Origin of the sequence: Salipiger abyssi (assembly GCF_017311415.1) — a bacterium.
Taxonomy (GTDB): domain Bacteria; phylum Pseudomonadota; class Alphaproteobacteria; order Rhodobacterales; family Rhodobacteraceae; genus Salipiger; species Salipiger abyssi_A.
Genome location: NZ_JAEKIS010000019.1, coordinates 1 through 53,460, shown reverse-complemented (window position 1 = coordinate 53,460; position 53,460 = coordinate 1). Strand labels below are relative to the sequence as shown.

Here is a 53,460-nt window from a genome sequence, read left to right as displayed (position 1 = left end):
GCGACTCGGAGCAAGGGCCCTGGAAGCGGGTAAAAGCCTATTCGACTGCCTTTACCTTTGCCGTCCGGGACCGCCCTAAAAGGTAAAGGATGAGAGGCAATGACGAGTAGTACTGCGCTGCAAAGCGATCCAAGCCCGATCGTCGCCTGCACGATCAGCCGGAACGTGCAGGATTTCGATCTTCTCATCGAGGATATGGAAGACATGCTTGGCGAAGGCTGGGGCGATCTCGGCTTTGGCGAGGCGCTGGCCTTTCTGCGCCAGCCCGACGCTCAAGGCATTGAATTCGTTGCCCTTGCCATCGACGAAGAGGATGAGGACGAGCTTGGCCTGCTGTCGGAGGTGATCGCCGCCGCCAAGCAGCGCAATGTGAAGGTCGTCCTGATCGCCGAGGATGTGACCCCGGCGGCACTTCACCAGCTGCTGCGCGGCGGCGCCGACGAATTTGTCCCCTACCCGCTTCCCGAGGGCGAGCTGGCAGCCGCGGTCGAGCGGCTGCGCCAGCGGCCGACGGCGGCTCAGGCGCGCGAGGGTGTGCAGCTGTCGGGCGGCGGCGACGGTGTGTTGATCGCCGCACAGGGCATGTGCGGCGGATGCGGCGCGACCACATTCGCGGTCAACCTCGCATGGGAGCTCGCCACAATCAGCAAGGACCACGCGCCGCGCGTCTGCCTGCTCGATTTCGGGCTGCAATTCGGCTCGGTCGCCACCTATCTCGATTTGCCGCGCCGCGAAGCGGTGCTGGAACTGCTGAGCGATATCGACGCAATGGACGGCGACAGCTTCGGCCAGGCGCTGGTGACCTTTGAGGACAAGCTTCAGGTTCTGACATCGCCGGCGGATGTGATCCCGCTCGACATGATCACCCCAGAGGAAGTGAAAGCCCTGCTCGACGTGGCCCGCGAGCATTTCGACTACGTCGTCGTCGACATGCCGGGCACCCTGGTGCAATGGACAGAGACCGTGCTGCTTGAAGCACAGGTCTATTTCGCCCTCCTCGAACTCGACATGCGCTCGGCCCAGAACACGCTGCGGCTCAAGCGCGCGCTCCAGGCCGAGGAACTGCCGATCGACAAGCTGCGCTTTGTGCTCAACCGGGCGCCGAAATTCACCGATCTTCAGGGCAAGAGCCGCGCCAAGCGCATGGCCGAAAGCCTCGGCATCCGCCTCGACGTGCATCTGCCCGATGGCGGCAAGGCCGTGGCCATGGCCGGCGATCACGGCATGCCGCTGGCAGCCAGCGCGCCCAAGAACCCGCTGCGCAAGGATATCGCCAAACTGGCGGCAGAGCTTCACAGCATCGGCCAGACCGATGCGGAAGCCGCCTGAGAAGGAGCCTGATCCATGTTCTCACGTTACAAAAAAACCGCGGTCAAGCAGGCCACGCCGGTCGCCGAAGCGCCCCGGCCGGCCCCCGTGGCCAAAGCTCCAAAACCGGTTTCGCAGCGCAAGCCGATGGCAAAGAAGCCCGCCGAGGCCGAACCGCAGGACCGCGAAAAGAAGCGCAAGGAGCGGCTCGGCGACATCAAGCTCGAACTGCACCGCGCACTGCTCGACAACCTCAACCTGGCGGCCATCGACCAGGCCAGCGAGAAGGAGCTGCGCGAGGAAATCAGCGCCATCGTCGCCGAGACGCTGAACGACAAGAGCATCGTTCTGAACCGCGAAGAGCGCACGACGCTGAACCAGGAACTGTATGACGAGGTCAAGGGGCTCGGCCCTCTTGAGACGCTGCTTCAGGACGACACCGTCTCGGATATTCTCGTCAACGGGCCGCATCAGATCTTTATCGAACGCGCGGGGAAACTGACGCTCTCGGATGTGGTGTTCAAGGACGAGCGCCACCTGATGCGCATCATCGACAAGATCGTCTCGGCTGTGGGCCGGCGGGTCGACGAATCCAACCCCTATGTCGACGCCCGTCTCGCCGACGGCTCGCGTTTCAACGCCATGGTCCCGCCGATTGCGGTGGATGGCTCGCTGGTGTCGATCCGGAAGTTCAAAAAAGACAAGCTGTCGATCGACGACCTCATTAATTTCGGCGCTTTCAGCGAAGAGATGGCGGTATATCTGCAAGCCGCCGTCGCCACACGCCTGAACGTGATCGTTTCGGGCGGCACCGGTTCGGGTAAGACAACCACGCTCAACGCGCTGTCCTCCTTCATCGACGACAGCGAGCGCATCCTCACCATCGAGGATACTGCGGAACTCCAGCTCCAGCAGACCCATGTGGGCCGGATGGAAAGCCGTCCGCCAAACGTCGAGGGCAAGGGTGCGGTCACGCCGCGCGACTGTCTCAAGAACGCGCTGCGGATGCGCCCCGACCGCATTATCGTCGGCGAGACGCGAGGCGAGGAAGTGATCGACATGCTTCAGGCCATGAATACCGGCCATGACGGTTCGATGACCACCATCCACGCCAACAACCCGCGCGACGGCATCAGCCGGATGGAAAACATGATCGCCATGTCCGGCGTGGAAATGCCGCTCAAGGCGATGCGCAGCCAGATCTCCTCGGCCGTGAACCTCATCGTGCAGGCCTCGCGCCTTCAGGACGGCTCGCGCCGGATGACCTCGATCACCGAGATCACCGGCATGGAGGGCGACGTGATCTCGATGCAGGAGCTGTTCCGCTTCCAGCGCGTCGGCCTGACACCCGACAACAAGATCATCGGCCATTTCACCGCCACCGGCGTGCGCAGCCATTATTCGGAGCGCTTCAAGATGTGGGGTTACGATATCCCGCCGTCGGTCTACGAACCCTTCCGCCCGGAGTAAGCCATGCTGTCCGCAGAACTGATCATCTATGGTCTGATCTTCCTCGGCGTCCTCGTTCTCGTCGAGGGTGTCTATCTCGTGGCATTCGGGCGCTCTATCAGCCTCAACAGCCGGGTGAACCGCCGGCTGGAGATGCTGGACAAGAACGTCAACCGCGAGCAGGTGCTTGCCAAGCTCCGCAAGGAGATGGACCAGCACCTGGAAAGCCGCGGCATCCCGCTTTATTCGCTGCTCGCCGACCGGGCGCAGAAGGCGGCCCTCGCCTTCACTCCGAACCAGCTGATCGGCATCATGGCGGGTGTCAGCGTCTTTGCCTTTCTCGGCCTGACCATCGGCACCGAGGCCGGCCTGCCGGTGCGCCTCGTGATGGGGATCGGCATGGGCGTCGGCGGCGTGTTCATGTGGGTCAACCACAAGGCCAAGAAACGCCTTGCCCTGATCGAGGAACAGCTTCCGGACGCGGTGGAACTGATGGTGCGCTCGTTGCGGGTGGGTCACCCGTTCAGCTCGGCCATCGCGGTCGTCTCGCGCGAGATCAAGGATCCGCTGGCCACCGAGTTCGGCGTGATTTCCGACGAATCCACCTATGGCCGCGACATCGGTGAAAGCCTCAAGCATATGGCCGAGCGGCTGGACATGCAGGATCTGCGCTTCCTCGCCGTGGCGGTCTCGATCCAGCAGCAATCGGGCGGCAACCTGGCGGAGATCCTCGACGGGCTCGCCAAGGTGATCCGCTCGCGCTTCCGGCTGTTCCGCAGGGTGAAGGCGATCACCGCCGAGGCGCAATGGTCGGGCAAGTTCCTCTCGGGCTTTCCGGTCGCCGTGCTGCTGATCATCCAGCTGACCGACCCGCATTACTACGACGAGGTGATGGATCACCCCTGGTTCATTCCCGCCTGTTTCCTCGTGGCGATCTTCCTGACGTTGAACATCATCGTCATGCGGATGCTCGTGAATATCAAAGTCTGAAGAGGCCCCAGCCATGTTCGACACACTTGGAACCATGATCACCGAGGCGCTCGGCCCGGCGGGACCGCTGATGGTCGTCGCGGGCCTGGCCCTTCTGCTGATCCTCGCCACCATCCCGATGCTTCTGAAACAGAAGCCCGACCCGATGGACAAGCTCGCCAAGAGCGGTCGCGCCCGGATGGACGCGGAAACCAAAGCGATCCTGCGCGACAACCGCCGCCATGCAAAGCTCAACAAATACGCCCAGTATCTCGAACCGCAAAGCGCCGAGGAACTCGGGCAGATGCGGCTCAAGCTGTTGCAGGCGGGCTATCGTACCCGCGATGCGGTGCGGCTCTACTATTTGGCGCAGATGGTGCTGGGTATAGGGCTGCTGATCGTGGGCACGATCTATTACTTTCTGTTCAAGGACGGCCCCGACGCGACGCTGCAAACCAAGCTGATCTACATCGTCGGCCCCGGCGCCATCGGCTACCTCGCGCCCAAATACTGGATCACCAAGCGCGTCGAAGAGCGCAAGAAGCAGATCGAGGAAGGCTTTCCCGACGCGCTCGACATGATGCTGGTCTGCGTCGAGGCGGGTCAGTCGCTCGACCAGTCCATCGTACGCGTTGCCAGAGAAATCCGCGCCTCCTACCCGGCGCTGGCCGATGAATTCGAGATCATCAGTCACGAGATGAAGGCCGGCAAGGACAAGCGCAGCGTGCTCAGCGACATGGGTGAGCGCTGCGGCGTGCAGGACGTTGCCTCTTTCGTGACCGTTCTGAACCAGGCGGCCAGCTTCGGGACGTCGATTGCCGACGCGCTGCGGGTCTATGCGTCGGAAATGCGTGACAAAAGGGTCATGCGTGCCGAAGAAAAGGCAAACAAACTGCCGACAAAGATGACCCTGACCACTATGATGCTCACGGTGCCACCGCTGCTGATCATTCTTGTTGGTCCGTCGGTGATGAGCATCACACAGCTCGGGAATATCAGCTTCAAGTGACGCGATGAAATTAGGCCTGACCGCCTGCCTGACGAGCCTGCTGCTGGCCGCCTGTTCCACAGGCGGCCCGTTTGCGTCCGACAACCCGACCTACGCGCCCGCCGTCGACCCGCGCGGCGAGGCGGTGGACGGCTTGATTGTGGGCCATCAGCTGATGGAGGCGGGAGAATACGAGCTGGCGCTCGAGGCCTACACCCGCGCCGCCGGCAAGCACGGGCTGACCGGAGAGGTGCTGACATCGCTGGGTTCGGCCAATCTGGGGCTCGGGCGGCTGAACCAGTCGGAGACGCTCCTGCGCAAGGCGGTGGATGCGGAACCCGAATGGGCAGAGGCCTGGAACAATCTCGGCGTCGTGCTGATCGAACGCGGAAAGACCGCTGAGGCTGCGGAAGTGTTCCGGCGTGCCTACGCGCTCGACAATGGCGAAAGTGACGCAATCCGCGACAATCTGCGCTTGGCGCTCGCAAAATTTGAAAATCCGGGCTATGCTGACGCCGAAGAACAAGAATACAGGCTCGAGCGGCGGGGCAGCGGAACCTATCTGATCCACCGCATCGGCTGATGAGGCAAGAGCAGTAAAAGGACGCAACAAATGCGCCACCCTACCCTTGTGATCCTCTGCGCCGCAGGGGTTATCACCCTTTCCGCCTGTGAAAAGACGATAGACAAGGACGCGGTCGACCGCGAATTCGCCGGTGTGAACGCCATCGACGGCGCCGGGCTGAACGATGTCATGCTCAAGGCAGCAGACCCGACGGAGGCGGCCGCCTATTTCCAGCGCGCCAACAAGATCGACCCGGGCCGGATCGACCTGATGCGCGGCCTTGCCAAATCGCTGGTACGGGCAAAGCGCAGCCAGGAAGCCACCATCGCCTGGGGCCGCGTCGTCGAGCATGAGGAGGCGACCGACGAGGACCGCGTGGCCCTCGCCGATGCGCTGATCCGCAATAACGACTGGGAAAAAGCCGAACAGGTTCTGACCTCTATCCCCCCGACCCACGAGACCTATCAGCGCTACCGCCTGGAGGCGATGATCGCGGACAGTCACAAGGACTGGAAAAAGGCCGACAGCTTTTACGAGACCGCCGTGGGGCTCACCACGCGCCCCGCGCCGGTGCTGAACAACTGGGGCTATTCCAAGCTGAGCCGCGGCGACTATGCCGGCGCCGAAAAGATGTTCTACGACACGCTGCGCCACGATCCGTCGATGTTCACAGCAAAGAACAATCTGGTTCTGGCGCGCGGCGCCCAGGGCAACTACACATTGCCGGTCATGCAGATGACCCAGGTCGAACGCGCCGAGCTCTTGCACACGCTGGGTCTCTCGGCGGTCAAGCGCGGCGATGTCGAGATCGGCAAAGGGCTGCTGCGCGATGCGATCGAGACCCATCCGCAACATTTCGATGCGGCCGCGACGGCGCTGGCCGCGCTGGAATCGAACATTTCAAACTGATCCGATGCTGTCGATTTCCGCCGCCTCCGCGCTCTGGTTCGCGCCTTTCGTGATCCCGCTCTGCCTGTATGTCTGCTTTACCGACATGCGGGAGCTGCGGATCACCAACCAGGCCAACCTGGCGCTCGTCGTCGTCTTCGTTCTGGTCGGGCTGATCGCCCTGCCCTTCGACGACTATCTCTGGCGCTACACCCATTTCGCGGCGGTTCTGGTGGCGGGCATCGCACTCAACGCCGGCGGCGTGATGGGCGCGGGCGACGCGAAATTCGCCGCCGCCGCCGCGCCGATGATCCATGTCGGCGACCTGCGCTTTCTGCTCGCGCTCTTCGCCGCAACGCTGCTGGCCGCCTTCCTGAGCCACCGCATCGCGAAATGGTCGGGGCTGCAACGGCTCGCCCCCGAATGGAAAAGCTGGTCGAGCGGCAAGCGCTTCCCCATGGGCATGGCCCTGGGCGGCACGCTGGCGCTCTATCTGATCCTCGGCGTTTTCTACGGCAGCTGACCCCTGCGCGCGGCGCGGAGGCCGCTGCAATTCCCAAGGCCGGCCCATCTCTTGCCACAAAGCTGTTGTTTCTTACACGGCAACAGATCCGAATGGGGCCTTGCAGAGATGAATATGGAACCCAGCGCCGTCATGGCGCCTCCTCCTCCGAAACGTCTGGATGAGATGAGCCTCTCATCGGTCTTCATGCGTGACATCATGCTCAAGACCATCTTCCGCAAGAACGCCAACACGGTGAGCGAGCTGGCCAAGGCGGTCTGCCTGCCGATGGGCATCACCCAGGAGCTTATCGACCTGGGGCGCTCGCAGGGGCTTATGGAGGCGATGGGCACGCTCAGCGCCAATGCCAGCAACGAGATGAGCTATCAGCTTACCGATTCCGGCAAGGCACGCGCGCTCGACGCGCTGTCGCAATCGGAGTATTTCGGCCCGATGCCGGTGCCCCTGCATCTCTATGCCGAACAGGTTAAGCGCCAGTCGATCCGCAACGTCCAGATCACCCGCGACCAGCTGGTCGGCGCCATGGGCGATTTGGTGCTGCCGGAAAACCTGATCGCGCATCTCGGCCCGGCCGTCGGATCCGGGCGGTCGATCCTGATGTACGGCCCGCCGGGCAACGGCAAATCCTCTATCTCGAACGGCATCCGCGATGCGATGGGCGACAAGATCTATGTGCCCCGCGCCATCGAATATTCCGGTCAGGTGATCTCGGTCTACGACCCGATCGTGCATTCCGCCGCTGAATCCGCCGAGGACGACCCCTCGCGCCTGCGCCGCACCACGCGCTTCGACACGCGCTATGTGCTGTGTGAGCGCCCCACGGTGATCACCGGCGGCGAGCTGTCGCTCGACATGCTCGACCTGGTCTACAACCCCACCGCGCGCACCTATCAGGCGCCGCTTCAGCTCAAGGCCACCGGTGGCATCTTCATCGTCGACGACCTCGGCCGTCAGGCGGAACCGCCGCAAAAGCTGGTGAACCGCTGGATCGTGCCGCTGGAAGAGAACAAGGACATCCTCGCCCTGCAATCGGGCGAGAAATTCGAGGTGCCCTTTGACACGCTGGTGATCTTTTCCACAAACTTCCACCCCAACGAGATCTTCGACAAGGCGGCGCTGCGGCGGATCTTCTTCAAGATCAAGATCGACGGGCCGAACCAAGAGGATTTCCTCAAGATCTTCGCGCTGGTCGCCCGCAAGAGAAAGATGCAGCTCGACGAAGCCTCGCTTGTGCATCTGCTCAAGACGAAATATCCGACGATCAACAATGTCTATGCGAACTATCAGCCAATCTTCCTGATCGATCAGATGATCGCGGTGTGCGATTTCGAAGGGCTGCCCTACAAGATGACGCCCGAGCTGGTCGACCGCGCCTGGGCCAACATGTTCGTCCGCGACGAAAAGATCGTGAAATAGGCTTGCGGGGCATCCCGCCCCGCAATCTCCCCTGTGCGGCCTACTGGATCGACAGGTCGAGCTCAAAAGGCACGGTCTGTCCGCTGTCTTCGGCATTTCCCATCAGATAGACGCGGATCACATAGGTGCCCTTTTCCGGCAGGGTCACCGTGGTGGCGTTGCCATTGATCGAGCTGTTGTAGATCGCAACATTGTCGCTGCCCGGCGGCAGGATGTTGAAATAGGCCGAGCCGCCGCTGTCGAGCTCGACAAACATTTCCTGCCCCGCGCCCGCGCCCAGCCGGTAGTCGTGGTAATCGTGGCCGGTGACCTGACCGCTGACATGCGTGCCGTATTGCCCCTTTGGGAAATGCACGTCGCTCACCGTCTGCGCCACGGCCATCGCGGGCAATGCCCCCGCAACCAGAAGACCCACCGCGACAGACCTGACTTTCTGTTTCATCATTCCTCCTCCCTAAGGCTCAGGCTCCCGATCCTACACGGTTTTGCCGCCTCAAGGAGCAGGTATTTTTCACGCCGTCCGGAGCGGCTTTCTTTTGCGGCCCGCCCCTGCATTTTTCTGCTTGACGCTCTGCCCCCGCTATCATACCCACCGCTCCACGGTATGGCGGAGTAGCTCAGTTGGTTAGAGCAGCGGAATCATAATCCGCGTGTCGGGGGTTCAAGTCCCTCCTCCGCTACCATTTACCCTTATAACATATTGAAATAGCTAAGAAAATTTCGCAGAAAATCGCCCTGCCTAAGAATTGCCTAGGTTCGGACAGCCGTTAAATCGGCCCCGAAAGCCCCGCACGCGCTCACGAAGACGTGACCGCGTGCCGCACCCTTCTGTGGTCGCCGTCCGGTCGAACGACATGGGTTCGGCCCGAAAACTCTTCCCAACCGCGCCCTCGAAGTGCTTAGATCACTATGGCTGTAAATGCGGGGGTATTTGATGTTCGGGTTCCTGAAAAAGAAGACTGAGAACCCGTTGCGAGCAATACTCAACGGCGGGAACGCTGACTATGCGAACTTCGTCAAAGAACTATTTGATGGATTGGACAACGCGACAAAAGCGCATGTGCTTGTAGCGTATCAAAACCTGATTCCAATTGTCGGCGCGATGCACAACGTTGCAAAGCAACAGGGTTCGGCATTCTCGATAGATGACTTCATCATTGAATGCGCTGAAAAACAGTCTGCCGCTAGAGATGAGATCAATATGCGTCGGTTCGCTTGGTTCATGTGGGCGGCGATGGTTTATCGACTTGTCACAATGTCCAGTAGAGACGTCGGTTTGAGGGACACGCTTGCCGAAGTTTGGTGCGACATTGCAAGGTGCGCGCCTTTCCTCAAAGCATTGCTGCCCGACAATGTGGTTTGGAAGCCCGATGAAAAGGTTTGGTTTGACCTGATGATAGATGACCCAAAGCCGGGAATGGTTGCTTGGGCTATCAACCACGGCGGGCCGAAAGTGATTTGGAAGTCTAGTGCTATCAAAAAACTTGCCGACGAATTTGGGCTTTTCTACTTTGAAGGGGCTGAGACAATGGGGCCAGTTTCGTATATCCCGCCGCGTCCTGCGCCTGACGAATGAAAAGAAACCCCGGCTGCGTCGTTGAACGCGAACCGGGGTCAGTTGCCCTTGGCACTTCGGGTAGCTATGTCAGACGGCGACGGCGTAGGTGCTGCGGCAGACTTCAAGGGTGCGGGCACGATCCGACGCGGTAACGGTATAGAGCGGCACGGCAAGCAAGGCGGTTTCGGTCAGGTCTACGGCCAAGCCTTCGGCGGCAAGGGCGGCGTTGATCGTGGTTGCGGGCGAAGTGATGCCCACAGCTAGGCAGGTGGGCACGTCCCATCGGCTTTCCGGCACATGGTGCATGATATGGTGCAGGCGCTCGGAAACGGCTGGCAGGGCCGCACAGGACCAGCCTAGGCGCTGATCCATCACCGGGGCGGCTAGGGCTGCTGTGGGCACGCACAAGGGCAACTGGCGCTCCCCTAGCCCGCTCCAATCGGGATAGGCCGCAACGGCGGGGTCAATCGGCCACAGGCACGCATAGGGCGGCACCTGCACATAGCCGTGCATCGGCGCGGGCCGCTTCGCCGGGCTACTGGCCGCAATCCATGCGACCAGCTTTGCTATGTCCGTCGCGGCGGTCATTAGACTTCGACGCGGCTTGCCTGTGCCGCTTCAACGACTTCGTGCGAGTAATACGACGAATGCACGTCGCCTACGACGCGTTCGTAGTTCTGCACCTTGTCGGCAAGTTCGACACCTTCATTCAACAGCTTGAAGCCCGACGGCGCGAAAAGTTCGACGGCTTTCAAGCGCATGGTCGAATGCAATTGGTCGGTCATATCCATGAGAAACGACGGCGAAGAATAGATGGTGGATGCGACCTGCAAATCCACCTTGTAGGCGTTGGATACCTTCTGCATCCCTTCCGGTGTCTTGATTTGGTCCCTGATCCAGCCCCGGATTTCGGATTGCAGATAGCCATAGTTATCGCGCGGTCCCAAGATTTCGTCGGCGACGGCCTGCCCGTCGTCTTTGAGTTCATTGGCCTTCTTCCCGAAAATTTGGGCGTGACGCCGCAGGTCGCTGGAAAGCTGCACGGCAAGTTCGTGCGCGGCCATGTGCTGTTGCGCCTTGTTGCGCGTCCGGTCGCCCGCTAGCTTCTGCGCCTTTTCGGTCGTCGCCGTGACCTTGGAAAACAGGGCTTCAAGATCGTTCTTCACGCTCGGAAGCTTCGCCGGGTCGCCAAGCTTGATGCGCAGCCAAGTGTTTGTGCGCAAATTCTGGATCGTGTTTGCCCGCGACGGGACAAGATGAACGCTATTCCCTTCTGCGTGCCCGATTGCGGGGCTTCCCATGACGCTACGCATTGTGCCTATTTCCTTCTTCTTCTGCGATTGTTTCGCTTGCTTCGTTGATAAGTCGGGCTTGCTGCGCCAATAGCGCGGCCTGCCATTCGTCGTCGGACCCGTGGTCGGTCACGATCATGCACGGCCCCTTCGGCATGGTGCCGATAAGCTGGCCTTGGGGCGTGAACCGCGCGACGGAACCGTGAACCCGGACGGGCGGTCGGTTGCGGGTTTCCAGCCGTTTCAGGCGTGCGGCGATTGCGGGGCAGGCCATTACCGTTCCCCCGCTTCAAGGGCTTCTAGGCGGCGCTCAAAGTCGCTGCCTTCGATCATGCGACCTATAAGCATGAGAATGTTTGCCAAGCGGCTTGCGTCCTGCACGTCGATTTTCCCGGCGCGGGCTTCGCGGTATAGCTTCGCCATTTCCTTGCGGGCGTCGGTCACGCTATCCAGCTTCACGCGCACACGACGGGCTTTCCCCTCTTGGGGGTGGGGGGTGTTGCCCCATGCCGCTGTAGGTGCTGCGTTTTCCATTGCCTGAACCCGTCAATTCCGGCCCATTATGGGCGTCTTATCGAAAGCTAAGCCGGGTCAATTCCAAGCGGTCAAACGAATTCAGGCATGAGTTTCAAAATAGACAAATGAAGACAAAAATAGTTTATGCGAACGAAAGCGCGTTGATATTTCAGACTGTTCTTAGGCAATCTATAGGCGGGGAAACTGCGTCGGGAAAATCCTGATTCGTTACACGTAGTTATGCCGAAAATCGGCAGCCTATATGGCTACCATATATTCTACGCGTGCTTGCGAATGCGCTTTCGGCCCTTCCCCACAGGGGGCAACCCCTGCACCGCGCGGATACGCTGCGTCATGGTTTCGTCGGCAACAAGCGTCGGGATATACCGTTCGCCACCGTCAATGCCCCTACGACGTAGAATGCGGCGCATGTCGCTTCGGGCACCGGGAATGTGCGCAACGGCGAACAACACCAAGCCGGAAAACCGCAGGCGGTCAACGTCGTCTATGTTGTTGAGCATGTCCAGATACTTTGCGGTCGCCATTTGCTCAAAATTCGGGAAGTAGAAGCGGGGTTGCGCCATGAGTTGTTCGGCCATCTTGTAGCTATAGCGCAGAAACTTCGTCGCCCCGGCTTTCTCGCACAGTTCGCAGATAAAGCTTTCGCCTGCACAACGCTCTTCGGTCAGAAGATATTGCGTGCATCCCGACAGATAAGCCGACACGAAATACATGTATCGGTCGAAAAGCACTTGCTCCACCACGTCGGGCGAATAGCAGCCGCGTCCAAGTATCATGTCTTCGGCCATGTCGAATAGGTCCGAAAGCCTGCTATGGGTGATTGCGTCGTGAACATACATGGCGGGGCGGTCCTTTCTTTAAGGGATCACAATCACAGCCGTCACAGTCACTCTCTCTGTTACTACTGTGACGGGGGGTATCTAGAGAGGGCTACCCATTGTGACTGTGACTAGTGTGATGGGGGGTATCTAGGAGGAAAGCCGGGGTGTCGGTCCATGCGGGCAAGGCATACTTCCCGTAGCCATGCCGGAAAACGCGCTGTGCCTTGACCATACGTTGCAGGGTTTGGCGCACGTTTTCGCCCGAAAGCCCGGTCGCTTCTTCCATTTCCTTCGGCGTGGTTGCGCCCTTGGTCATGGCGTCGATTAGGATTTTCTGCGTGTCGCCTGCGAAGGCTAGCTTCGGGTCGCCTTCGACCTGCCAACGGTGATCTTCAAACTTCACCGCAAGTTCAAATTCGGCAATGTCCCGGCCACGGGCATAGAGAATGCCGGTAGCTTCGCGGGGGCCACGCCCCAAAAGCATGATCGTATCGGCGACGCCGGTTAGGCCAAGTGTCGAACTTACGCGTTCTACGGGTTCGTCGGCTTGCGCCTTCCGGGTGTGCGTCACCACGACGATTGCCACGCGTTTTTCGCTGGCAAGGCGGTGCAGCGGCTTCAACGCGCTCACGTCGTGGTCATAGGCCGATTTGTTCCGCCCTGTGGGCACCGGCTTCACCATGGCGAGCGTGTCAATGACGATAAGCGAAGGGTTCGCCGCACCCTCAATCCAGTTCGCAACGTAGTCTACGCCGCCTTCGTCAAGGCGCGGCCATTCGGTCGCGTAGTCGAGGTTGTCGGGGAAGTCGCCCCCGCCTGTGATCCGACGAAAACGGTCCTGCAACCGGCGTTCGTTGTCTTCAAGGGCCAGCATCAACACGTCGCCGCGGTCGCATTGCTGCCCAAGCACGCAATCGCCGTCGGCTTTGGCGCGGGCAACATCAAGGGCGAACCAACTTTTCCCGACCTTGGGCACGCCCGCAAAAATGGTCAAACCTTCGGGCAGGACATTCGGCACGGCCCAACGGATCGCGGGGAAGTGCCGGTGTTGCAGGTCGCGGGCCGAACGTAGCAGCGACCGGCCCGGCTTTTCGTCCTGGCCCTGTGCCGGGGCCGTGGCGCGGGCTAGCTGCCCGGACAGGCCAGCGGCCAGTTGTCGCCCATGCTCCACCGCCTGCGTGCGTTCCTGCCGTTCCTGTGCGCCCCTGCGGGCGGCGCTGGCGTATTCCCGTGCCCACAGGCGTTCGGCCTTCTGTGCCCGCGTCTCACGGCCCTTCGGCGGAGCGTCCTGCACCAAGGGGCTTGCCATAACGATACGGCGCACCTGCGCTTCGTCGCTGGAAAAGAGGCACGCGGCGCAAATCAGGGCGAAGTATGCGGCTGACCAATCCGACACGCGGCCTTCGTAGTAGTCCCGGTTCGCGGCGCTTTCGCAGATGCGTTCGCGCAAGGTTTCGTCGGTGATCTGCGGCGCGGGGCATGGGTTTGGCGTTTCGCCCGCCCCTGTGTCCCGGTGTGGCCTGATTTCGGCGCACAGCGCGTCAACAAGTGGCTGGCATTCGGCAATCGGTGCGCTACGCACAACGTTGCCCGTAAACGTGAAGAACCGGCCCGACGAATAGACTTCGACGCCCAATGCGCTGTTGCGCACGCCGCCGTCGGATACCCTGCCCTTGGCGATAATATGCAGGCCACGCGCGGACGGCGAATGTTCTGCGTAGGTGTTGAACGCCCCGAAGATGCGTTGTTGCCCGTCGGACGGTCCCGAGCCTTCGGACACGTCAAGGTCAATACCAACGAACGGATCGCTATCGGTGAACACGAAGCCGACGCCTGCGCACCGCCCGGCTTCGGCTATTGTGCGGGCTTGGTCGAAGCTGCCCCATGTCGTAGGGTCGGACACGTCGGCTAGCTGCCCCGTGTGGGGATTGATCGGGCGTTTTGCTGCGTCGTGGCATACCCATTGAGGATACGACCGCAGTTCTTGGGGTATGTTCTCTAATGCGGTTTGCGCGGTCATGTCGTGCCTGTTCTTAGGCAGGGCTTAGGCAAGTAAATGCGCCCCTGCACTTATCTATGTTTTTCAGATAACTACGACGAAGAATGGCAGCGTATGGTGCTGCCATAGCGTCAAACGCGGAGTTTGCGCGCGGCGGTCAGTTCGGTGACAAGTTCGCGGATTTCGTCGTTGCTGCGACCGGCGATGCGGGCGGCAAGCACGGCGTTCACTTCGGACGCAGGCCACGCCGAAGACTTTTCGCCAAGTTTGATCGGTCGGGGGAACAGCCCTTCGGCCATCGCCTGATAGAGCGTCGGGCGGGCCATGCCGGTGACGGTGCAAACGGCGGGGGTTCGCAGAAGGGCGTTCGGGACAAGCTGCGCGGGGGTGAAGGTGGGGCCGGGCTTGCTAGCGTCGGTGGTCGGGGTGCTCATTGGTAGGTTCCTCACATGTCTATGGGGGCATGTGTGAAAATTGACCGAAACGCCGCGCCCTGAAAAAATGCCAACTGAAATGAAAAATCGGGGGTTAGTTGGTATTGCTATATTGGGCCGCTGCGTCCTTCGCGGGCTGACGCCAATTCGCCCGAATTCCATACAGTTCAAGGGCTTGCTTGACCGCCTGCCCGTATTTCGACGTTGGTTCGCCCGCATCGTTCTGTGACGTGCCCTTGCCGATGTTGCGCCCGGTCGCCACGAAAACGCGTGCTACGGCGCAGGCGATAACCCGCGCCCGTTCCCTACGGCCTTTGGTCGCGGGGTATGCGCGATTGTCTGTGAAATGCTCTGCGGCCTTGGCGCGCATCTGTAATTCGTCGCGCATGTCGCTAAGATCGGAACCGGGCACTTTGTCCAGTTCATCGGCGATGGCGCGCAGGTTCGTCGCTTCCTTCTTTGCCACCCCGGTTTCCGAACGTTCCGCTGCCCACAGCGCGAAGCCGAACAAGTCACCGAATGCAGTTTCAACGTCGGCGACTGTGCAACCGATGAATGCGGCAAGGTCTTCGTGCCTGCTATCGGTCATGCTGTTGCCTCACGAAGCTGAACCACGTTGGCGGTGGGTTCGTCGCCGTGGCAGAATCCGGCCCATGCGTTCATCATGGCGCGGCGTTGCTCTACAAGATCGGTGCGAAGGTAGGCTTGAAACACCTTGTCGCCTACGTTGTGGGCAAGAGCGATTTCGCTTTGGATATTGTCGAACCCACGCTGCGCGCAGTAGTCCTTGAAGGTGCTGCGGAAGCCATGGGGCACAGCCATTTTCGGTTGCGGGGCTTCGCTCGGGTCTTCCGGCTTGGTCAACACGTTGGGGTCAATCCATCCCTTCCGACCGGCACGTAATTCCGCATTGTGCATCCGCTCCAAGACCTTGCGGATACCTGCCGTGGAAAGTTCGCCACCACGCGGGGCGGGAAATACCAATGTCCTGCCATCCTTCTTACGGGGGCTAGCTTCGCGCGGCAGCCTGCGGAGCATTTCGACGGCGGCTTTCGGCAACGGCACACGGTGTTCGGGCAGGGGCTTTCCGTCCTTGTCGGTCTTCACCTTCATGTCGCGCGACGAAATCCGCCACGTCGGGCTATCGCCGTCTAGGTCGTGGAATTGGTCCCATGTCGCGTTGATAACGTTGTCCTGCCGCACGGCGCACAGGGCCAGAAGTTCTAGCGCCCGCGCCGCCATACCGTCGCGCTTCCGCAGTTCGCCGAACCATGCGGGCATATCTTCCAACGGCAATGCGGGGTGGTGGCTCTTTTCGGCTGCGCCTTGGTTGTCAATCCAGACCTTAAGCATACTAAGCGAAGACGGGTCGTCGGTTTCGCGCCAACCCTTATAGATCGCCCATTCAAAGACTTTCGACAGCCGCATACGAACGCGGCGGGCGGTTTCGGTCTTGGTTGCCCACAGGGGTTCCAGCACGCTTTCAATGTCGTTACGGCTAATCGCGCCAACGTCTATGTCACCAATCTTCGGCAGGGCATGGATTTCGATGCTGGCCCGCCAGTTGTGCCGGTGGCGTTCGCTCTTGAAACCCTGAACGCGCCCGCCCTTCGTATAGTCGTCCAACGCGTCGGCGAACGTTACGACCTTCCGCACGTCGGCGTTCGCCCGTGCCGCCTTCCGTTCTGCGACGGGGTTGCGACCTTCGGCGACGATCTTGCGGAGTTCGTGCGCTTTGTCCCGCGCTGCCTTCAACGTCAGGCCGGGTGCTTTATCGTTCGGCGCATAGGGGCCAAGGCCGGTGCAGGAAGTCTTGCTGTTCAACGTGAAGAAGAATTCCCATGACTTCGACACGCGTTCGACGCCTTGCTTGCTCTTGTGTTTGGTGACGCGAAGGAACAGCCCGCCGCCGTCGTTCAGGCGCATGACCGTCTTGCCCGGCTCTGGCCCTGTGATTGCCCGCACCGCCCTGTCGCTTAGCCGATAGATTTCCCGCATGTCCTAACCCTCTGCCTAATCTCTGCCTAAGAAATCTGGCAGAACTAGGCACCCATTTCAAGACGGTAGCAGACATGCTTGCTTATCAAGTAGCTGTGAACAAATGGTATTTTAGACGGCCTTAGATGCTGGCAGACATTGCATCGGTAGCCTCCTCCGCTACCAAACCCCTCCGAAAATCACGACAACCGAAATCCTTCCGCATCTGAGCGGCGCGTCGCGTGAGTTCGGCTGCCGCGCTCATCCTCCCTACCCATTCCAGACGGCCCAAACGGCCTCAAAAGCGGCGGCCGCCCCGCACAGCGCCCCCTCACCCGGCATAAGAAAAGGGCCACGCACAATGTGCATGGCCCTCTCGTTCGTCAGGTATGACGCGGCTCAGATGCCGGCGATCAGCCCCATGCTTTCCAGCTTCAGCACCACCTGATGGGCGCAGTTGTCGACATCGACATTCTCGGTCTCGACACGCAGCTCGGGGTTGGCGGGCACATCGTAGGGGTCGGAGATCCCGGTGAACTCCTTGATCTTGCCCTCACGCGCCAGCTTGTATAGCCCCTTGCGGTCACGACGCTCGCATTCCTCGATCGTGGTTGCGACATGCACCTCGATAAAGGCGCCGAACTGCTCGATATCCTCACGCACCGCACGGCGGGTGGCCGCGTAGGGCGCGATGGGCGCGCAGATCGCGATACCGCCGTTCTTGGTGATCTCGGACGCGACATAGCCGATGCGGCGGATGTTCAGGTCGCGGTGCTCTTTCGAGAAACCCAGCTCGGAGCTGAGGTTCTTCCGCACGATATCGCCGTCGAGCAGCGTCACCGGACGACCGCCCATCTCCATCAGCTTGGTCATCAGAGCGTTGGCGATGGTCGATTTGCCCGAGCCCGAGAAGCCGGTGAAGAACACGGTGAACCCCTGCTGCGAGCGCGGCGGCTTGGTCTTGCGCAGCTCGGCGACAACCTCGGGGAAAGAGAACCACTCGGGGATCTCGAGACCTTCCTGAAGACGACGCCGCAGCTCGGTGCCCGAGATGTTCAGGATGTTGACCTTGTCCTTGTCGGCGATCTCGTCGTTGGGCTCGTACTGGGCGCGCTCTTCCACATAGACCATGTGTTTGAACGGCACCATTTCGATGCCCATCTCTTCCTCGTGCTGCTTGAAGAGCTCCTGCGCGTCATAGGGACCGTAGAAATCTTCGCCTGCCGAGTTCTTGCCGGGGCCCGCGTGGTCGCGGCCGACGATGAAATGGGTCACGCCATAGTTCTTGCGGATCAGCCCGTGCCAGACCGCCTCGCGGGGGCCGGCCATGCGCATGGCGAGCGGCAGCAGCGACATGGTGGTGGTCGAGGCCGGGTACTTGTCGAGAACCGCCTCGTAGCAGCGCACGCGGGTGAAGTGATCGACATCGCCCGGTTTGGTCATGCCGACGACCGGGTGGATCAGCAGGTTGGCCTGGCTTTCACGCGCGGCGCGGAAGGTCAGCTCCTGGTGGGCGCGGTGTAGCGGGTTACGGGTCTGGAAGGCCACGACCTTGCGCCAGCCGAGCTTGCGAAAGGTGGCGCGCAGCTCGTTGGGCGTGTCGCGGCGGGCGCGGAAATCGTAATGCACCGGCTGCTGGATGCCGGTGATGGGACCGCCCAGATAGACCTTGCCGGCGGTGTTGTGCAGGTAGTTGACCGCCGGGTGCGCATCGTCGTCGGCACCAAAGACCTTTTCGGCCTCGCGCGATTTGTTCGGCACCCATTTGTCGGTGACGGTCATGGTGGCGAGGATCACGCCTTCCTGGTCGCGCAGGGCGATGTCCTGGTCGATCTCGATCTTTTCGGCAAAGGCTTCGCTCACGTCGAGCGTGATCGGCATCGGCCAGAGCGCGCCGTCGGCGAGGCGCATGTTCTCGACGACGCCGTCGTAGTCTTCCTCGCTCAGGAAGCCCTTGAGCGGGTGGAAACCGCCGTTCATCAGCAGCTCGAGATCGCAGATCTGGCGCGGGGTCAGGTCATGCGAGATAAGATCCCCCGCTTCGACCTTCAGCTTCTGGGCGCTGTCGTAGGAAACGAACAGCTCCGGAATGGGAGCAAGGTAGTTTTGCATCAATCTGTTCCTGTCAGTGGGTGGAATGTAGCTGCTGGCAGAGCCGGTCAGTTCTGCATGGAGCACCTGGTATTCCAGGAGTTTCCTCGCGAGGAACCGGTCCGTCAAACGGGCCTTTTCCGCCGCTCCGCGCGAGGTCAGCGTATAGGCGAAGCGCTGGCGCCGATCCGGCCCGGCACGTTCGCTGACTTTGATGAACCCGGCTTCGGCAGCGGCACGAAGTTGCGCATTGAGCCGCCCCAGAGAAACGCCGATCGCCGAGGAGATTTGCCGCTGCGACGCATCCGGCGACAGATCGAGCTGTCGCAGGAGATGGAAGAGCGGGCCTTCCTCATCCGTGATCGGTTTCGCACCAGGCGTTGACATAGCAAGCGACTCAAAGTGTGTTCACGAGTGAACGCATTGCACGAATGCTGCAACCGCGAAACCCCAAATCTCGCGCCCGGGCCGATTCCCGCCGACGTGGCGGTTATGCAACGGCGGCCTGCCCGGAGATCGGGCACCGCCAGCTCAGAAAAAAGGGCGCGCCCGCGGCACGCCCCTTTCGATCGACAGCATATCAGCTCGCCTCACCCGGCGACCGGCGTTTCGGCACCATAGCCCAGCGGCTCGGAGACATCCTTGCCCTCGTCGATGCCCTGCTCGGCCAGCCAGCGCTCGGCCTCAAGCGCGGCCATGCAGCCCATGCCGGCAGAGGTCACCGCCTGACGGTATTTGTGGTCGGTCAGATCGCCGGCGGCGAACACGCCAGGGATCGACGTCGCGGTGCTGTCGGGCTGGGTCTTCACATAGCCGCCCATATGGGTCTCCAGCACATCCTTGACCAGCTCGTTCGCCGGCGCGTGGCCGATGGCGACAAACACACCCTTGCACGGGATCTCGGTGATCGCGCCGGTGCGCACATCCTTGGCCCGCACGGCAGTCACGCCCTTGGGGCTGTCCTCGCCCACGACTTCCTCAAGCTGGTGATGCCAAAGCGGCACGATCTTTTCATGCTTGAGCAGCCGGTCTTGAAGGATCTTTTCCGCGCGCAGCTCGTCGCGGCGGTGGATCAGCGTCACCTTCGAGGCGAAATTGGTCAGGAACAGCGCCTCTTCCACGGCGGTGTTGCCGCCGCCGATCACCACGATCTCCTGCCCGCGATAGAAGAACCCGTCACAGGTGGCGCAGGCCGAGACACCAAAGCCCTTGTAGGCGTCTTCCGAAGGCAGCCCCAGCCATTTCGCCCGCGCGCCGGTGGCGAGGATCACCGCGTCGGCGGTGTAGGTCGTTCCACTGTCGCCATGCGCCACGAAGGGGCGCTTTTCGAGCTCCAGCTTGCTGATGATATCGCCGATGATCTCGGTGCCCATGGCGCGCGCATGCGCCTCCATGTTGACCATCAGCTCGGGGCCTTGAATCTCGGTCTGGCCGGGCCAGTTCTCCACCTCGGTGGTGGTGGTCAGCTGGCCGCCGGGCTCCAGACCCTGCACCAGAAGCGGCTCGAGCATCGCGCGGGAGGCATAGACCCCGGCGGTGTAACCGGCCGGGCCGGACCCGATGATAAGAACCTTGGTGTGGCGGGTGTCGGACATGGTGGTGCCTCGCAAGCAGTGACATTCGCGTTCCGCCCTGCATATAGCTACCGCACGGGGCGGCGCAAACCCCAGACGCAAACTGACGCGGCAAAACACCCATTGATTAACAATGTTTCGCGAATATGAAACATTATTGCGCAGCGCGCTGGGGGTGGTATAACAATCGCGAATTCACATGAGGGAAGACTATGCCTGGGAACCGGCTCGATCCGATCGACCGAAAGATTCTGGCCGAGCTGCAAGCCGACGGTCGCATGACCAATGTCGAACTTGCCAAACGTGTGGGCATCTCTGCCCCGCCCTGCCTGCGCCGTGTGCGCACCCTGGAGGAACAGGGTTTCATCCGTGGCTATCACGCCGATGTCGACCCGCGCGAGCTGGGATTCGAGGTGCAGGTCTTTGCCATGGTCGGGCTGCAAAGCCAGGCCGAGAGCGACCTGCGCGCCTTTGAGGAGCGCTGCCGCGCCTGGCCGCTGGTGCGCGAGTGTCACATGCTGAACGGCGAGGTGGATTTCATCCTGAAATGCGTCGCCCCCGATCTCTCGACCTTCCAGAGCTTCCTGACCGGAGAGCTGCTGACCGCCGAGAATGTCGGAAGCGTCAAGACATCGCTGGTGATCCGCGGCGCCAAGGACGAACCGGGCGTGCCTTTCGACGTGCTCGAAGAGCGGCTCAGCCGCTCCGCCTGAGCGGTCGGCTCACACCGCCGTCAGGCTCTCGATCACCTCGCGCGAGGTGCGGGTCATGGTGAGCTCGCCGAAATCCTGCACCGCGTCGATATTGGGGAACATCGAGAGGAAGAAGGCCCGGGTGTTGTCGCCGTTGATCTGCGACAGCGCCTTGCCCGGGTGATAGGATTCCATCTCGATCCCGCCGACTCGGATGGTCGCGTGCCGGCCCAGCATGACGTGGAAGAGCTGCACCGCCCCGCCGGGGCGGACGCGTACGATGCGGTCGCCATCGGCGAAATCGGACACTGGCACCAGAACCTTTTCCTGCCCGATCAGCGATTTCAGCCGCCCGCGCCGGAGCACCATGCGCGCGGCGGGACCGACCAGAACGTCGCCCATCGGGCGCCCCGGCCCAAACGCATCCGAGGTGATGCGCACCATAGAGGCCAGCGTGGTGGCATCCTCGTCGACACCGGGCACATAGGTCGTAGAGCCGATCCAGGTGACCGGCTGCGCGCCCTCGCTGGTTTCGAGATAATCGCCGGGCAGCAGATCCTCGATCGCCACCGGGCCGCGCACGGTCGGCATCAGCGTGCCGCGCGCAAAGGCAGTCGCGGCCTCTTCGAAGAGCGGCGAGGCCGGAGCGATATGGCTGTTGAAGGCGATTGAGAGATCCGGCGACAACGCGGCGACCTCGTATTTGCGCATGAGAGAAGAGGCGCGACGAGGTCGCCCGTCCCGAAGAGAACCGGCGTTACGGGAAATTTGCAGAGAAACCGCACGATCGACGGAACGGAAAGACTCGTGAAGGCTAGACATGTGAACACCCCTCGAAGGCTGGTCACATCCGTGTTGGCCCCCACCAACAACGACAGAAGGACATTGCGATTTCGTTGAACACGACTACGCCGCAATGCCCCGGATCTGTCAAAATTAAACCGGATTTGACCGATTTTTCGCGGTCAATCCGGCTCATTATCGAGGATTGTCAGGTATTTCTGAACGTTACCGCCACAATCCGCCGAATCTCTGGCGAATCGAGAGCGGTTTTCAGGTGCTTTTTCAGGCGCGCTTGAGAATCGCCGCCTGCCCCTTGCGGCGCGCGATCATCTCGGCACGGCGGGCACCGCGCGCGAAGGGCAGTGTCACCTCGGCGCTCTTGGCGTTGGCGACGACCGATTTGATGAAACGGCTTTGCTTGGTCATGGTCCTGCTCCTTGGTCTTTTTGCTTTTGCCTGTCAGCGCAGGTGCCCCCTGCGTGCCTGAGGAAAACCATGCTGCCGAATTGAGGCGGGTTTTTGACCAATGGAGGACAATTTCGGGCATCGCGCCCGTTTGTTTCCGAATCTCACCGATGTCAGAGGCGGATCACCGAGATCAGCCGCCCGTAATCGGCCTCTTTCTCATGGCAGGAGCGGCGATAGGAGAAAAACCGCTCCGGATCGGAATAGGTGCAGTGCCGCGTCCACTCCGCCTCGATCCCGGCCTCGCGCATCTTGTGCAGCCCGTAGCCCGGCAGATCGAAATGCAGCCGGTCCCCCGCCCCGCCAGCAAAGAACCGGGCGTTGCCGGGATCCTCGCCCATGAAATCGTCAAAGAATTCCGGCCCGACCTCATAGGCGCGCTGGCTGATCGCCGGGCCGATCACCGCCTTGATGTTTTCGCGCACGGCGCCGAGCGCCACCATCGCGGAAATCGTCTCGTCCAGCACCCCGTCGATGGCGCCGCGCCAGCCCGCATGGGCGGCGCCCACCACCCCGGCCTGCGCATCGGCGAACAGCACCGGCTGGCAATCCGCCGTCAGCACAGAAAGCGCCACGCCGGGCGTCGCTGTGACCAGCCCGTCGGCCTCGGGCACCGGGCCGTCATGCGGGCCATCAACCGTGACCACGCGGGCGGAATGGGTCTGATGCACATTGACCAGATGGCTGACCGGCACGTCCATCGCCTCGGCGACGCGGGCGCGGTTGATCGCCACGATCTCGGACTGATCCGACGAGCCGGCACCGCAGTTCAGCCCGGCGAACACCCCCGAGGAGGCGCCGCCCTTGCGGGTAAAGAACCCGTGCCGCAGCGGCGAGAGGCTTTGGGAGGTGATGATTTCCAGCATCATGTCAGCAATCCGGGCGGTGGCGTCGCACCTTCGGGGAAGAATCCGAGTGTCTTGAACAACGAACCCATTTCGGCGGGATGCGTCAACCGGCGATGTGCCGCGACATGGGACTCGAGCGCCGCGCCCGAGAGCTTCGCGGCCAGCGCGCGGGCGCGGTCGGTGATACCGAGGCGTTCGAGAAACAGCCCCTGCGGGGTGAGCTGCGTATGGGCGCAGGGGGCCGCTTCGGCCAGCGCGCCGAAATCCACATGCGCGGTCAGATCGGCCTCTCCCGGTGCCGCCAGCGGGTCGGCACGTTCATGCCGCCGCAGCGCCTGGAACGTATCGCCAAGGCTGCGCTCGGCGCCGTAATCGACGATCAGCGCCGCGCCGCCATGCGCGGCGATGCGGCGGCCCAGCTCTTCGGCGATTCCCTGCGCCGGGGCGCAGGTTTCGACCAGATCGCCCTCACTCGTATCCGCCAGCCGGGGCGCCAGCGCCGCCTGCGCCACCGGCTCGGTCAGCCCGAAGCGCAGCGCGCCGTCGCGCAGCCCCACGACACGCTCGGCCCAGGCATCGCCCGCGCGCAGGAATTGCCGGATCGGCAGCGCGTCGAAGAACTCGTTGGCGAGCAGGAAGAGCGGCGCCTCGGGCAGATCGGCGACGCTCTCGTGCCAGACCGGCATCAGCGGCCCCAGCCGCCGCCGCTGTTCGTCGCGCAGCCGCGGCGAGGTCTCGACCAGATGCAGCCGCGCCGCCTCCAGCATGCCGGGCACCCCGCGCATGGCGCGGGTGGCGTCGGCCATCAGCGTGCCCCGGCCCGGCCCCAGCTCGGCCAGCACAAAGGTTTCGGGCCGGCCCTGATCCATCCAGCATTGCGCCAGACAGAGCCCCAGCAGCTCGCCGAACATCTGGCTGACCTCGGGCGCGGTGATGAAATCGCCCGCCGCGCCGAGCGGATCGCGGGTCGGATAGTAGCCGTACTGCGGATGCATGAGGCAGAGCGACATGTATTCCGCGATGCTCATCGGCCCCTCGGCGGCGATGCGCTTGTGCAGGATCTCCTCCAGCGGGGTCATGTCCGGCGCCCTGCCCTGATGGCCAGCCACAGGCCGATGACGATCATCGGCAGCGACAGGATCTGCCCCATGGTGAGCCCGTAGCCGTTCACATGCCAGGCCAGCCCCAGCGGATTGCCCGGCGAGACGAATTGCGCGTCGGGCTGGCGCACCAGCTCGACCAGCACCCGGGCGATGCCGTAGCCGGCAAAGAAAATGCCGGCGATCCTGCCCGGCCGTTTCAGAGCCCCACGGAAGAAGGCCAGCCAGATCAGCAGCCCGCCCAGCAGCAGCCCCTCGAGCCCCGCCTCATAGAGTTGCGAGGGGTGGCGGGCGCATTCAGCGACCAGCGCCTGCCCGCACTCCTGCGCCGCCGCACCGGGAAATATCACCCCCCAGGGCAGATCGGTGGGCCGGCCCCAGAGCTCGGCATTGACGAAATTGGCGATCCGCCCCAGCAGCAGACCGGGCGGCACCGCGAGCGCCATCATGTCGGCGGTGGGCATCAGCGGAATGCGGTTCCTGAGGCAGAAGCCCAGCACCGCGAGGATCACGCCCAAGAGCCCGCCATGGAAGGACATACCGCCGTGCCAGACCATCAGGATCTCGGCCGGGTGGGCGAGGTAATAGGCCGGCTGGTAGAACAGCACGAAACCGAGCCGCCCGCCGAGGATGATGCCGAGAATCACCCAGGTCATGAGCTGCTCGACCTGCGCCGCGCTCATCGGCGGGGTGTCGTTGCGCCAGAGCACGCTGCGCTTCACCGCTGCCGCCGCCAGCTGCCAGCCGATCAGGATGCCGGCGATATAGGCCAGCGCGTACCAGCGCAGGGCAAATTCGAAGCCCCCGATGGAGATCGAGAACAGCTCGGAGGAGAGCGGCGGAAAGGGAATGGCGGCTTTCATGGGCGCATCAGTGCCGTGGCTTTCGCGGGGAAGTCAACCTTGAGGCCGGAGCGGTTGCGGCCCATATAGGAAGGGAGTTCAGGATCAGGAGTCTCCCATGCAGACGCGCAACAAGGTATTCGACGACATCTCGCAGCTGATGACCAACGCGATGGGCGTGGCGCAGGGTGCCAAGGACGAGGCGGAGACGGCGATGAAGTCGATGATCGACCGCTGGCTGGCCGATCGCGATTTCGTCACCCGCGAAGAGTTCGACGCGGTGCGCGCCATGGCGCAGAAGGCGCGCGAGGAGAACGAAGCGCTGAAAGCGCGGCTCGACGCGCTGGAGAAGGGCGCGGAGTAAACGGGCGAGACGGCTCCGGGTGCGGTGGGCCAATTGCCCACCCTACGTCCGAGCGACGCCCTGGCGCGGAATCAAGGCGCGCAGCGCCGCAGCGCCATCGCCGGCCCGCCCCCCCGGGCTGGCGATTTGGTGACGTTGACACCGTGTGTCGAGGTCTTTCGGATTTGGCCGGAATAAATCGAGAGGTTCGGTCTGCCGGATCGCCATCCCGCGGCCCGGCGATGGCGCGGCTACGCCAAACGTTGCGACCATGGTGGGCACTCTGCCCACCGCTCCTCCTCACCCCACACCGCCCTTGCGTGACAGGCCCCTCGGCGCTATACGCCCCCGGTGGCTTTGCGCCACCGATTCAAAACACCAAGAAACGCCGTGTTTGGCCCAGTCGCTTCGGGGGCCATATCCGGCAATGGAGAAGCGACATGAAACTCAACGAACTTCGCGACAACGCGGGCGCAACCCGCTCGAAGAAACGCATCGGCCGTGGCCCGGGCTCGGGCAAGGGCAAGATGGGTGGCCGTGGTATCAAAGGTCAGAAATCCCGCTCGGGTGTGGCCATCAACGGCTACGAAGGCGGCCAGATGCCGCTCTACCAGCGTCTGCCCAAGCGCGGCTTCACCAAGCCGAACCGCAAGAGCTACGCTGTGGTCAACCTCGGCCTGATCCAGAAATTCGTCGATGCGGGCAAGCTCGACGCCGGCAGCATCACCGAAGAGACCCTGATCTCCTCGGGTCTCGTGCGCCGCAAGCTCGACGGCATCCGCGTGCTGGCCAAGGGCGAAGTGACCTCGGCCCTGACCATCGAAACCACCGGCGCGTCGAAATCGGCGGTCGAGGCGGTCGAGAAAGCCGGCGGCGCTCTGAAAGTCACGGCAGCGGCAGCCGCCGAATAAGCGGGTTGTGAGCGGCAAGCGTGCCGCTTACATAAGGCCCCACGTTTTCCACGAACGCCGCCGGAGCCGGAAAGCGCTTCCGGCGGCGTTTTCGCCTCAGAGAGGACCCGCATGGCATCCGCTGTGGAACAAATGGCCGCCAACACCAGCTGGGCGGCACTGGGCAAGGCTACCGACCTTCGCAACCGCATTCTCTTTACCCTCGGCCTGCTGATCGTCTACCGGCTGGGAACCTATATTCCCGTCCCCGGCATCGACGGCGCCGCGCTGCGTCAGTTCATGGAACAGGCCGGGCAAGGCATCGGCGGCATGGTCTCGATGTTCACCGGCGGTGCGCTGGGACGGATGGGGATCTTTGCCCTCGGCATCATGCCCTATATCTCCGCCTCGATCATCGTGCAGCTCCTGACGGCCATGGTGCCGGCGCTGGAGCAGCTCAAGAAAGAGGGCGAACAGGGCCGCAAGAAGATCAACCAGTACACCCGCTACGGCACGGTGGCACTGGCGCTGTTCCAGGCCTATGGCCTCGCAGTGAGCCTTGAGGCGGGCGATCTTGCCCACGATCCGGGCTGGTATTTCCGCGCCGCCGTGGTGATCACCCTCGTCGGCGGCACCATGTTCCTGATGTGGCTGGGCGAGCAGATCACCGCCCGCGGCATCGGCAACGGAATCTCTCTGATCATCTTTGTCGGCATCGTCGCCGAGATCCCGGCAGCGCTGGCGCAGTTCTTCGCCTCGGGCCGCTCCGGCGCCATCAGCCCGGCGGTGATCCTGGGGGCGATCCTCATGGTGATCGCGGTGATCATGTTCGTGGTCTTCATGGAGCGTGCCCTGCGCAAGATCACCATCCAGTATCCGCGCCGCCAGGTCGGCATGAAGATGACCGAGGCGCAGCAATCGCACCTGCCGGTCAAGGTGAACCCGGCGGGCGTGATCCCGGCGATCTTCGCCTCTTCGCTGCTGCTGCTGCCCACGACCATCGCGACCTTCAGCCAGGCCGGCTCCACCGGTCCGATCATGTCGACGGTGCTGGCTTATTTCGGGCCGGGGCAGCCGCTCTACCTGCTGTTCTTCGCCTCGATGATCGTGTTCTTCGCCTATTTCTACACGTTCAACGTGTCGTTCAAACCCGATGACGTGGCGGACAACCTGAAGAACCAGAACGGCTTTATCCCCGGCATCCGTCCGGGCAAGAAAACCGCCGATCATCTGGAATACGTGGTCAACCGGGTGCTGGTGCTGGGCTCGGCCTATCTCGCGGCGGTCTGTCTTCTGCCCGAGATCCTGCGCTCGCAATACGCGATCCCGTTCTATTTCGGCGGGACATCGGTACTCATTGTGGTATCGGTGACAATGGACACCATCCAGCAGGTCCAGAGTCATCTGCTGGCACACCAATACGAAGGTCTTATTCAGAAGTCGCAGCTCCGCGGCAAGAGTAAGACGCGCAAGCGGAGGGGGCCTGCACGGCGATGAACATTATACTTCTTGGACCGCCCGGCGCGGGCAAAGGCACTCAGGCACGCATTCTCGTCGAAGAGCGGGGCATGACCCAGCTCTCCACCGGCGACATGCTGCGTGAGGCCAAGGACAGCGGCACCGAGATGGGCAAGAAGGTCGCAGAGGTCATGGCCCGCGGCGAGCTCGTCACCGACGAGATCGTCATCGGCCTGATCCGTGAAAAGCTCGAAGCCGGCGGCTCCGGCTTCATCTTCGACGGCTTCCCGCGCACGCTGAAACAGGCCGACGCGCTGGCGGAGCTGCTCGCCGATATGGGCCAGACGCTCGACAAGGTGGTCGAGCTGCGGGTCAATGACGAGGCGCTGGTGGAGCGCATCACCGCGCGCTCGACCTGCGGCGATTGCGGCGAAGTCTATAACGACATCACCAAGCCGATCCCGGCGGATGGAAAATGCTCCAACTGCGGCGGCACCGAGTTCAAGCGCCGCGCGGACGACAATGCCGACAGCCTCAAGAAGCGTCTGATGGAATATTACAAGCAGACCTCGCCACTGATCGGCTATTACTACGCCAAGGGCCAGCATTGCCGCGTCGACGGGCTGGGCGAGATCGACGACGTCAAGACGGCGATTGCCGGCAAGCTTGACGGCTGAGCCCGAGCGCGGCCCCAACAGTCAAGAGATCGAAGAGCGGGCCCGGTGTCCGCTCTTCTCATTCCAGGCTGCTCGCTCCGCCCAACTCACCCGCGCGCGGAGGCCACCTTCCCGATGCGGTTGAAGGCGAGCAGCACCCCGCCCTCGCCTTCGGCGAACTGCGTCGCGAGAAAGGCGCTGTCCTCGGGCGACAGGCTTGCATAGCCCATCGACCAGCCCAGAAAGCCGCGCTCGGCAACGGTGCGGCGCATACGCAGCACCACGTCGAAATGGCGCAGATCCCGCGCGATCCGCAGGAACAGGCGTTCGACGATCTCTCGCGGCCCTTCGAGCACCTGACAGAATCCGTCCTCGTCGCGCAGCAGGTACCCCGTCACCCCCTCCCGGGCGTTGTGGGTCATCGCTTCCCGAAGGACGTCGATATCCGAGGCATGCCCGCGCGGATGGCGCGAAGCGCTTGTATATAGAAGCTGAGTGATCATATTGGCCTTACGACGCGCGCGGCGTCCGGGTCGGGTGTCGGTCTGGATACTTGCTGTTCATGAGGGACCAAACGCCAGGGCATTGCAAGCGGTTCCCATAATCCCCTTGACCCGCGTTCCGAATCCTCATACCCACCCGCATCTCTAACCGAGAATCAGACATGCGGAGCGGGTCGCTCCCCCTCCGCAGATCACCTCATCAGCGGACAGCCCGAAGGCGGAACGGCTTTCGGGCTCATGTTGTGAAAAAAGGTTCTGGTGCTACGGAACCGCAACGAAAGGAACAGAGACTTGGCACGTATTGCCGGCGTCAATATCCCGACCAACAAACGGGTACCTATCGCCCTCACCTATATCACCGGTATCGGCCACACCTCGGCCAAATCCATCTGTGAAGCCGTGAACATCGAGCCGTCGCGCCGCGTGAACGAGCTGTCCGATGCCGAAGTGCTTGCCATCCGCGAGCATATCGACGCCAACTTCACCGTCGAAGGCGACCTTCGCCGTGAGACGCAGATGAATATCAAGCGTCTGATGGACCTCGGCTGCTACCGCGGTCTGCGTCACCGTCGCAACCTCCCCGTGCGCGGTCAGCGCACCCACACCAACGCCCGCACCCGCAAGGGCCCGGCGAAGCCGATTGCCGGCAAGAAGAAGTAAGGGAGGCACTCAGATATGGCACGTGATACCCGTCGCGGAGGCAAGAAGAAGGTCTCCAAGAACATCGCCGCCGGTGTGGCGCATGTGAACTCGTCCTTCAACAACACCAAGATCCTGATCTCGGATGTGCAGGGCAACGCGATCTCCTGGTCGTCCGCCGGCACCATGGGCTTCAAGGGCTCGCGGAAATCGACCCCCTACGCCGCTCAGCTGGCCGCGGAAGACGCGGGCAAGAAGGCGCAGGAACACGGCGTGAAAACGCTCGAAGTCGAAGTTCAGGGCCCCGGCTCGGGCCGTGAATCGGCCCTGCGCGCTCTGGCCGCAGTCGGCTTCAACATCACGTCGATCCGCGACGTGACGCCGATCGCCCATAACGGCTGCCGCCCGCCGAAGCGCCGCCGCGTCTGATCGCATCACTTTTCAAGGTGGGGCCCTGCCATTGAGCGGGGCCCTGCCTTCGTCATTTCAACCTCGGGCGTCTGCGCCTTTTGGACATGGGGCACGGACAGGAATGGAGGGACGTATGATCCACAAGAATTGGGCTGAACTGATCAAGCCGACCCAGCTGGAGGTTCGCCCCGGCGCAGACCCGACCCGCGTGGCCACGGTCGTCGCCGAACCGCTGGAGCGCGGCTTTGGCCTGACGCTGGGCAACGCCCTGCGCCGGGTGCTGCTGTCGAGCCTTCAGGGCGCGGCCATCACCAGCGTGCAAATCGACAACGTTCTGCACGAGTTTTCGTCCGTCGCCGGTGTGCGCGAAGATGTGACGGATATCGTCCTGAACCTCAAGGGCGTTTCGCTGCGTATGGAAGTCGAGGGGCCCAAGCGCTTGTCGATCAACGCAAAAGGCCCGGGCGTCGTAACCGCTGCCGACATCGCGGAAACCGCCGGCATCGACGTTCTGAACAAGGACCACGTGATCTGCCACCTCGACGACGGTGCGGATTTCTACGTGGAACTGACCGTCAACACCGGCAAGGGCTATGTCTCGGCCGACAAGAACAAGCCGGAAGACGCGCCCATCGGCCTGATCCCGATCGACGCCATCTATTCGCCGGTCAAGAAGGTCGCCTATGAGGTGCAGCCGACCCGTGAGGGCCAGGTGCTGGACTATGACAAGCTGACCATGAAGGTGGAGACCGACGGCTCGGTCACCCCCGAGGACGCGATTGCCTATGCGGCGCGCATCCTTCAGGATCAGCTGTCGATCTTCGTGAACTTCGAAGAGCCCGAAAGCGCCTCGCGTCAGGACGACGACGACGGTCTGGAATTCAACCCGCTCCTCCTCAAGAAGGTGGACGAGCTGGAGCTTTCCGTGCGTTCGGCCAACTGTCTGAAGAACGACAATATCGTCTATATCGGCGACCTGATCCAGAAAACCGAAGCCGAGATGCTCCGCACCCCGAACTTCGGCCGCAAGTCGCTGAACGAGATCAAGGAAGTGCTGTCCTCCATGGGTCTGCATCTCGGCATGGATGTCGAGGACTGGCCGCCGGACAACATCGAGGATCTCGCGAAGAAGCTGGAAGACCAGTTTTAAGCGCTACGGCGAGCGGTGGGCAGCATTGCCCACCCTACGCAAAAGGCCCCGTCCCGGACGTGATCCGGGACCTCACGCCCGGAGGCCCCGGATCACGTCCGGGGCGGGTTGGGCAAAAGACAGGGCAACCTGCCCCAAGGAGAGCGGCCCGCACGCATGGGCTGCCGGACAAAGCAAAACCGCCCGTAGAGGGCAAAAGGAGAAAGAAACATGCGTCACGCAAAAGGTTACCGCCGCCTGAACCGTACCCACGAGCACCGCAAGGCGCTGTGGGCGAACATGGCCGGCTCGCTCATCGAGCATGAGCAGATCAAGACCACCCTGCCGAAAGCCAAGGAACTCAAGCGCGTCATCGACAAGCTGATCACCCTCGGCAAGCGCGGCGATGTGCACGCGCGCCGTCAGGCCGCCGCCCAGCTCAAGCAGGACATCCACGTCGCCAAGCTCTTCGAGATCCTCGGCCCGCGCTACGCCGAGCGTTCGGGCGGCTATTGCCGCGTGCTGAAGGCCGGCTTCCGCTATGGCGACATGGCGCCGATGGCGATCATCGAGCTGGTCGACCGCGATGTCGACGCCAAAGGCTCCGCCGACAAGGCCCGCCTGGCCGCGCTGGAAGCCGCCGAAGACTGATCTTCGACCGGTTCGGAACAGGAAAGGCGCCGCAGGGATCGCTCCCGCGGCGCCTTTTTCTTTGCGCAACCGGCCCCTGCCAATCAGGCGGTTTCGAGCTCCTTCTTCACCAGCGCCTCGATCTTGTCGACCGGATGGTTGGTGAGCGTTTTCGGCACCTCGGCGATCACCCGATCCGACACCTCCTTGTGCAGCGCCTCGCGCAGATCGCCCAGCACCTTGGGCGCGGCGACCAGCACCAGCCGTTCGAACGCGCCCTTATGGGCCTCGTCATATAGATGCTCCGCCAGATCCGCCGCAAAGCGCTCCTTTTGCAGCTCGTGCCAGTCGGTATCGGCCATGGCGGAGCGCTGCTGCACGCCGCCATCCTGCATCCGGCCCGGGCGGTTGGCGCCCTGCTCTCGATCCGAGGGGTTTTCCTGCACCTCCTCGCCGAACAGGTCCAGATTGGGGTTCTCGTGATCGGTCAGATTGCGCAGGAAAAGCGCCTTTTCGCTGTCGGTCACGACGACCCAGGTGCCTTGCTTCAGTTCGATCATGGTCACTCTCCTTACGATTCGGATTTCTCGTCGGATTTGCGGACCCGCGTCGCACCGGGCCGGTCCTGCTCCGCGCGCTTGAGCAGGTCGCGCGTGCCGACCTTACGCTCCACCTGGCCGCCGTCGCGGCCCTGCTGCGCCGGCGTGTCCGCCTTGTCGAGATACTCTTCGGTCTCGCGGCGGCCGTCTTCGGATCTGTGTCGCTCTGCCATGGGGTCCTCCTTTGCTGCCTCGACCCAACGCCCGGGGCACGATCCGCGTTCCTGCGCCCCGGCTTGAATCCGCCGGGTCAGGCGGGCATATGCGAAGGATCAGGAGGTCCAACCATGCTCCGCATCTGCCTTATCGCCCTCAGCCTCGCCGCCGCGCCGCTCGCCGCCCAGACGCCCGAGCCGCGCGTGCCGGAAAGTCAGGCCGAGATCTCCCTCAGCTTCGCGCCGCTGGTGAAACAGGCCACCCCGGCGGTGGTCAATATCTACGCCCGCCGCGTCGTGCAGTCGCGCAGCCCGTTCGCCGGCGATCCGCTCTTCGGCAATCTTTTCCGCGATTTCGGCGGGCGCCCCCGGGTGCAGAACTCGCTGGGCTCCGGCGTGATCCTCTCGGAAGACGGGATCGTCGTGTCGAATTATCACGTCGTCGGCCAGGCCACCGATATTCGCGTGGTGCTCAACAACGGCGCGGAATACGAGGCCAGCGTGCTGATCGGCGACGAGGAGGCGGATCTCGCCATCCTCAAGCTGGAGGATGCGGGCGAAATGCCCTTCCTGCCGCTGCGCGACAGTGACACGGTGGAGGTGGGCGAGCTGGTGCTGGCCATCGGCAACCCGTTCGGGGTGGGTCAGACTGTCTCCTCCGGCATCGTCTCGGGGCTGGCGCGCTCGGGCACCGCCACGGGCAATGCGCGCGGCTATTTCATCCAGACCGATGCGCCGATCAACCCGGGCAATTCCGGCGGTGCGCTGATCGACGTCAAGGGCCGGCTGATCGGGGTGAACACCTCGATCCTCACCCGCTCCGGCGGCTCGAACGGCATCGGCTTCGCCATCCCCTCTGCGCTTGTGGCGCAGTTCGTCGACCAGGCCCGCGCCGGCAATAGCGATTTCGAGCGGCCCTGGGCCGGGATGATCGGCCAGCCGGTGAACGCCGATCTCTCCGAAAGCCTCGGGCTCGGCCTGCCGAATGGCGTGCTGATCGCCGATCTGCATCCCGAAAGCCCCTTTGCCAAGGCCGGGCTGGAGGTGGGCGACGTGGTGCTGGATGTGGACGGCCAGCCGGTCAACACCCCGCCCGAGATGCTGTTCCGCATGTCGGTGCGCGGGCTCGGTCATGTGGCGCGCATACGCTACCTGCATGACGGTGCGCCGCAGATGGCAGAGGTCGAGATGATCGCCGCCCCCGAGACGCCCCCACGCAAGGCGGTGACGCTGGATGAGGATGCGGTCCTGCCCGGGCTGGCGCTGGCGCGGATCAACCCGGCGGTCGGCGCGGAGCTGAACATGCCCCTGCCCGATGACGGTGTGGTGGTGACCGATCCCGGCCCTTACGGCGCGCGCATCGGGTTGCGCCCCGGAGACGTGCTGCGCGCCATCAATGGCCGCGCGGTGGAGAAGACCGGCGATGTGGGCCGGCTGCTGGAGCGCGCCGCCCCGCGCGTGCGGATCGACGCGCTGCGCGGCGGCGGTCGGGTCTCGCTGCGGTTCCGGACCTGAGCCTGTGGCCGATCTCTTCGACAAGGGTCCCGGCGCAACGCCCGAAAGCACCGCGCCCCGCCCGCTGGCCGACCGCCTGCGCCCCAAGACGCTGGGCGAGGTGATCGGGCAGGAGCAGGTTCTCGGCCCCGACGCGCCGCTCGGCGTGATGCTGGCCTCGGGCTCGCTGTCGAGCCTGGTGTTCTGGGGGCCGCCGGGCGTGGGCAAGACCACCATCGCGCGGCTGCTGGCGGATGCGACCGAGCTGCATTTCGTGCAGATCAGCGCGATCTTCACCGGCGTGCCGGAGCTGCGCAAGGTCTTCGAGGCGGCCAAGCACCGCCGCGCCAACGGTCAGGGCACACTGCTGTTCGTCGACGAGATCCACCGTTTCAACAAGGCGCAGCAGGACGGCTTTCTGCCGCATATGGAGGACGGCACGATCCTGCTCGTCGGCGCCACCACAGAGAACCCGAGCTTTGAGCTGAACGCGGCGCTTTTGTCGCGGGCACAGGTGCTGGTGCTGGAACGGCTGGCGCTCGCCGATCTCGAACGGCTGGCGCAGCGCGCCGAGAAGGAGCTCGACCGCCCTCTGCCCCTCGACGGCGCGGCGCGCGAGGCGCTGCTGGAGATGGCCGATGGCGACGGGCGCGCGCTTTTGAACCTCATCGAGCAGGTGATGGCCTGGCGGGTGACGGGCAAGCTCGACACCGATGCGCTGACCCACCGGCTGATGCGGCGCGCGGCGCAATACGACAAATCCGGCGACGGCCATTACAACCTGATCTCGGCGCTGCACAAATCCATCCGCGGCTCCGACCCGGACGCGGCGCTCTACTGGTTCTCGCGGATGCTGGAGGCGGGAGAGGATCCGCGCTTTCTCGCCCGCCGGCTGACCCGCATGGCGGTGGAGGATATCGGCCTCGCCGATCCGCAGGCACAGGTCGTCTGCATCGACAGCTGGCAGACCTATGAGCGGCTGGGCTCGCCCGAGGGCGAGCTGGCGCTGGCCAATGCGGTGATCTATCTGGCGCTCGCGCCGAAATCCAACGCCGCCTATGCCGCCTACAAGGGCGCCCGCGCGGCGGCGAAAAAGACCGGCTCGCTGATGCCGCCTAAACATATCCTCAACGCCCCCACCAGGCTGATGAAGGAACAGGGCTACGGCAGCGGCTATGCCTACGATCACGACGCCGAGGATGCGTTTTCGGGGCAGGATTACTTCCCCGAGGATATGGGCCGCACGCAGTTCTATGCGCCCGTGGAACGCGGCTTTGAGCGCGATCTGAAAAAGCGCGTGGAATATTTCGCCCGGCTGCGGCGCGAGCGGAACGGCTGAGCAGGCGCCACATGCCCCGTCACAAGCAAAAAGGCGCGCCGTTGCGGGCGCGCCTTTGTCATTCGCAAGCGGCGGGCGCTCAGGCCTTCAACGTCTCCGTCGAGGAGAAGAACATCGCCTGGCTCACCGCAGAACGCACCTGATCCTCGGAATAGGGTTTGGAGATGAGGAAGGCCGGTTCCGGACGCTCGCCGGTCAGCAGCCGCTCGGGGAAGGCGGTGATAAAGATCACAGGGCGCTCGCCCAGCTCTCCCAGAATATCGTTCACCGCGTCGATACCCGAGGAATTGTCGGCAAGCTGAATATCGGCAAGCACCAGATCCGGGGCTTCTTTCGCGGCGAGCTTCACCGCCGCATCGCGGGTGCGGGCCACGCCGGTCACCCGGTGGCCGAGATCGGCGACGATGCTTTCGAGATCCATGGCGATGATCGCCTCGTCCTCGATGATCAGCACCCGGCCCGAGACCGCATCCGCCATCTCGTGCCGGGCCATACGCACCAGCTCGTCGGCCTCTTCGGTCGAGATCTGCATGACCTCGCCCACCTGGCTGAGACTGAATTCCTCGATCGTGTGCAGCAGCAGCGCCTCGCGGCTGTTGGTGGTCAGCTTGGACAGACGGTCCTGCGCCTTGGCGAGCGCGCCCGCATCCTCGCTCGCGACCGGTGCGCCGGTTGTGGCCCAGATCCCGTGGAAGACGCGGAACAGCCCGACCTTGGGCGTGCTGGCCTCGATGGCGGCGCTGCGGTCGGCAAGAATGGCTTCGAGCGTGGCGGCGGCGTAATTGTCGCCGGTGCTCTGGCTGCCGGTCAGCGCGCGCGCGTAGCGGCGCAGATAGGGCAGCGCTGCTCCGATACCCTGACTCAGGTCACCCTTTGTCATCATGATCTTCCCTTTTTGCGTTTTTTCGGGAACCAAACGTATCTTAACTGCATTGGTTCCCGCAGAGTGGAAAAAAAGTGCGCGGGCACCGTAGAAAGCAGTAAGGACAGTCATGGGTCAGACGCGGAGAAAAGACAAAGACACCGAGGTGATCGACGAGAACCTGCGGCGGGTCTATCAGGACATGCTCGACGAAGCCGTTCCCGACCGGTTTCTCGACTTGATCGCGCAGCTGCGCGCGCAGGACGAGGGCAGCGAACCGACCGGGGGCGAATCCAAATGAGCGCCGACCCTCGCGACGAGATCGTCGACCATATCCCGGCATTGCGCGCCTTCGCACTGTCGCTGACCCGCAATGGCGCAGTTGCTGACGACATGGTGCAGGACACGCTGGTCAAAGCCTGGACCAAGATCGGCACTTTCGAGGCCGGCACCAATATGCGGGCATGGCTGTTCACCATTCTGCGCAACACCTATTACTCGAACCGGCGCAAGGCAGGGCGCGAGGTCTCGGACGCCGAGGGCATCTTTACCGAAAGCCTGTCGGAAAAGCCCGCCCATGACGGGCGTCTGCAAATGGCCGATTTCCGCCGCGCCTTCGTGCAGCTTTCCGACGAGCAACGTGAGGCGCTGGTACTTGTCGGTGCGCAGGGCTTTTCCTATGAAGATGCGGCAGAGACCTGCGGCGTTGCCGTCGGCACGATCAAGAGCCGTGTCAACCGCGCCCGGGCGCGGCTGGCGGAATTGCTCAAGCTCGACGACGAGGACGAGTTGGAGATGACCGACCAGGCGACCATGGCCGTCGTGGCGGCAGGGCGCGCGGGCGGTGTGCTGAGCTGAGTCGCTCTGCTGGCGGGAACGTCTTGAAAACGAACGGAACGCTATGAATCACGCGGACAGCCCGCGCCTGCGGCCCATGGGCCTTGCGGCGCGCATGATCCTCTTTCTGACGCTGGCTCTGGTACCGATCGGGGTCGTCGCGTATTTTCAGACGTCGAAGCTCCAGCAGGAAACACGGCTGCGTTCGCAGCTTTCGCTTGTGGCGCTGACCGAGGCCGCCGCGGTGGGCGAGCGCGAAGCGGTGTTGCGCGCGCAGGGCGTGGCGCAGGCGCTGGGGGCAACGCTGGGCCAGGAGCTCGGCGATCTCGACGATGACGAGGAATGTTCCCTGCGTCTCTCCTCCTATCTGGCCGCATCGCCCGGCTATTCCTTTGCCGCGCTGATGACTGCCGATGGCGGGATCCCCTGTTCCTCTGCCGGCCCCGGGCTCGACAGCCGGACATCTCCTCGGCTTCAGGCCCTGCTCGACTCGCCCGGCGCCGCGGCCTGGCTCAACCGGTCGGCACCGATCAGCAAGCGCTCCGTCATCGTCGTTGCCGAACCCTACTACACCGGCGAAACTCTGGCAGGCCATGTGTTGCTCTCGGTGCCCTCCTCGCTGCTACCTCAAGGACAGAAGCTCGACGTTCCCAACGACTTCGAGGAATTGGTGACGATCAACGAGCACGGCGAAATCCTGTCCTCGCGCGAAGGCGTGGACAACGCCGCGAGGCTCCTGCCCGCCGATCTCGATCTCGCCAGCCTCGTCGGCGCGCGTGCACAGAGCTTTGCAGCACGCAGCGCCGACGGCAAAACCCGTGTCTACGCGGCGGCCCCGCTGGTCCCCGGCATGGTCCATGCGCTGGGGATCTGGAGCCGCGACAACGCCGAGGCGCAGGCGATCACCGTCAGCGGCATCGCCAAGGCGCTGCCGCTGCTGATGTGGGCGGCCTCGGTGATCGTGGCGTTCCTCGCCGTGAACCGGCTGGTGATCCGCCACGTCAAACGCCTGTCGCGGCGCATGCGCACCTTTGCCCGAACCCGCCGCATCGCCGACCTGCGCGTGCGCGGCGAAATGCCGGCGGAGCTGGCCGAGATGGAGGACGATTTCCTCGACATGGCCGAGGGCATCCTGCGCGACGAGGCGCAGCAGGAAAACGCCCTGCGTGAAAAGACCATCCTGCTCAAGGAAGTGCATCACCGGGTAAAAAACAACCTCCAGCTCATTTCCTCGATCATGAACATGCAGATCCGTCAGGCGCGGGCCGCCGAGACGCGCATGGTTCTGCACCGCTTGCAGGACCGCATCCGCAGCCTGGCGACGATCCACCGCAATCTCTATCAGACCGACGATCTCGGCCATGTGGATGCCGGCCAGCTGCTTGGCGATCTGGTGCAGCAGATGGCGCAGATGACCGAAATCAGCGGGCGTCCGGTGAAGGTTGAAACGGAACTGGATCCGATCGAGGCGGTGCCCGATCAGGCGGTGCCGGTGTCGCTGCTCACCGCTGAGGCGCTGACCAATGCGATGAAATACGCCGCCCCGCCTGAGGGTGCGCGCGAGGCCAGAGTCTTTGTCCGCTTTGTGCGCGACGAAGAGGCCGGCGCCCTGCTCGAGATCACCAACACCGCCGCCCCGGAAGGTCCGGCGCGCGCCGGGGAAGAGGCCGATATGGATATCGAGCCCGCCGGGCTGGGCTCACGTCTGATCCAGGCCTTTGCCATGCAGCTCGGCGGCACGCTGGAGCAGGGGCTCGAGGGCGGGACTTACCGAGTCCGGGTGGCGTTTGCGCTGAAGGATTTCGAACCGGACGAAACCGTGCCGACCGGGGTGCCCAATGTCCGCGATTTCTGATCCGCCGCCGGTCCTGCCGCTGCCGCGCCCGCACACGGCTGACGGGCGCGCGCGGCATGTCGGTGTCGAGATCGAACTGTCCGGGCTCACCGAGGCGCGGGTGGCGGCGCTGCTGAGCGGCAGCCTGGGCGGGCAGGCGCGCGAAAAGCTGCCGGGACAATGGCAGGTGATCGACAGCGCGCTCGGCGATTTCGAGATCTATCTCGACAGCCGCCCGCTGCTGAAGCTGGAATACGAGGGGCTGGGCCGGCAGCTGCGCGATCTGGCGCGCAACGTGGTGCCGGTGGAGATCGTCTCCAAGCCGCTGGAGATCGCGCAGATCACCCAGCTCGACACAGCGCTAGACCGGCTGGCCGAAGCCGGCGCGACGGGCACCAGTGGCGGAGTGCTTCTGGGCTTTGGCGTGCATTTCAACCCCGAGGCGGTGTCGCTGACTTTCGACGATATCGCGCCGGTGCTGACCGCTTACGCGCTGGTCGAGGACCACCTGCGCCGTATCGCCGGGATCGACATGTCGCGCCGGCTGCTGCCCTGGGTCGATCCCTATCCGCGCGCGCTGATCGACCGGCTGGCGGCGCCCGGGGCGCCGGCCACCATGGCAGCGCTGATCGACACCTATCTGGAGCATGCGCCGTCGCGCAATCACGGGCTCGATATGCTCTGCCTGTTTGCGCAGATCGACCGCACGCGGGTGGCGCGGGTGATGGATATGGAGCAAATCTCGGCCCGGCCCACCTATCACTGGCGGCTGCCCGACTGCCGCATCGATGAGCCGAACTGGTCGCTGGCCAGGGAGTGGAACCGCTGGGTGCTGGTCGAGCGGGTGGCGGAGAATGCCGCCCTGCTGGAGCGGCTCAAAGCCGCCTGGCGCGCGCACCGCGCCTCGATGACGACGATCCGCCCGGACTGGGCGTGGAAGGTGCAGGAACTGCTGCTGGAGGCGGGGCTGTGAGGCCGGTGATCGGGGTCACGGTATCGCGCCGCTCGGGCTGGCGGGTGTTTCCGCTGATGGCGCTGGCGATCCGGCTCGCGGGCGGGCGGGCGCTGCGCTGGCAGACGGGCTATCGCAAGGTCGATCTCGACGCGGTAGACGGGGTGGTGATCGGCGGCGGCGACGACATCGCGCCGACGCTTTACGGCGGCGAGCTGCGCGTCGGCGTGCGACTCGACCCGGCGCGCGACAAGCTGGAACAGGACGTGCTGCGCGGCGCCTTCGAGCGGCAATTGCCGATCCTGGGGATCTGCCGTGGCTCACAGATGCTCAATATCGTGCTGGGCGGCACGCTGCATCAGGATGCCTACCGGGTCTACGATTCGCGCAATATCCGCACGATCCTGCCGCGCAAGAAGGTCTCGATCGGCAGCGGCACGCTGCTGGCGCACTCTGCGCGGGCGGAATGTCTCTATGTCAACGCGCTGCACAGCCAGGCGGTGGACCGGCTCGGCGATGGTTTGCAGGTGGCCGCGCGCGATGAGGGCGGCATGGTGCAGGCCATAGAGCGCATGAGCGACCCGTTCGCGCTGGGGGTGCAGTGGCATCCGGAACATCTGATCTATCGCCGCGCCCACCGCCGTCTGTTCCGCTCGCTGGTGGCGGCGGCCCGCGCCGGGCGTGAGAATGCCGCGCAGCTTCCCGCCGCCGAGGCAGAGGCAGAGCAGGCCAGCGCGGCGCTCTGGAACTAGCAGGGAGCCCGGCGGGACGTGGGCCGACGGTGGGCAAATTGCCCACCCTACGGCGCGCTGGAGGGCCACGCGGGCCTGATAATCGCGCGCGCGCTTGACAAGCCGCCCCCCACGCGACACATCGCCGGGATGAGCTTCACCCTTCTTCAGGTCGCCCTTGGGGGCGCATTGGGCGCGTCGTCGCGCTATCTCACCGGCGTCGGGATGACCGCGCTGATGGGGCGGAGCTTTCCCTGGGGAACGCTCACCGTGAACATCCTCGGCTCCTTCCTGATGGGGGTTCTGGTCGTGGTGCTGGCGAATTTCTCGGCCACGCGTTTCGCCCCCTTCCTCACCATCGGTTTTCTCGGCGGCTTCACCACTTTCTCTTCCTTCTCGCTGGATTTCGCCACGCTCTACGAGCGCGGCGAGGTGGCGCTGGCTCTGGGATACGTGGCCGCCTCTGTGCTGGTCTCGCTCGCGGCGCTCTTCGCCGGGCTCATGGCCGCAAGGAGCGTCTTCGCATGAGCGGCGTACAGACCATCACCGTCGGGCCGGGGGATGGCGACCAGCGCCTCGACCGCTGGCTCAAGCGGCTCTTCCCGCATCTCCAGCAGGGGCGCATCGAAAAGATGTGCCGCAAGGGCGAGCTGCGCATCGACGGCGCCCGCGCCAAGGCCTCGACCCGGCTCGCGACCGGCCAGCAGGTGCGCATCCCGCCGCTGCCGGAGCCCGGAGAGAAACCCGCTGCCGCGCCGAAGCCCAAGGTCTCGGAGGCCGACGCCAAGCTCATCCAGTCCTGCGTGCTCTGGAAGGACGACCATATCATCGCGCTGAACAAGCCGCCGGGCCTGCCGAGCCAGGGCGGCAGCAAGCAGACGCGCCATGTGGACGGGCTCGCCGAGGCGCTGAGATTCGGCTTCGACGAAAAGCCGCGCCTCGTGCACCGGCTCGACAAGGATACCTCGGGCGTGCTGCTGCTGGCGCGCACCCGCGAGATGGCACAGGCGCTCACCGCTGCGATCCGCCACCGCCGCACGCGCAAGATCTACTGGGCGCTCGTCGCCGGCGTGCCCACCCCCTATCTGGGCGAGATCCGTTACGGGCTGGTCAAAGCTCCGGGACACGGGCGCCATGGCGAGGGCGAAAAGATGATCTGCGTGCACCCGCGCGACATGAACACGACCCCCGGCGCGCAGCGGGCGCATACGCTTTACGCCACGCTCTACCGCGTCGCCGGCCGCGCCTCCTGGGTGGCGCTGGAGCCGATCACCGGACGCACCCACCAGCTGCGCGCGCATATGGCCGAGATCGGCCACCCGATCATCGGCGACGGCAAATATGGCGGCTCGGGGCAGGAAAATCTCGGCGACGGCTGGGGCGCGCAGCTAGGCGGGGTGATCTCAAAAAAGCTGCACCTGCATGCCCGCTCGATCAGCTTCGAACATCCGGTGACCAGGAAGCCCGTCACCGTCACCGCCCCCCTGCCCGAGCATATGGCCCATAGCTGGGAGACGCTGGGCTGGGCCGAGGATATCGCCGCCGACGACCCGTTCGAGGAGCTGCACTGACATGGATCTGCGTCTTGTGATCTTCGATGTCGACGGCACGCTGGTGGACAGCCAGGCCGATATCATGGCCTCGATGACTGCCGCCTTCGAAAGCGCCGGCCTGCCGGTGCCCGACCGCGAGGCGGTGCTGTCGCAGGTCGGGCTGGCGCTGCCCATCGCGCTGATGGAGCTGGCGCCCGCCGCCAAGGCGCAGCACGAGAGCATGATCGCCGCCTACAAGCAGCGCTATTTCGGTCTGCGCAGCGAGAAGGGCACGCCGCAGAGCTCGCCGCTCTTCCCGCATGTGCGCAGCGTGCTCGATCAGCTCCACGCGGAGGACGAGACGCTTCTGGGCATCGCCACCGGCAAATCGCGCCGCGGGCTCGACGCGCTGCTCGACGGGCACGATTTGCGCCCGCTCTTCGTGACCCAACAATGCGGCGACGATCACCCGTCGAAACCGCACCCGGCGATGCTCGAAGCGGCGCTGTCGGAGACCGGCGTGCCGGCAAAGCGCGCGGTGATGATCGGCGATACCAGCTACGACATGCAGATGGCGCGCGCGGCGGGGATGCTCGCGGTGGGCGTCAGCTGGGGATATCACGACGCCGCACGGCTGAAGGACGCGCATCTGGTGATCGAAGACATCCGCGCCCTGCCCGGCCTGCTGGCACAGATCTGGGAGCAGAGCGCATGAGCGAATGGGCCCCCCGCAGGTTCTATACGGACGCAACCGCCGCGCCCGCCGAAGGCGGGTTCGGCGTGTTTCTCGACGGGCGTCGGGTGATGACCCCGGGCAAATCGCCGCTGGTGGTGCCGACCAGGGCGCTGGCCGAGGAGATCGCGGCGGAATGGCAGGCGCAGGAGGAAAAGATCGACCCCGGCGCGATGCCCTTCACCCGCACTGCCAACAGCGCCATCGAAAAGGTCGCGCCGCAGCGGGAGGCGGTGGCGCAGATGCTGGCGGAGTACGGTGACGCCGATCTGCTGTGCTACCGCGCCGAAGAACCCGAGGCGCTGGTGCAGCGCCAGGCCGAGCGCTGGGATCCGATGCTCGACTGGGCCGAGACGGCGCTGGGAGCGCGGCTGGAGCCCCGCACCGGGCTGATGCATGAGGCGCAGGACGCCGGCGCGCTGGAGACACTGGCCGCGCGCGCGCATCTGCTCGATCCGTTCGAACTGGCGGCGTTTCATGACCTGGTGTCGCTGAGCGGCTCGCTGATCCTGGGATTCGCCGCCACCGGCACCGAGCACGATCCCGAAGATCTCTGGGCGCTCTCCCGGCTTGACGAAAGCTGGCAGGAAGAGCTCTGGGGCGTCGATGAGGAGGCCCGGGAAATGGCAGCGCACAAACGTGCGGCATTTCTTCACGCGCATCGCTTTTTTGCCCTGTGTCGAGCCGCTTAATCGGGTCTCGCGTCGAATTTCATTGCACAATATCCCGGCATCGCGGGACGTTTTTACCGGACGGGTGGCTTGACCTCCCAGAACGTTTCCGAACAAACTCGCGGGCACCAGAGGGGGGGAGCACCCACTCATCGGTATTCACGGCCTTCGGGCCACGGAACCGGCTCATGAGGGGCCGGACAACAGGAAGAGGTTAACATGAAGAAAACCGTAATCCTTGGCGCACTCACGGTTGCCGGTCTGGCAGCAGGTGCGGCCAGTGCGGCGACTCTCGACGACGTCAAGGCGCGTGGCAACCTGAACTGCGGCGTGTCCACCGGCCTGACCGGTTTCTCGGCCCCCGACGCAAACGGCGTTTGGCAAGGCTTTGACGTGGCGGTCTGCCGTGCCGTTGCCGCGGCCGTTCTCGGCGATCCGATGGCTGTCGAGTTCGTCCCGACCACCGGCCAGACGCGCTTTACCGCGCTCGCCTCCGGTGAAATCGACATGCTGGCCCGCAACACCACATGGACCTTCTCTCGCGACAACGACCTCAAGTTCGAGTTCGTCGGTGTGAACTACTATGACGGCCAAGGCTTCATGATTCCGAAAGAGCTGGGTGTAAGCTCGGCCAAGGAACTCGACGGCGCCACCGTCTGCATCCAGACCGGCACCACCACCGAGCTGAACCTCGCGGACTTCTTCCGCGTGAACAACATCAGCTACGAGCCGGTGCCGATCGAAACCAACGCCGAAGCGCAGCAGCAGTATCTGGCCGGCGCTTGCGACGTCTACACCACCGACGCCTCGGGCCTCGCCGCCACCCGCGCCTCCTTCGAGGCGCCCGGCGATCACGTCATCCTGCCGGAAATCATCTCGAAAGAGCCGCTGGGCCCGCTGGTCCGTCACGGTGACAACGAGTGGGGCGACATCGTGCGCTGGACCCTGAACGCCCTGATCGCCGCCGAAGAATACGGCGTGACCTCGGCCAATATCGGCGAGCTGTCGGCCGCGCCGGGCAACAATCCGGAAATCAACCGCCTGCTGGGCACCGAGGGCGAACTGGGCTCGATGATCGGCCTGGAAGCCGACTGGGCTCAGAAAGCCATCATGGCCAACGGCAACTACGGCGAGATCTTCGAGAAGAACATCGGCGAAAACACCCCGATTGGCCTGTCGCGCGGCCTGAACGCGCAGTGGACCGAGGGCGGCCTGATGTACAGCCCGCCGTTCCGCTGATCGGAACCGCAAACGGGGGCGCGGGGGTAACACCCCGCGCCCTTTCCACCTAAAGACCCATAACAACGACAAATCAAAGACCAATACGAGTTTCCGAAGAGGGGCAGGAGGCCGGATCAACCGGCACGGCGCCCAGGAAGAACGGAAGCCGCCGGGGAGAAGAAAATGACGACGATGACGGACCCGCCGGGGCAAGGCTTCCGGCTGTCGCAGCTTATCTACGACACACGCTATCGCTCTATGACCATCCAGGTCGTAGCCATGATTCTGCTGATGCTGTTGTTCTCCTGGCTCGTCTCGAACACGATCCACAACCTTCAGAATCTGGGCAAGGATTTCGATTTCGGCTTTCTGAGCCAGCCCTCCGGCTACGACATCAACCAAAGGCTGATCGAATATAACAGTCAGAGCACGCATGGGCGCGCGGCACTTGTCGGCATCATCAACACCGTGCTGGTGGCCTTTCTGGGCTGTGCTCTCGCCACCGTCCTGGGCGTGATCGCCGGGGTGCTGCGCCTGTCCAGCAACTGGCTCGTCTCGCGGCTCATGGCGGTCTATGTCGAAGGCTTCCGCAACGTGCCGCTGCTGCTCTGGATCGTGCTGATCTTTGCGCTGATGACCGAGAGCACCCCGGCCCCCAGCGCATTCCGTGGAGAAGATCCGGATTCCACGATGCTCTTCGACGTGATCGCGATCACCAACCGCGGCGTCTATATTCCCGCGATCCATTTCGGCACCCCTCTCTTCACCAACGGGTTCTTCAACTGGCTGCTGGTACTGATCGTGCTGGGCGCGTCGATCTTCGGCATCCAGCGGCTGCGGCACTGGGCCACCGAAAAGCAGGAGGCCACCGGCGTCCGCCCGACCACCTGGTATTTCATTCTCGGCCTGCTGGTGATCCCCACCGCCATCCTCATGGTGCTGATGGGCGCCTTCTGGGACATTCCTTCGCTTCAGGGCTTCAATTTCGGCGGCGGCATCCACCTGCGCAACTCGCTCATCGCGCTCTGGCTGGCGCTGTCGCTCTATACCGGCGCCTTCATCGCCGAGATCGTGCGCGGCGGCATTCTCGCCGTCTCCAAAGGCCAGACAGAGGCCGCCTATGCGCTGGGGCTCCGCCCGGGCACCACAATGAACCTGGTGATCCTGCCGCAGGCGATGCGGGTGATCATCCCGCCGCTGATCTCGCAGTTCCTCAACCTGACCAAGAACAGCTCTCTCGCCATCGCCGTGGGCTATATGGACGTCCGCTCGACCCTGGGCGGCATCACCATCAACCAGACCGGGCGCGAGCTGGAAGGCATGCTGCTGCTGGGGCTGTTCTATCTGGTGCTGAGTCTGCTGATCTCGGGCGCGATGAACATCTACAACTCGTCCGTGAAGCTGAAGGAGCGGTGACATGAGCGAAACACATGCACAGACCGTCGCCTATGTCCGCGACAGCATGGTCGAGCAGCGCGAGCCGCCGCTCTCGCAATCCGGCGCCTACAAGTGGATCCACGAGAACCTGCTGTCCTCCTGGGTCAATGTCCTGCTCACCATCGTCTCGCTCTGGGTGATCTGGGTTGCGCTCAGCCACGTTGTGCCCTGGGCGGCGCTGGGGATCTGGAGCGCCGACAGCCTGGCGCAGTGCCGCGAGATCCGTGACGAGATCTACGGCGCCGGTGCCTCGGTCGCCTGCTGGGCGGTGATCGGAGAGCGCTGGAACCAGCTGCTCTTCGGCTTCTACCCGCCCGAACTCTACTGGCGGCCGGTGCTGGCCTTTGTGGTCTTCCTCATGGCCATCGCACCGGTGCTCTTTGCCTCGCTGCCGCGCAAGATGCTCTGGGGCTCGCTTTTGGCGCCTTTCGTGCTGTTCTGGTTGATCTGGGGCGGCTCGGCCTGGATGCCCGTCGCGGTCGCCCTGGGCTTTGTGCTGGGCTGGGCGGTGCTGCGCTTTGCAGGGCCGGCCATCGGCGCGCTCGGCGGGCTGATCCTCGCCATCGTGGTGCCGGTGCTCTACTGGGCCTTCGTCGCCGGTCCGCTGGCCGGCGGGCTCGCGGCGGCAATTCCCATCGGGCTGGAGCCGGTCGGCTCCAACGATATCGGCGGCTTCATGCTGGCCACGATCATCGGCGTCTCGGGCATCGTGCTGTCGCTGCCGCTGGGCATCGTGCTGGCGCTGGGGCGGCAGTCGGATCTCTTCATCATCAACAAATGCTCGGTGATCTTTATCGAGGTCATCCGTGGCGTGCCGCTGATCGTCTGGCTCTTCACCGCGTCGCTGCTGCTGAACTACTTCCTGCCGCCGGGGACGAATTTCGACCTCATGCTGCGGGTGATCATCATGGTGACGCTGTTCTCCTCGGCCTATATCGCCGAGGTTGTGCGTGGCGGGCTCGCGGCGCTGCCCAAGGGCCAATACGAGGCCGCCGACGCGCTGGGGCTCGATTACTGGAAGAGCATGCGGCTGATCATCCTGCCGCAGGCGCTGAAGATCTCGATCCCCGGCATCGTCAACACCTTCATCGGGCTCTTCAAGGACACCACGCTGGTGGTCTTCATCGGCCTGCTCGACCCGATCGGACTATCTAACGCGATCCGCGCCAGTACCGAGTGGAATGGCATCTACTGGGAGCTCTTCGTCTTTATCGGCCTGTGCTTCTTCGTGTTCTGCTTCAGCATGGGCCGCTATTCCCTGTTTCTCGAGAAAAAGCTCCGCCGTGAGCATCGTTAAGGAGACCTGATCATGCAACAACAAGCGACCGAGACCGTCGACCGCAGCCACATGACGGTCTCCGACGAGGTGGCCATCCAGATCACCAAGATGAACAAATGGTACGGCAGTTTCCATGTGTTGCGCGACATCGACCTGACGGTGCATCGCGGCGAGCGGATCGTCGTCGCCGGGCCCTCGGGCTCAGGGAAGTCGACCATGATCCGCTGCATCAACCGGCTCGAAGAGCATCAGGCCGGACAGATCATCGTCGACGGCACCGAGCTGGGATCGGATCTCAAGAACATCGACAAGATCCGCTCCGAAGTCGGCATGGTGTTCCAGCATTTCAACCTCTTCCCGCATCTGACCATTCTGGAAAACTGCACGCTGGCGCCGATCTGGGTGCGCAAGATCCCCAAGAAAGAAGCCGAGGCCACGGCGATGCATTTTCTCGAAAAGGTGAAGATCCCCGAGCAGGCCAACAAATATCCTGGTCAGCTCTCGGGCGGTCAGCAGCAGCGCGTGGCCATCGCCCGCTCGCTCTGCATGAAGCCGAGAATCATGCTCTTCGACGAGCCGACCTCGGCGCTCGACCCGGAGATGATCAAGGAGGTGCTCGACACGATGGTTTCGCTTGCCGAAGAAGGCATGACCATGATCTGCGTGACGCATGAGATGGGCTTTGCGCAGGCCGTGGCGAACCGGGTGATCTTTATGGACGCGGGCCAGATCGTGGAGCAAAACGAACCGAAGGAGTTCTTCAACAACCCGCAGCACGAGCGCACCAAGCTCTTCCTGAGTCAGATCCTCGGCCACTGAGGCCCCCTGCCCTGCAAGCAGATGGCCTGCCCCACCCGGGGCGGGTCTTTTTTGTGGCCGGCTCCGGCAGCAAGAATTTTCGTAAGAAAATTCTGCTACCCAAGATTCTTCGTACGAAGAATCTTGGGCCCCGCCACACACAGCATCAAACGAGAAGGGCCCGGAAGCACATGCTCCCGGGCCCGATCCCTAACCGTTTCAAACGCGCTCAGCCGCGCTCTTCGACGATTTCCACAAGATGCGGGATCTTGGCGACCATACCGCGCACGGCGGGGGTGTCTTCCAGTTCACGCGTCTTGTTCATCTTGTTCAGGCCCAGGCCCACCAGCGTCTGACGCTGGATGGCGGGGCGACGGATCGGCGAGCCGATCTGCTTCACGACGATTGTCTTAGCCATGGATCTCAGACCTCCTCGGCCACGAGGGTTGCATCGGCCGACGCTTCTTCGCGCTTCGGCAGGATATCGGCGACCTTCTTGCCGCGGCGCTGCGCGACGTTGCGCGGCGACTGCTCGCGGGTCAGGCCATTCAGCGTGGCACGGATCATGTTGTAAGGGTTCTGCGAGCCGGTCGATTTGGCGACCACGTCGTGAATACCCAACATTTCGAACACGGCACGCATCGGACCGCCGGCGATGATACCGGTACCGGTCGGTGCGGTGCGCATGACGACCTTGCCCGCGCCGTGGCGGCCTTCGATGTCGTGATGCAGCGTGCGGCCTTCTTTCAGCGGCACGCGGATCATCTTGCGCTTCGCCTGCTCGGTGGCCTTGCGGATGGCCTCGGGGACCTCCTTGGCCTTACCCTTGCCAAAGCCGACACGGCCCTTCTGGTCGCCCACGACGACGAGCGCGGCAAAGCCGAAGCGCTTACCGCCCTTCACGGTCTTGGACACGCGGTTGATCGCAACCAGGCGATCGGCGAATTCCGGGGTCTCGTCGCGGTCGCGACGGTTGCCACGGCGGTTATCACGTTCTGCCATCAGGCATTCCTCTGTTCAGGGTCGGCGCGCATCGGCCAGGGCCGTCTTGCACCGGTTTTTCTCCAATCCAGGTGCCGCGTGCACTGCGCTGGCCCGGATCATCGAGGCGTCTCCGCCTACAGGAAACGGGGCGACAGCGCCGCCCCGCGGAACGATGCGCAGGGTGGGCCATCGGCCCACCGCCACGATCAGATCTTCAGGCCCGCCTCACGCGCGGCGTCGGCCAGGGCCTTGACGCGACCGTGATACAGAAAGCCGCCACGGTCGAAATAGGCTTCGTCCACGCCAGCCGCCTTTGCGCGCTCGGCCAGCAGAGCGCCGACCTTCTGGGCCGCCTCCACATTGCCTTTGCCGACGACGCCCAGATCCTTCTCCATCGAGGAGGCGGATGCGAGCGTCACGCCGCGCACGTCGTCGATCAGCTGCACGCTGATGTTCTTGTTCGAGCGGTGAACCGACAGCCGCACGCGGCCGGCGTTCACCTTGCGAAGCTTGTTCCGGACGCGCAGGCGGCGCTTGAGGAACAGATCCCGTTTGCTGTTTGCCATTTTTCGCGTCCTTACTTCTTCTTGCCTTCCTTGGCGAAGATGTACTCACCTTTGTAGCGAATACCCTTGCCTTTGTACGGCTCCGGACGGCGCCAGTCGCGGATATTCGCCGCCACCTGACCGACCTCTTGGGCGTTGTGGCCCTCGATGATGATTTCCGTCGGCTTCGGCGTGGTGACCGTGATGCCCTGCGGAATGTCGAAATTCACATCGTGGCTGTAGCCGAGGTTCAGCTTCAGGGTCGAGCCCTGAACCTGCGCGCGGTAACCCACGCCCTGGATCTCGAGCTCTTTCTTGAAGGTGTTCGACACGCCGTGAACCATGTTGGCCACGATGGTCCGGGACATACCCCACTGCTGACGGGCGCGCTTGGAATTGCCGCGCGGCGTCACGGTGATGGTGTTGTCTTCGACCGCAATGGTCACATCGTCGGTGGCGTTGAAGATCTGGCTGCCTTTCGGCCCCTTCACTTCCACGGTCTGGCCGCTGACGGATGCGGAAACACCCGAGGGCAGCTCAACCGGCTTTTTCCCAATACGAGACATGCGTCCCTCCTTAGAATACCGTGCAGAGCACCTCGCCGCCGACATTGGCAGCGCGGGCGTTTGCGTCCGACATCACGCCCTTCGGCGTGCTGACAATCGACACACCCAGGCCCTGACGGACCGAGGGGATGTCCTTGACACCCATATAGACGCGGCGGCCGGGCTTGGAGACCCGCTGAAGCTCGCGAATGACGGGGGTGCCGTCGAAATATTTCAGGCTGATTTCCAGGGTCGGGTGACCGTTGGAATCGGTGCCGGACTCGTAGCCGCGGATGTAGCCTTCGTCTGCCAGCACGTCGAGCACCCAGGCACGCAGCTTGGAGGCCGGCGTGGTGACGGTGGACTTGCCGCGCATCTGCGAGTTGCGGATCCGGGTGAGCATATCGCCGATAGGATCGTTCATATCATACCCTCCTTACCAGCTCGACTTGACCACACCGGGAAGCTGGCCGTTCGAGCCGAGGTCGCGCAGGGCGATCCGGCTGATCTTGAGCTTGCGGTAGTAAGCATGGGGACGACCCGTCAGCTGGCAGCGGTTGTGCAGCCGGGTGGGCGAGGAATTGCGCGGCAGCTTCGCCAGCTTCAGGCGAGCCTTGAAGCGCTCTTCCATCGGTTTGGATTCGTCGGTCGCGATCTCTTTGAGCTCAGCGCGCTTGGCGGCGTATTTCTCCACCAGCGCCTGGCGCTTCTTTTCGCGTTCGATCATGGATTTCTTGGCCATGTGTCTCGCTCCTCAGGCGTTGAAGGGCATGTTGAAATGCTTCAACAGCGCCTTGGCTTCCGCGTCGGTTGCGGCGGTGGTGGTGATGATGATGTCCATGCCCCAGACCTCGTCGACCTTGTCGAACTCGATCTCGGGGAAGACGATGTGTTCCTTCACGCCCATGGCAAAGTTGCCGCGCCCGTCGAAGGACGGCTTCACGCCACGGAAGTCGCGGATGCGGGGCATCGCGATACCGATCAGGCGGTCGAGGAAATCATACATCCGGTCACCGCGGAGCGTGACCTTGGCACCGAGCGGCATCTCTTCACGAACGCGGAAGCCGGCGATCGACTTCTTGGCTTTCGTGGTGACGGCTTTCTGACCGGCGATGGCGGTCAGATCCTCAACGGCCGATTTGGCCTTCTTGGAATCGCGCACCGCCTCGGCACCACAGCCAATGTTCAGAACGATCTTGTCCAGACGCGGGATCTGCATCTCGTTCTTGTAGCCGAACTCTTCCTTCATCGCGGCCTTGATGCTGTCGCGGAACAGCGTCTTCAGGCGCGGGGTATAGGTCGCGGTATCAAGCATCGATCACGTCCCCCGTGGTCTTGGCGAAACGGACCTTCTTGTCGCCTTCCATGCGGAAGCCAACGCGGGTCGGTTTGCCGTTTGCATCGACGACGGCCAGGTTGCTCAGGTCGATGGGCATCGCCTGCGGCAGACGGCCGCCTTGCGACGTCTGGCTCTGGCGGGTGTGGCGAACGGCCATGTTGACGCCGCCGACAACGGCCTTGCCGGTTTTCGGGCTGACGGACTCGATGGTCCCGGTCTTGCCCTTGTCCTTGCCGGCGAGAACGATGACGTTGTCGCCCTTTTTCAGTTTGGCAGCCATGGTCAGAGCACCTCCGGAGCCAGCGAGATGATCTTCATGAAGTTCTTCGCACGCAGCTCGCGCACCACCGGCCCGAAGATACGGGTGCCGACCGGCTCGCCCGAATTGTTCAGGATGACAGCGGCGTTGCGGTCGAAGCGAATGGTGGTGCCGTCTTCACGGCGAACTTCCTTGGCGGTGCGCACGACGACGGCCTTACGGACGTCACCCTTCTTCACGCGACCGCGCGGAATGGCCTCTTTCACCGATACGACGATGATGTCGCCGACCGATGCATAGCGGCGATGCGAGCCGCCGAGGACCTTGATGCACTGAACTTTCCGGGCACCGGAATTGTCAGCGACATCCAGATTGGTCTGCATCTGGATCATGTGGTTTCTCCCGACCTTTGGGGGTTGTTCTTGGTCTACCCCCCAGGGTTTCGATCAAACCGAAAGGTGTCGTGGATTACTCCGCGATCACCTCCCAGCGTTTCGTTTTCGACTTGGGCGCGCATTCGATGATGCGGACCATATCGCCGACAGCGAATTTTTCCGCCTCGTCATGAGCGCGGTATTTCTTCGACTTCTTGATGGTCTTCTGCAGCACGGGGTGCTTGAAGCGGCGGACCACCTGAACCGTGACGGTCTGGGCGTTGGCGGTGGAGGTCACGGTGCCTTGCAGGATACGCTTGGGCATATTGGGAACTCCTTATTCCGCAGACGCCGCTGCCGCGGCTTTCTGGTTGAGCACGGTGTTGACCCGCGCCACGTCGCGGCGCACCTGACGGATGCGTGCGGTGTTTTCGATCTGGCCGGTGGCTTTCTGGAAGCGGAGGTTGAAGGCCTCCTTCTTCAGGGCCACAAGCTCGTCCCGGAGCTGGTCCGGGGTCTTCGAGCTGAGCTCTTTGGCGTCCATGTCGGTCGCTCCTTTGTTGCAACATCACCGGAGAGCCCCGTCGTTATGCGGGTCACCCTGATTCCCGGTGGAGGTGGATGAGCGGGCTCTATAGGCTGGTTGGGGGGCGTTGGCAAGGGTTAGCTTAGTCTCGCCCTGAGTTCGGTAAGAGTGGCATATCGAGCCTCTCCAGCATCGCATTCAGTATCAATTTGACGCCAACAATGATGAAAACTGGTTCTGGGAGTATGATCGGTCCGGGCTCCGGATACCTAGTCCGAAATGGACGATCATAGATGTCGTCTAATACACGAAGTTGATTAAACAGAATGCGCCACTCGAGTTCGGCATCGCGTGTTGGATCTGCACCTACACGCTCGGCCACTTCACCTGGTAGCGGAAGGTCTTTAGTGTTTTCGAATACACTGCCTAAGAGCTTCAACTCATCAAAGTAGGGCATAGAAGCACGATACCCTGCGTAGGTGCTATGCCCTAATCCTCTGATATCTTTATGGGAATGTGGCCTGCTGCCGGTTTCGTGGACACCGAGATAAGGTGTTTATGAAACCGGAGAAACTACATGACGAGAAGAGCATTCAGCCGCGAGTTCAAGCAGGAAGCGGTGGAATTGATCACGAA

General features: G+C 63.3%; 65 protein-coding genes and 1 tRNA gene. 34 read left to right on the top strand and 32 right to left on the bottom strand.

Translation table 11 applies throughout. The features are described 5' to 3' along the window. Positions 1–99: 99 nt before the first annotated feature. The 8 genes from I6N89_RS20555 (at position 100) to I6N89_RS20520 (ending at position 8,106) form a co-directional block, all read left to right on the top strand. Positions 100–1,329, top strand: a complete 1,230-nt coding sequence (locus I6N89_RS20555) for an AAA family ATPase (protein WP_207020294.1) — start codon at positions 100–102, stop codon at positions 1,327–1,329. Between the two features lie 15 nt (positions 1,330–1,344). After that, positions 1,345–2,778, top strand: a complete 1,434-nt coding sequence (locus I6N89_RS20550) for a CpaF family protein (RefSeq protein ID WP_207020293.1) — start codon at positions 1,345–1,347, stop codon at positions 2,776–2,778. A 3-nt stretch (positions 2,779–2,781) separates the two neighbouring features. Next, positions 2,782–3,747, top strand: a complete 966-nt coding sequence (locus I6N89_RS20545) for a type II secretion system F family protein (RefSeq protein ID WP_207020292.1) — start codon at positions 2,782–2,784, stop codon at positions 3,745–3,747. Positions 3,748–3,760: 13 nt separating this feature from the next. Next, positions 3,761–4,735, top strand: a complete 975-nt coding sequence (locus I6N89_RS20540) for a type II secretion system F family protein (protein WP_207020291.1) — start codon at positions 3,761–3,763, stop codon at positions 4,733–4,735. A 4-nt stretch (positions 4,736–4,739) separates the two neighbouring features. Continuing rightward, on the top strand, positions 4,740–5,297 hold the full coding sequence (locus I6N89_RS20535; RefSeq protein ID WP_207020290.1) for a tetratricopeptide repeat protein: 558 nt from the start codon (positions 4,740–4,742) through the stop codon (positions 5,295–5,297). Between the two features lie 30 nt (positions 5,298–5,327). Continuing rightward, on the top strand, positions 5,328–6,188 hold the full coding sequence (locus tag I6N89_RS20530) for a tetratricopeptide repeat protein (protein WP_207020289.1): 861 nt from the start codon (positions 5,328–5,330) through the stop codon (positions 6,186–6,188). Between the two features lie 4 nt (positions 6,189–6,192). Beyond that, positions 6,193–6,690: a prepilin peptidase gene (locus I6N89_RS20525; RefSeq protein WP_207020288.1), complete on the top strand. Its 498-nt coding sequence runs from the start codon at positions 6,193–6,195 to the stop codon at positions 6,688–6,690. 108 nt (positions 6,691–6,798) lie between these two features. Continuing rightward, on the top strand, positions 6,799–8,106 hold the full coding sequence (locus I6N89_RS20520; RefSeq protein WP_207020287.1) for an ATPase: 1,308 nt from the start codon (positions 6,799–6,801) through the stop codon (positions 8,104–8,106). A gap of 40 nt (positions 8,107–8,146) precedes the next feature. On the opposite strand, the gene I6N89_RS20515 is transcribed toward I6N89_RS20520, so the two are convergent. Continuing rightward, complete coding sequence (locus tag I6N89_RS20515) at positions 8,147–8,548, bottom strand: hypothetical protein (RefSeq protein ID WP_236016754.1); 402 nt, start codon at positions 8,546–8,548, stop codon at positions 8,147–8,149. A gap of 164 nt (positions 8,549–8,712) precedes the next feature. Here I6N89_RS20515 and I6N89_RS20510 point away from each other — a divergent pair. Then, positions 8,713–8,789 (top strand) — tRNA-Met (locus tag I6N89_RS20510). 251 nt (positions 8,790–9,040) lie between these two features. Next, a complete protein-coding gene (locus tag I6N89_RS20505; protein ID WP_207020285.1) occupies positions 9,041–9,682 on the top strand; it encodes a hypothetical protein in 642 nt (213 codons plus the stop codon). 69 nt (positions 9,683–9,751) lie between these two features. Here I6N89_RS20505 and I6N89_RS20500 read toward each other — a convergent pair whose 3' ends face one another. The 11 genes from I6N89_RS20500 to trxB all read right to left on the bottom strand — a co-directional run bounded on the left by I6N89_RS20500 (position 9,752) and on the right by trxB (position 20,410). After that, the gene (locus I6N89_RS20500; RefSeq protein ID WP_207020284.1) at positions 9,752–10,252 is read right to left on the bottom strand and encodes a hypothetical protein; all 501 of its coding nucleotides are present in this window, start codon (positions 10,250–10,252) and stop codon (positions 9,752–9,754) included. After that, a complete protein-coding gene (locus I6N89_RS20495; RefSeq protein WP_207020283.1) occupies positions 10,252–10,977 on the bottom strand; it encodes a hypothetical protein in 726 nt (241 codons plus the stop codon). Before I6N89_RS20495 ends, I6N89_RS20500 begins: the two co-directional genes overlap by 1 nt. Beyond that, complete coding sequence (locus tag I6N89_RS20490; RefSeq protein WP_207020282.1) at positions 10,970–11,230, bottom strand: hypothetical protein; 261 nt, start codon at positions 11,228–11,230, stop codon at positions 10,970–10,972. The genes I6N89_RS20495 and I6N89_RS20490 overlap by 8 nt, the downstream gene beginning before the upstream one ends. Beyond that, the gene (locus I6N89_RS20485) at positions 11,230–11,421 is read right to left on the bottom strand and encodes a hypothetical protein (protein ID WP_207020281.1); all 192 of its coding nucleotides are present in this window, start codon (positions 11,419–11,421) and stop codon (positions 11,230–11,232) included. The genes I6N89_RS20490 and I6N89_RS20485 overlap by 1 nt, the downstream gene beginning before the upstream one ends. Positions 11,422–11,750: 329 nt before the next feature. Continuing rightward, on the bottom strand, positions 11,751–12,332 hold the full coding sequence (locus I6N89_RS20480) for a hypothetical protein (protein WP_207020280.1): 582 nt from the start codon (positions 12,330–12,332) through the stop codon (positions 11,751–11,753). A 91-nt stretch (positions 12,333–12,423) separates the two neighbouring features. Beyond that, a complete protein-coding gene (locus I6N89_RS20475; protein WP_207020279.1) occupies positions 12,424–14,334 on the bottom strand; it encodes an AAA family ATPase in 1,911 nt (636 codons plus the stop codon). A gap of 110 nt (positions 14,335–14,444) precedes the next feature. Next, a complete protein-coding gene (locus I6N89_RS20470) occupies positions 14,445–14,747 on the bottom strand; it encodes a helix-turn-helix transcriptional regulator (RefSeq protein ID WP_207020278.1) in 303 nt (100 codons plus the stop codon). 94 nt (positions 14,748–14,841) lie between these two features. Then, the gene (locus tag I6N89_RS20465; protein WP_207020277.1) at positions 14,842–15,336 is read right to left on the bottom strand and encodes a hypothetical protein; all 495 of its coding nucleotides are present in this window, start codon (positions 15,334–15,336) and stop codon (positions 14,842–14,844) included. Continuing rightward, positions 15,333–16,745 (bottom strand): tyrosine-type recombinase/integrase, encoded by a 1,413-nt coding sequence (locus I6N89_RS20460; protein WP_207020276.1) that lies wholly within the window; start codon positions 16,743–16,745, stop codon positions 15,333–15,335. Before I6N89_RS20460 ends, I6N89_RS20465 begins: the two co-directional genes overlap by 4 nt. Before the next feature lie 378 nt (positions 16,746–17,123). Beyond that, entirely contained in the window at positions 17,124–19,202 is a 2,079-nt protein-coding gene (locus I6N89_RS20455) for a bifunctional sulfate adenylyltransferase/adenylylsulfate kinase (RefSeq protein ID WP_207020275.1), read from the bottom strand. Between the two features lie 203 nt (positions 19,203–19,405). Then, positions 19,406–20,410, bottom strand: coding sequence for a thioredoxin-disulfide reductase (trxB, locus tag I6N89_RS20450; RefSeq protein ID WP_207020274.1), 1,005 nt, complete (start codon positions 20,408–20,410; stop codon positions 19,406–19,408). Positions 20,411–20,601: 191 nt separating this feature from the next. On the opposite strand from trxB, the gene I6N89_RS20445 reads away from it, so the two are divergent. After that, entirely contained in the window at positions 20,602–21,102 is a 501-nt protein-coding gene (locus tag I6N89_RS20445; RefSeq protein ID WP_076696667.1) for an Lrp/AsnC family transcriptional regulator, read from the top strand. A gap of 9 nt (positions 21,103–21,111) precedes the next feature. Here the strand turns inward: I6N89_RS20445 and I6N89_RS20440 are convergent, their stop codons facing one another. From I6N89_RS20440 to lgt, 5 genes are all read right to left on the bottom strand, one after another. Then, positions 21,112–21,792 (bottom strand): Hint domain-containing protein, encoded by a 681-nt coding sequence (locus I6N89_RS20440; protein WP_207020273.1) that lies wholly within the window; start codon positions 21,790–21,792, stop codon positions 21,112–21,114. A gap of 354 nt (positions 21,793–22,146) precedes the next feature. Further along, complete coding sequence (locus tag I6N89_RS20435; RefSeq protein WP_207020272.1) at positions 22,147–22,290, bottom strand: hypothetical protein; 144 nt, start codon at positions 22,288–22,290, stop codon at positions 22,147–22,149. Positions 22,291–22,442: 152 nt separating this feature from the next. Then, positions 22,443–23,198: a peptidoglycan editing factor PgeF gene (gene pgeF / locus I6N89_RS20430; protein ID WP_207020271.1), complete on the bottom strand. Its 756-nt coding sequence runs from the start codon at positions 23,196–23,198 to the stop codon at positions 22,443–22,445. Next, positions 23,195–24,256: a class I SAM-dependent methyltransferase gene (locus I6N89_RS20425; RefSeq protein ID WP_207020270.1), complete on the bottom strand. Its 1,062-nt coding sequence runs from the start codon at positions 24,254–24,256 to the stop codon at positions 23,195–23,197. The genes pgeF and I6N89_RS20425 overlap by 4 nt, the downstream gene beginning before the upstream one ends. Continuing rightward, complete coding sequence (gene lgt, locus I6N89_RS20420) at positions 24,253–25,140, bottom strand: prolipoprotein diacylglyceryl transferase (protein WP_207020269.1); 888 nt, start codon at positions 25,138–25,140, stop codon at positions 24,253–24,255. Before lgt ends, I6N89_RS20425 begins: the two co-directional genes overlap by 4 nt. A gap of 97 nt (positions 25,141–25,237) precedes the next feature. Here lgt and I6N89_RS20415 point away from each other — a divergent pair, with 97 nt between their 5' ends. The 4 genes from I6N89_RS20415 (at position 25,238) to I6N89_RS20400 (ending at position 28,487) form a co-directional block, all read left to right on the top strand. After that, on the top strand, positions 25,238–25,483 hold the full coding sequence (locus I6N89_RS20415; protein WP_076696675.1) for an accessory factor UbiK family protein: 246 nt from the start codon (positions 25,238–25,240) through the stop codon (positions 25,481–25,483). 419 nt (positions 25,484–25,902) lie between these two features. Continuing rightward, positions 25,903–26,373 (top strand): 50S ribosomal protein L15, encoded by a 471-nt coding sequence (gene rplO, locus I6N89_RS20410; protein ID WP_076696677.1) that lies wholly within the window; start codon positions 25,903–25,905, stop codon positions 26,371–26,373. A gap of 111 nt (positions 26,374–26,484) precedes the next feature. Beyond that, positions 26,485–27,849 carry a preprotein translocase subunit SecY gene (gene secY, locus I6N89_RS20405; protein WP_207020268.1) on the top strand — a complete coding sequence of 455 codons (1,365 nt, stop codon included), beginning with the start codon at positions 26,485–26,487 and terminating at the stop codon, positions 27,847–27,849. Further along, on the top strand, positions 27,846–28,487 hold the full coding sequence (locus I6N89_RS20400) for an adenylate kinase (protein ID WP_207020267.1): 642 nt from the start codon (positions 27,846–27,848) through the stop codon (positions 28,485–28,487). The genes secY and I6N89_RS20400 overlap by 4 nt, the downstream gene beginning before the upstream one ends. Positions 28,488–28,573: 86 nt before the next feature. Here the strand turns inward: I6N89_RS20400 and I6N89_RS20395 are convergent, their stop codons facing one another. Beyond that, positions 28,574–28,969 (bottom strand): BLUF domain-containing protein, encoded by a 396-nt coding sequence (locus I6N89_RS20395; RefSeq protein WP_207020266.1) that lies wholly within the window; start codon positions 28,967–28,969, stop codon positions 28,574–28,576. A gap of 291 nt (positions 28,970–29,260) precedes the next feature. Here I6N89_RS20395 and rpsM point away from each other — a divergent pair, with 291 nt between their 5' ends. The 4 genes from rpsM to rplQ all read left to right on the top strand — a co-directional run bounded on the left by rpsM (position 29,261) and on the right by rplQ (position 31,799). Continuing rightward, entirely contained in the window at positions 29,261–29,629 is a 369-nt protein-coding gene (rpsM, locus tag I6N89_RS20390; protein WP_076696687.1) for a 30S ribosomal protein S13, read from the top strand. 15 nt (positions 29,630–29,644) lie between these two features. Next, complete coding sequence (gene rpsK, locus I6N89_RS20385; protein ID WP_076696689.1) at positions 29,645–30,037, top strand: 30S ribosomal protein S11; 393 nt, start codon at positions 29,645–29,647, stop codon at positions 30,035–30,037. Between the two features lie 115 nt (positions 30,038–30,152). Next, complete coding sequence (locus I6N89_RS20380) at positions 30,153–31,169, top strand: DNA-directed RNA polymerase subunit alpha (protein ID WP_207020265.1); 1,017 nt, start codon at positions 30,153–30,155, stop codon at positions 31,167–31,169. A gap of 210 nt (positions 31,170–31,379) precedes the next feature. Then, positions 31,380–31,799: a 50S ribosomal protein L17 gene (rplQ, locus tag I6N89_RS20375; protein ID WP_207020264.1), complete on the top strand. Its 420-nt coding sequence runs from the start codon at positions 31,380–31,382 to the stop codon at positions 31,797–31,799. Between the two features lie 83 nt (positions 31,800–31,882). On the opposite strand, the gene I6N89_RS20370 is transcribed toward rplQ, so the two are convergent. Both I6N89_RS20370 and I6N89_RS20365 read right to left on the bottom strand, forming a co-directional pair. Then, a complete protein-coding gene (locus I6N89_RS20370; RefSeq protein ID WP_076696696.1) occupies positions 31,883–32,338 on the bottom strand; it encodes a host attachment family protein in 456 nt (151 codons plus the stop codon). Between the two features lie 11 nt (positions 32,339–32,349). After that, a complete protein-coding gene (locus tag I6N89_RS20365) occupies positions 32,350–32,550 on the bottom strand; it encodes a hypothetical protein (protein ID WP_207020263.1) in 201 nt (66 codons plus the stop codon). Positions 32,551–32,664: 114 nt separating this feature from the next. On the opposite strand from I6N89_RS20365, the gene I6N89_RS20360 reads away from it, so the two are divergent. Continuing rightward, positions 32,665–34,047 carry a trypsin-like peptidase domain-containing protein gene (locus tag I6N89_RS20360; protein ID WP_207020262.1) on the top strand — a complete coding sequence of 461 codons (1,383 nt, stop codon included), beginning with the start codon at positions 32,665–32,667 and terminating at the stop codon, positions 34,045–34,047. Between the two features lie 4 nt (positions 34,048–34,051). Continuing rightward, complete coding sequence (locus tag I6N89_RS20355; RefSeq protein ID WP_207020261.1) at positions 34,052–35,365, top strand: replication-associated recombination protein A; 1,314 nt, start codon at positions 34,052–34,054, stop codon at positions 35,363–35,365. A gap of 79 nt (positions 35,366–35,444) precedes the next feature. On the opposite strand, the gene I6N89_RS20350 is transcribed toward I6N89_RS20355, so the two are convergent. Further along, the gene (locus I6N89_RS20350; protein ID WP_207020260.1) at positions 35,445–36,245 is read right to left on the bottom strand and encodes a response regulator; all 801 of its coding nucleotides are present in this window, start codon (positions 36,243–36,245) and stop codon (positions 35,445–35,447) included. Between the two features lie 148 nt (positions 36,246–36,393). Here I6N89_RS20350 and I6N89_RS25715 point away from each other — a divergent pair, with 148 nt between their 5' ends. From I6N89_RS25715 to I6N89_RS20285, 13 genes are all read left to right on the top strand, one after another. Further along, positions 36,394–36,528: a NepR family anti-sigma factor gene (locus I6N89_RS25715; RefSeq protein WP_419247629.1), complete on the top strand. Its 135-nt coding sequence runs from the start codon at positions 36,394–36,396 to the stop codon at positions 36,526–36,528. Beyond that, the gene (locus I6N89_RS20340; RefSeq protein WP_207020258.1) at positions 36,525–37,085 is read left to right on the top strand and encodes an RNA polymerase sigma factor; all 561 of its coding nucleotides are present in this window, start codon (positions 36,525–36,527) and stop codon (positions 37,083–37,085) included. The genes I6N89_RS25715 and I6N89_RS20340 overlap by 4 nt, the downstream gene beginning before the upstream one ends. 43 nt (positions 37,086–37,128) lie before the next feature. Beyond that, the gene (locus I6N89_RS20335; RefSeq protein WP_207020257.1) at positions 37,129–38,919 is read left to right on the top strand and encodes a sensor histidine kinase; all 1,791 of its coding nucleotides are present in this window, start codon (positions 37,129–37,131) and stop codon (positions 38,917–38,919) included. Continuing rightward, positions 38,903–39,871: an amidoligase family protein gene (locus tag I6N89_RS20330; protein WP_207020256.1), complete on the top strand. Its 969-nt coding sequence runs from the start codon at positions 38,903–38,905 to the stop codon at positions 39,869–39,871. Before I6N89_RS20335 ends, I6N89_RS20330 begins: the two co-directional genes overlap by 17 nt. Continuing rightward, entirely contained in the window at positions 39,868–40,602 is a 735-nt protein-coding gene (locus I6N89_RS20325; protein WP_328805909.1) for a type 1 glutamine amidotransferase, read from the top strand. Before I6N89_RS20330 ends, I6N89_RS20325 begins: the two co-directional genes overlap by 4 nt. A 129-nt stretch (positions 40,603–40,731) precedes the next feature. Beyond that, positions 40,732–41,109, top strand: a complete 378-nt coding sequence (gene crcB / locus I6N89_RS20320; protein WP_207020255.1) for a fluoride efflux transporter CrcB — start codon at positions 40,732–40,734, stop codon at positions 41,107–41,109. Then, positions 41,106–42,152, top strand: coding sequence for an RluA family pseudouridine synthase (locus I6N89_RS20315; RefSeq protein WP_207020254.1), 1,047 nt, complete (start codon positions 41,106–41,108; stop codon positions 42,150–42,152). The genes crcB and I6N89_RS20315 overlap by 4 nt, the downstream gene beginning before the upstream one ends. A gap of 1 nt (position 42,153) precedes the next feature. After that, positions 42,154–42,828 carry an HAD-IA family hydrolase gene (locus I6N89_RS20310; RefSeq protein WP_207020253.1) on the top strand — a complete coding sequence of 225 codons (675 nt, stop codon included), beginning with the start codon at positions 42,154–42,156 and terminating at the stop codon, positions 42,826–42,828. After that, positions 42,825–43,538: an ATP12 family chaperone protein gene (locus tag I6N89_RS20305; protein WP_207020252.1), complete on the top strand. Its 714-nt coding sequence runs from the start codon at positions 42,825–42,827 to the stop codon at positions 43,536–43,538. Before I6N89_RS20310 ends, I6N89_RS20305 begins: the two co-directional genes overlap by 4 nt. A gap of 198 nt (positions 43,539–43,736) precedes the next feature. Beyond that, positions 43,737–44,756 carry an amino acid ABC transporter substrate-binding protein gene (locus I6N89_RS20300; protein WP_207020251.1) on the top strand — a complete coding sequence of 340 codons (1,020 nt, stop codon included), beginning with the start codon at positions 43,737–43,739 and terminating at the stop codon, positions 44,754–44,756. A 165-nt stretch (positions 44,757–44,921) separates the two neighbouring features. Next, a complete protein-coding gene (locus I6N89_RS20295) occupies positions 44,922–46,154 on the top strand; it encodes an amino acid ABC transporter permease (protein ID WP_207020250.1) in 1,233 nt (410 codons plus the stop codon). A gap of 1 nt (position 46,155) precedes the next feature. Then, complete coding sequence (locus I6N89_RS20290) at positions 46,156–47,472, top strand: amino acid ABC transporter permease (protein ID WP_207020249.1); 1,317 nt, start codon at positions 46,156–46,158, stop codon at positions 47,470–47,472. 12 nt (positions 47,473–47,484) lie between these two features. Further along, positions 47,485–48,273, top strand: coding sequence for an amino acid ABC transporter ATP-binding protein (locus I6N89_RS20285; RefSeq protein WP_328805908.1), 789 nt, complete (start codon positions 47,485–47,487; stop codon positions 48,271–48,273). Positions 48,274–48,481: 208 nt separating this feature from the next. Here I6N89_RS20285 and rpmD read toward each other — a convergent pair whose 3' ends face one another. The 11 genes from rpmD to rpmC all read right to left on the bottom strand — a co-directional run bounded on the left by rpmD (position 48,482) and on the right by rpmC (position 52,842). Beyond that, the gene (gene rpmD / locus I6N89_RS20280) at positions 48,482–48,670 is read right to left on the bottom strand and encodes a 50S ribosomal protein L30 (protein WP_007255202.1); all 189 of its coding nucleotides are present in this window, start codon (positions 48,668–48,670) and stop codon (positions 48,482–48,484) included. 5 nt (positions 48,671–48,675) lie between these two features. Further along, positions 48,676–49,254 (bottom strand): 30S ribosomal protein S5, encoded by a 579-nt coding sequence (rpsE, locus tag I6N89_RS20275; protein WP_076696718.1) that lies wholly within the window; start codon positions 49,252–49,254, stop codon positions 48,676–48,678. Between the two features lie 188 nt (positions 49,255–49,442). Further along, positions 49,443–49,802 (bottom strand): 50S ribosomal protein L18, encoded by a 360-nt coding sequence (gene rplR / locus I6N89_RS20270; RefSeq protein ID WP_207020248.1) that lies wholly within the window; start codon positions 49,800–49,802, stop codon positions 49,443–49,445. An 11-nt stretch (positions 49,803–49,813) separates the two neighbouring features. Beyond that, positions 49,814–50,347: a 50S ribosomal protein L6 gene (gene rplF / locus I6N89_RS20265; protein WP_207020247.1), complete on the bottom strand. Its 534-nt coding sequence runs from the start codon at positions 50,345–50,347 to the stop codon at positions 49,814–49,816. A gap of 10 nt (positions 50,348–50,357) precedes the next feature. Further along, positions 50,358–50,750: a 30S ribosomal protein S8 gene (gene rpsH, locus I6N89_RS20260; protein WP_076696724.1), complete on the bottom strand. Its 393-nt coding sequence runs from the start codon at positions 50,748–50,750 to the stop codon at positions 50,358–50,360. 12 nt (positions 50,751–50,762) lie between these two features. After that, the gene (gene rpsN, locus I6N89_RS20255) at positions 50,763–51,068 is read right to left on the bottom strand and encodes a 30S ribosomal protein S14 (RefSeq protein ID WP_076696726.1); all 306 of its coding nucleotides are present in this window, start codon (positions 51,066–51,068) and stop codon (positions 50,763–50,765) included. Between the two features lie 12 nt (positions 51,069–51,080). Continuing rightward, on the bottom strand, positions 51,081–51,641 hold the full coding sequence (gene rplE, locus I6N89_RS20250; protein ID WP_207020246.1) for a 50S ribosomal protein L5: 561 nt from the start codon (positions 51,639–51,641) through the stop codon (positions 51,081–51,083). After that, positions 51,634–51,945, bottom strand: a complete 312-nt coding sequence (gene rplX / locus I6N89_RS20245) for a 50S ribosomal protein L24 (RefSeq protein ID WP_207020245.1) — start codon at positions 51,943–51,945, stop codon at positions 51,634–51,636. The genes rplE and rplX overlap by 8 nt, the downstream gene beginning before the upstream one ends. Before the next feature lie 2 nt (positions 51,946–51,947). Beyond that, positions 51,948–52,316: a 50S ribosomal protein L14 gene (rplN, locus tag I6N89_RS20240; RefSeq protein ID WP_207020244.1), complete on the bottom strand. Its 369-nt coding sequence runs from the start codon at positions 52,314–52,316 to the stop codon at positions 51,948–51,950. Between the two features lie 76 nt (positions 52,317–52,392). Continuing rightward, the gene (rpsQ, locus tag I6N89_RS20235; protein ID WP_008885289.1) at positions 52,393–52,623 is read right to left on the bottom strand and encodes a 30S ribosomal protein S17; all 231 of its coding nucleotides are present in this window, start codon (positions 52,621–52,623) and stop codon (positions 52,393–52,395) included. A 12-nt stretch (positions 52,624–52,635) separates the two neighbouring features. Then, entirely contained in the window at positions 52,636–52,842 is a 207-nt protein-coding gene (gene rpmC / locus I6N89_RS20230) for a 50S ribosomal protein L29 (protein ID WP_076696734.1), read from the bottom strand. Between the last annotated feature and the right edge of the window lie 618 nt (positions 52,843–53,460).

What these genes read in the sequence shown, in the direction of transcription:
- rplF (WP_207020247.1), bottom strand. Translation starts at nt 50,347, where the DNA reads ATGTCTCGTATTGGGAAAAAGCCGGTTGAGCTGCCCTCGGGTGTTTCC.
- I6N89_RS20515 (WP_236016754.1), bottom strand. Translation starts at nt 8,548, where the DNA reads ATGAAACAGAAAGTCAGGTCTGTCGCGGTGGGTCTTCTGGTTGCGGGG.
- rplE (WP_207020246.1), bottom strand. Translation starts at nt 51,641, where the DNA reads ATGCTTGATACCGCGACCTATACCCCGCGCCTGAAGACGCTGTTCCGC.
- I6N89_RS20555 (WP_207020294.1), top strand. Translation starts at nt 100, where the DNA reads ATGACGAGTAGTACTGCGCTGCAAAGCGATCCAAGCCCGATCGTCGCC.
- I6N89_RS20395 (WP_207020266.1), bottom strand. Translation starts at nt 28,969, where the DNA reads ATGATCACTCAGCTTCTATATACAAGCGCTTCGCGCCATCCGCGCGGG.
- I6N89_RS20495 (WP_207020283.1), bottom strand. Translation starts at nt 10,977, where the DNA reads ATGCGTAGCGTCATGGGAAGCCCCGCAATCGGGCACGCAGAAGGGAAT.
- I6N89_RS20360 (WP_207020262.1), top strand. Translation starts at nt 32,665, where the DNA reads ATGCTCCGCATCTGCCTTATCGCCCTCAGCCTCGCCGCCGCGCCGCTC.
- I6N89_RS20415 (WP_076696675.1), top strand. Translation starts at nt 25,238, where the DNA reads ATGCAGACGCGCAACAAGGTATTCGACGACATCTCGCAGCTGATGACC.
- secY (WP_207020268.1), top strand. Translation starts at nt 26,485, where the DNA reads ATGGCATCCGCTGTGGAACAAATGGCCGCCAACACCAGCTGGGCGGCA.
- rpsH (WP_076696724.1), bottom strand. Translation starts at nt 50,750, where the DNA reads ATGAACGATCCTATCGGCGATATGCTCACCCGGATCCGCAACTCGCAG.
- I6N89_RS20475 (WP_207020279.1), bottom strand. Translation starts at nt 14,334, where the DNA reads ATGACCGCGCAAACCGCATTAGAGAACATACCCCAAGAACTGCGGTCG.
- I6N89_RS20545 (WP_207020292.1), top strand. Translation starts at nt 2,782, where the DNA reads ATGCTGTCCGCAGAACTGATCATCTATGGTCTGATCTTCCTCGGCGTC.
- I6N89_RS20380 (WP_207020265.1), top strand. Translation starts at nt 30,153, where the DNA reads ATGATCCACAAGAATTGGGCTGAACTGATCAAGCCGACCCAGCTGGAG.
- I6N89_RS20295 (WP_207020250.1), top strand. Translation starts at nt 44,922, where the DNA reads ATGACGACGATGACGGACCCGCCGGGGCAAGGCTTCCGGCTGTCGCAG.
- I6N89_RS20330 (WP_207020256.1), top strand. Translation starts at nt 38,903, where the DNA reads ATGTCCGCGATTTCTGATCCGCCGCCGGTCCTGCCGCTGCCGCGCCCG.
- I6N89_RS20490 (WP_207020282.1), bottom strand. Translation starts at nt 11,230, where the DNA reads ATGGCCTGCCCCGCAATCGCCGCACGCCTGAAACGGCTGGAAACCCGC.
- I6N89_RS20425 (WP_207020270.1), bottom strand. Translation starts at nt 24,256, where the DNA reads ATGACCCCGCTGGAGGAGATCCTGCACAAGCGCATCGCCGCCGAGGGG.
- I6N89_RS20535 (WP_207020290.1), top strand. Translation starts at nt 4,740, where the DNA reads ATGAAATTAGGCCTGACCGCCTGCCTGACGAGCCTGCTGCTGGCCGCC.
- I6N89_RS20300 (WP_207020251.1), top strand. Translation starts at nt 43,737, where the DNA reads ATGAAGAAAACCGTAATCCTTGGCGCACTCACGGTTGCCGGTCTGGCA.
- I6N89_RS20525 (WP_207020288.1), top strand. Translation starts at nt 6,193, where the DNA reads ATGCTGTCGATTTCCGCCGCCTCCGCGCTCTGGTTCGCGCCTTTCGTG.
- I6N89_RS20440 (WP_207020273.1), bottom strand. Translation starts at nt 21,792, where the DNA reads ATGCGCAAATACGAGGTCGCCGCGTTGTCGCCGGATCTCTCAATCGCC.
- I6N89_RS20400 (WP_207020267.1), top strand. Translation starts at nt 27,846, where the DNA reads ATGAACATTATACTTCTTGGACCGCCCGGCGCGGGCAAAGGCACTCAG.
- rplO (WP_076696677.1), top strand. Translation starts at nt 25,903, where the DNA reads ATGAAACTCAACGAACTTCGCGACAACGCGGGCGCAACCCGCTCGAAG.
- trxB (WP_207020274.1), bottom strand. Translation starts at nt 20,410, where the DNA reads ATGTCCGACACCCGCCACACCAAGGTTCTTATCATCGGGTCCGGCCCG.
- rplQ (WP_207020264.1), top strand. Translation starts at nt 31,380, where the DNA reads ATGCGTCACGCAAAAGGTTACCGCCGCCTGAACCGTACCCACGAGCAC.
- I6N89_RS20530 (WP_207020289.1), top strand. Translation starts at nt 5,328, where the DNA reads ATGCGCCACCCTACCCTTGTGATCCTCTGCGCCGCAGGGGTTATCACC.
- I6N89_RS20335 (WP_207020257.1), top strand. Translation starts at nt 37,129, where the DNA reads ATGAATCACGCGGACAGCCCGCGCCTGCGGCCCATGGGCCTTGCGGCG.
- rpmD (WP_007255202.1), bottom strand. Translation starts at nt 48,670, where the DNA reads ATGGCTAAGACAATCGTCGTGAAGCAGATCGGCTCGCCGATCCGTCGC.
- rplR (WP_207020248.1), bottom strand. Translation starts at nt 49,802, where the DNA reads ATGGCAAACAGCAAACGGGATCTGTTCCTCAAGCGCCGCCTGCGCGTC.
- I6N89_RS20315 (WP_207020254.1), top strand. Translation starts at nt 41,106, where the DNA reads ATGAGCGGCGTACAGACCATCACCGTCGGGCCGGGGGATGGCGACCAG.
- rpsE (WP_076696718.1), bottom strand. Translation starts at nt 49,254, where the DNA reads ATGGCAGAACGTGATAACCGCCGTGGCAACCGTCGCGACCGCGACGAG.
- I6N89_RS20505 (WP_207020285.1), top strand. Translation starts at nt 9,041, where the DNA reads ATGTTCGGGTTCCTGAAAAAGAAGACTGAGAACCCGTTGCGAGCAATA.
- crcB (WP_207020255.1), top strand. Translation starts at nt 40,732, where the DNA reads ATGAGCTTCACCCTTCTTCAGGTCGCCCTTGGGGGCGCATTGGGCGCG.
- I6N89_RS20305 (WP_207020252.1), top strand. Translation starts at nt 42,825, where the DNA reads ATGAGCGAATGGGCCCCCCGCAGGTTCTATACGGACGCAACCGCCGCG.
- I6N89_RS20370 (WP_076696696.1), bottom strand. Translation starts at nt 32,338, where the DNA reads ATGATCGAACTGAAGCAAGGCACCTGGGTCGTCGTGACCGACAGCGAA.
- I6N89_RS20550 (WP_207020293.1), top strand. Translation starts at nt 1,345, where the DNA reads ATGTTCTCACGTTACAAAAAAACCGCGGTCAAGCAGGCCACGCCGGTC.
- rpmC (WP_076696734.1), bottom strand. Translation starts at nt 52,842, where the DNA reads ATGGACGCCAAAGAGCTCAGCTCGAAGACCCCGGACCAGCTCCGGGAC.
- I6N89_RS20310 (WP_207020253.1), top strand. Translation starts at nt 42,154, where the DNA reads ATGGATCTGCGTCTTGTGATCTTCGATGTCGACGGCACGCTGGTGGAC.
- rplX (WP_207020245.1), bottom strand. Translation starts at nt 51,945, where the DNA reads ATGGCTGCCAAACTGAAAAAGGGCGACAACGTCATCGTTCTCGCCGGC.
- I6N89_RS20460 (WP_207020276.1), bottom strand. Translation starts at nt 16,745, where the DNA reads ATGCGGGAAATCTATCGGCTAAGCGACAGGGCGGTGCGGGCAATCACA.
- I6N89_RS20500 (WP_207020284.1), bottom strand. Translation starts at nt 10,252, where the DNA reads ATGACCGCCGCGACGGACATAGCAAAGCTGGTCGCATGGATTGCGGCC.
- I6N89_RS20350 (WP_207020260.1), bottom strand. Translation starts at nt 36,245, where the DNA reads ATGACAAAGGGTGACCTGAGTCAGGGTATCGGAGCAGCGCTGCCCTAT.
- I6N89_RS20435 (WP_207020272.1), bottom strand. Translation starts at nt 22,290, where the DNA reads ATGACCAAGCAAAGCCGTTTCATCAAATCGGTCGTCGCCAACGCCAAG.
- pgeF (WP_207020271.1), bottom strand. Translation starts at nt 23,198, where the DNA reads ATGATGCTGGAAATCATCACCTCCCAAAGCCTCTCGCCGCTGCGGCAC.
- I6N89_RS20540 (WP_207020291.1), top strand. Translation starts at nt 3,761, where the DNA reads ATGTTCGACACACTTGGAACCATGATCACCGAGGCGCTCGGCCCGGCG.
- I6N89_RS20285 (WP_328805908.1), top strand. Translation starts at nt 47,485, where the DNA reads ATGCAACAACAAGCGACCGAGACCGTCGACCGCAGCCACATGACGGTC.
- I6N89_RS20365 (WP_207020263.1), bottom strand. Translation starts at nt 32,550, where the DNA reads ATGGCAGAGCGACACAGATCCGAAGACGGCCGCCGCGAGACCGAAGAG.
- I6N89_RS20470 (WP_207020278.1), bottom strand. Translation starts at nt 14,747, where the DNA reads ATGAGCACCCCGACCACCGACGCTAGCAAGCCCGGCCCCACCTTCACC.
- I6N89_RS20455 (WP_207020275.1), bottom strand. Translation starts at nt 19,202, where the DNA reads ATGTCAACGCCTGGTGCGAAACCGATCACGGATGAGGAAGGCCCGCTC.
- I6N89_RS20290 (WP_207020249.1), top strand. Translation starts at nt 46,156, where the DNA reads ATGAGCGAAACACATGCACAGACCGTCGCCTATGTCCGCGACAGCATG.
- I6N89_RS20445 (WP_076696667.1), top strand. Translation starts at nt 20,602, where the DNA reads ATGCCTGGGAACCGGCTCGATCCGATCGACCGAAAGATTCTGGCCGAG.
- I6N89_RS20480 (WP_207020280.1), bottom strand. Translation starts at nt 12,332, where the DNA reads ATGTATGTTCACGACGCAATCACCCATAGCAGGCTTTCGGACCTATTC.
- lgt (WP_207020269.1), bottom strand. Translation starts at nt 25,140, where the DNA reads ATGAAAGCCGCCATTCCCTTTCCGCCGCTCTCCTCCGAGCTGTTCTCG.
- I6N89_RS20340 (WP_207020258.1), top strand. Translation starts at nt 36,525, where the DNA reads ATGAGCGCCGACCCTCGCGACGAGATCGTCGACCATATCCCGGCATTG.
- I6N89_RS20520 (WP_207020287.1), top strand. Translation starts at nt 6,799, where the DNA reads ATGAATATGGAACCCAGCGCCGTCATGGCGCCTCCTCCTCCGAAACGT.
- rpsN (WP_076696726.1), bottom strand. Translation starts at nt 51,068, where the DNA reads ATGGCCAAGAAATCCATGATCGAACGCGAAAAGAAGCGCCAGGCGCTG.
- I6N89_RS20465 (WP_207020277.1), bottom strand. Translation starts at nt 15,336, where the DNA reads ATGACCGATAGCAGGCACGAAGACCTTGCCGCATTCATCGGTTGCACA.
- rpsK (WP_076696689.1), top strand. Translation starts at nt 29,645, where the DNA reads ATGGCACGTGATACCCGTCGCGGAGGCAAGAAGAAGGTCTCCAAGAAC.
- rpsQ (WP_008885289.1), bottom strand. Translation starts at nt 52,623, where the DNA reads ATGCCCAAGCGTATCCTGCAAGGCACCGTGACCTCCACCGCCAACGCC.
- rplN (WP_207020244.1), bottom strand. Translation starts at nt 52,316, where the DNA reads ATGATCCAGATGCAGACCAATCTGGATGTCGCTGACAATTCCGGTGCC.